At 66.6% G+C, this 56,264-nt stretch carries 53 protein-coding genes and 1 pseudogene (1 of these 54 running past the window's edge); 17 read left to right on the top strand and 37 right to left on the bottom strand.

All coding sequences use genetic code 11. The annotated features are described in order from the left end of the window. The 4 genes from H512_RS0103705 to H512_RS0103690 form a co-directional block, all read right to left on the bottom strand. Positions 1–130: the 5' portion of an FGGY-family carbohydrate kinase gene (locus H512_RS0103705; RefSeq protein WP_026782325.1), read on the bottom strand. The gene continues 1,460 nt to the left of window position 1, outside the view; 130 of the gene's 1,590 nt are visible here — the first part of the coding sequence; it begins with the start codon at positions 128–130; its stop codon lies off the left edge, out of view. A 75-nt stretch (positions 131–205) separates the two neighbouring features. Next, positions 206–1,204: an ABC transporter permease subunit gene (locus H512_RS0103700; protein ID WP_084798285.1), complete on the bottom strand. Its 999-nt coding sequence runs from the start codon at positions 1,202–1,204 to the stop codon at positions 206–208. After that, the gene (locus tag H512_RS0103695) at positions 1,197–2,690 is read right to left on the bottom strand and encodes a sugar ABC transporter ATP-binding protein (RefSeq protein ID WP_026782323.1); all 1,494 of its coding nucleotides are present in this window, start codon (positions 2,688–2,690) and stop codon (positions 1,197–1,199) included. Before H512_RS0103695 ends, H512_RS0103700 begins: the two co-directional genes overlap by 8 nt. 172 nt (positions 2,691–2,862) lie before the next feature. Beyond that, positions 2,863–3,774, bottom strand: coding sequence for a substrate-binding domain-containing protein (locus H512_RS0103690; protein WP_210162660.1), 912 nt, complete (start codon positions 3,772–3,774; stop codon positions 2,863–2,865). A 288-nt stretch (positions 3,775–4,062) separates the two neighbouring features. On the opposite strand from H512_RS0103690, the gene H512_RS22395 reads away from it, so the two are divergent. Then, entirely contained in the window at positions 4,063–4,971 is a 909-nt protein-coding gene (locus tag H512_RS22395; protein WP_169507125.1) for an AraC family transcriptional regulator, read from the top strand. A gap of 7 nt (positions 4,972–4,978) precedes the next feature. On the opposite strand, the gene H512_RS0103680 is transcribed toward H512_RS22395, so the two are convergent. The 3 genes from H512_RS0103680 to H512_RS0103670 all read right to left on the bottom strand — a co-directional run bounded on the left by H512_RS0103680 (position 4,979) and on the right by H512_RS0103670 (position 10,888). Continuing rightward, complete coding sequence (locus H512_RS0103680) at positions 4,979–6,541, bottom strand: FGGY-family carbohydrate kinase (RefSeq protein ID WP_026782321.1); 1,563 nt, start codon at positions 6,539–6,541, stop codon at positions 4,979–4,981. A gap of 140 nt (positions 6,542–6,681) precedes the next feature. Beyond that, on the bottom strand, positions 6,682–9,786 hold the full coding sequence (locus H512_RS0103675; RefSeq protein ID WP_026782320.1) for a UvrD-helicase domain-containing protein: 3,105 nt from the start codon (positions 9,784–9,786) through the stop codon (positions 6,682–6,684). A gap of 178 nt (positions 9,787–9,964) precedes the next feature. Then, positions 9,965–10,888, bottom strand: a complete 924-nt coding sequence (locus H512_RS0103670) for a LysR family transcriptional regulator (RefSeq protein ID WP_026782319.1) — start codon at positions 10,886–10,888, stop codon at positions 9,965–9,967. A 206-nt stretch (positions 10,889–11,094) separates the two neighbouring features. On the opposite strand from H512_RS0103670, the gene H512_RS0103665 reads away from it, so the two are divergent. Beyond that, positions 11,095–11,760, top strand: coding sequence for an HAD family hydrolase (locus H512_RS0103665; protein WP_026782318.1), 666 nt, complete (start codon positions 11,095–11,097; stop codon positions 11,758–11,760). A gap of 112 nt (positions 11,761–11,872) precedes the next feature. On the opposite strand, the gene H512_RS0103660 is transcribed toward H512_RS0103665, so the two are convergent. From H512_RS0103660 to H512_RS0103650, 3 genes are all read right to left on the bottom strand, one after another. Then, on the bottom strand, positions 11,873–12,667 hold the full coding sequence (locus H512_RS0103660) for an ABC transporter ATP-binding protein (RefSeq protein ID WP_026782317.1): 795 nt from the start codon (positions 12,665–12,667) through the stop codon (positions 11,873–11,875). Beyond that, on the bottom strand, positions 12,664–13,545 hold the full coding sequence (locus tag H512_RS0103655) for an ABC transporter permease (RefSeq protein WP_026782316.1): 882 nt from the start codon (positions 13,543–13,545) through the stop codon (positions 12,664–12,666). Before H512_RS0103655 ends, H512_RS0103660 begins: the two co-directional genes overlap by 4 nt. A 112-nt stretch (positions 13,546–13,657) precedes the next feature. Then, positions 13,658–14,614, bottom strand: a complete 957-nt coding sequence (locus H512_RS0103650; protein ID WP_026782315.1) for an ABC transporter substrate-binding protein — start codon at positions 14,612–14,614, stop codon at positions 13,658–13,660. 969 nt (positions 14,615–15,583) lie between these two features. Here H512_RS0103650 and xylF point away from each other — a divergent pair. The 3 genes from xylF (at position 15,584) to H512_RS0103635 (ending at position 19,812) form a co-directional block, all read left to right on the top strand. Beyond that, positions 15,584–16,591 carry a D-xylose ABC transporter substrate-binding protein gene (gene xylF, locus H512_RS0103645; protein WP_026782314.1) on the top strand — a complete coding sequence of 336 codons (1,008 nt, stop codon included), beginning with the start codon at positions 15,584–15,586 and terminating at the stop codon, positions 16,589–16,591. Between the two features lie 385 nt (positions 16,592–16,976). Beyond that, the gene (locus H512_RS0103640; RefSeq protein ID WP_026782313.1) at positions 16,977–18,515 is read left to right on the top strand and encodes a xylose ABC transporter ATP-binding protein; all 1,539 of its coding nucleotides are present in this window, start codon (positions 16,977–16,979) and stop codon (positions 18,513–18,515) included. A 127-nt stretch (positions 18,516–18,642) separates the two neighbouring features. Then, complete coding sequence (locus H512_RS0103635; protein WP_026782312.1) at positions 18,643–19,812, top strand: sugar ABC transporter permease; 1,170 nt, start codon at positions 18,643–18,645, stop codon at positions 19,810–19,812. Between the two features lie 137 nt (positions 19,813–19,949). Here the strand turns inward: H512_RS0103635 and H512_RS0103630 are convergent, their stop codons facing one another. Next, positions 19,950–20,996, bottom strand: coding sequence for a dipeptidase (locus tag H512_RS0103630; protein ID WP_026782311.1), 1,047 nt, complete (start codon positions 20,994–20,996; stop codon positions 19,950–19,952). 255 nt (positions 20,997–21,251) lie between these two features. Between H512_RS0103630 and H512_RS22390 the strand changes: the two genes are divergently transcribed. After that, positions 21,252–21,569, top strand: coding sequence for a DUF2249 domain-containing protein (locus tag H512_RS22390; RefSeq protein WP_053239527.1), 318 nt, complete (start codon positions 21,252–21,254; stop codon positions 21,567–21,569). A gap of 131 nt (positions 21,570–21,700) precedes the next feature. On the opposite strand, the gene H512_RS22385 is transcribed toward H512_RS22390, so the two are convergent. The 5 genes from H512_RS22385 to H512_RS0103600 all read right to left on the bottom strand — a co-directional run bounded on the left by H512_RS22385 (position 21,701) and on the right by H512_RS0103600 (position 26,923). Further along, positions 21,701–24,157, bottom strand: coding sequence for a glycogen/starch/alpha-glucan phosphorylase (locus H512_RS22385; protein WP_084798283.1), 2,457 nt, complete (start codon positions 24,155–24,157; stop codon positions 21,701–21,703). Between the two features lie 285 nt (positions 24,158–24,442). Then, entirely contained in the window at positions 24,443–25,363 is a 921-nt protein-coding gene (gene prmB, locus H512_RS0103615; protein ID WP_026782310.1) for a 50S ribosomal protein L3 N(5)-glutamine methyltransferase, read from the bottom strand. A 78-nt stretch (positions 25,364–25,441) separates the two neighbouring features. Continuing rightward, positions 25,442–25,921 (bottom strand): GNAT family N-acetyltransferase, encoded by a 480-nt coding sequence (locus H512_RS0103610; protein ID WP_210162657.1) that lies wholly within the window; start codon positions 25,919–25,921, stop codon positions 25,442–25,444. Positions 25,922–26,112: 191 nt separating this feature from the next. Next, positions 26,113–26,535 (bottom strand): hypothetical protein, encoded by a 423-nt coding sequence (locus H512_RS0103605; protein WP_026782308.1) that lies wholly within the window; start codon positions 26,533–26,535, stop codon positions 26,113–26,115. Positions 26,536–26,584: 49 nt separating this feature from the next. Further along, positions 26,585–26,923, bottom strand: a complete 339-nt coding sequence (locus H512_RS0103600; protein ID WP_026782307.1) for a hypothetical protein — start codon at positions 26,921–26,923, stop codon at positions 26,585–26,587. An 11-nt stretch (positions 26,924–26,934) separates the two neighbouring features. Here H512_RS0103600 and H512_RS27425 point away from each other — a divergent pair, with 11 nt between their 5' ends. Further along, positions 26,935–27,549 carry a hypothetical protein gene (locus tag H512_RS27425; protein WP_210162656.1) on the top strand — a complete coding sequence of 205 codons (615 nt, stop codon included), beginning with the start codon at positions 26,935–26,937 and terminating at the stop codon, positions 27,547–27,549. Positions 27,550–27,615: 66 nt separating this feature from the next. Here the strand turns inward: H512_RS27425 and H512_RS22380 are convergent, their stop codons facing one another. The 3 genes from H512_RS22380 to H512_RS0103585 are packed head-to-tail and all read right to left on the bottom strand — an operon-like array spanning position 27,616 to position 30,161. Continuing rightward, positions 27,616–29,190 (bottom strand): copper resistance CopC/CopD family protein, encoded by a 1,575-nt coding sequence (locus tag H512_RS22380; RefSeq protein WP_053239526.1) that lies wholly within the window; start codon positions 29,188–29,190, stop codon positions 27,616–27,618. A 49-nt stretch (positions 29,191–29,239) separates the two neighbouring features. Continuing rightward, positions 29,240–29,764, bottom strand: coding sequence for a YcnI family copper-binding membrane protein (locus tag H512_RS0103590; protein WP_026782306.1), 525 nt, complete (start codon positions 29,762–29,764; stop codon positions 29,240–29,242). A gap of 40 nt (positions 29,765–29,804) precedes the next feature. Next, positions 29,805–30,161, bottom strand: a complete 357-nt coding sequence (locus H512_RS0103585; RefSeq protein ID WP_156899335.1) for a hypothetical protein — start codon at positions 30,159–30,161, stop codon at positions 29,805–29,807. Positions 30,162–30,546: 385 nt separating this feature from the next. On the opposite strand from H512_RS0103585, the gene H512_RS0103580 reads away from it, so the two are divergent. Then, entirely contained in the window at positions 30,547–31,491 is a 945-nt protein-coding gene (locus H512_RS0103580) for a lysylphosphatidylglycerol synthase domain-containing protein (RefSeq protein WP_026782304.1), read from the top strand. Between the two features lie 112 nt (positions 31,492–31,603). Next, entirely contained in the window at positions 31,604–31,846 is a 243-nt protein-coding gene (locus H512_RS22375) for a hypothetical protein (RefSeq protein ID WP_053239525.1), read from the top strand. An 8-nt stretch (positions 31,847–31,854) separates the two neighbouring features. Here the strand turns inward: H512_RS22375 and H512_RS0103570 are convergent, their stop codons facing one another. Further along, entirely contained in the window at positions 31,855–32,256 is a 402-nt protein-coding gene (locus H512_RS0103570; RefSeq protein WP_026782303.1) for a NifB/NifX family molybdenum-iron cluster-binding protein, read from the bottom strand. Next, entirely contained in the window at positions 32,253–32,645 is a 393-nt protein-coding gene (locus tag H512_RS22370) for a DUF134 domain-containing protein (RefSeq protein ID WP_053239524.1), read from the bottom strand. The genes H512_RS0103570 and H512_RS22370 overlap by 4 nt, the downstream gene beginning before the upstream one ends. Before the next feature lie 97 nt (positions 32,646–32,742). Between H512_RS22370 and H512_RS27860 the strand changes: the two are divergent. Beyond that, positions 32,743–33,267 (top strand): annotated as a pseudogene (locus tag H512_RS27860) (NAD(P)/FAD-dependent oxidoreductase); the annotation flags it as partial. 55 nt (positions 33,268–33,322) lie between these two features. Beyond that, positions 33,323–33,700, top strand: a complete 378-nt coding sequence (locus H512_RS27415; protein WP_342663948.1) for a rhodanese-like domain-containing protein — start codon at positions 33,323–33,325, stop codon at positions 33,698–33,700. 230 nt (positions 33,701–33,930) lie between these two features. Here the strand turns inward: H512_RS27415 and H512_RS0103550 are convergent, their stop codons facing one another. From H512_RS0103550 to H512_RS0103520, 7 genes are all read right to left on the bottom strand, one after another. Then, on the bottom strand, positions 33,931–34,737 hold the full coding sequence (locus H512_RS0103550; protein WP_026782300.1) for an ABC transporter ATP-binding protein: 807 nt from the start codon (positions 34,735–34,737) through the stop codon (positions 33,931–33,933). Further along, complete coding sequence (locus H512_RS0103545) at positions 34,734–35,765, bottom strand: ABC transporter ATP-binding protein (RefSeq protein ID WP_053239523.1); 1,032 nt, start codon at positions 35,763–35,765, stop codon at positions 34,734–34,736. The genes H512_RS0103550 and H512_RS0103545 overlap by 4 nt, the downstream gene beginning before the upstream one ends. 3 nt (positions 35,766–35,768) lie before the next feature. Further along, positions 35,769–36,626, bottom strand: coding sequence for an ABC transporter permease (locus tag H512_RS0103540; protein WP_026782298.1), 858 nt, complete (start codon positions 36,624–36,626; stop codon positions 35,769–35,771). Between the two features lie 5 nt (positions 36,627–36,631). Continuing rightward, positions 36,632–37,636 (bottom strand): ABC transporter permease, encoded by a 1,005-nt coding sequence (locus tag H512_RS0103535; protein WP_026782297.1) that lies wholly within the window; start codon positions 37,634–37,636, stop codon positions 36,632–36,634. A gap of 133 nt (positions 37,637–37,769) precedes the next feature. Beyond that, positions 37,770–39,662, bottom strand: a complete 1,893-nt coding sequence (locus H512_RS0103530) for an ABC transporter substrate-binding protein (protein WP_026782296.1) — start codon at positions 39,660–39,662, stop codon at positions 37,770–37,772. 171 nt (positions 39,663–39,833) lie between these two features. Beyond that, the gene (gene arfA / locus H512_RS0103525) at positions 39,834–41,342 is read right to left on the bottom strand and encodes an arabinosylfuranosidase ArfA (RefSeq protein ID WP_026782295.1); all 1,509 of its coding nucleotides are present in this window, start codon (positions 41,340–41,342) and stop codon (positions 39,834–39,836) included. Positions 41,343–41,616: 274 nt separating this feature from the next. Beyond that, the gene (locus tag H512_RS0103520; protein WP_026782294.1) at positions 41,617–42,549 is read right to left on the bottom strand and encodes an ArsR/SmtB family transcription factor; all 933 of its coding nucleotides are present in this window, start codon (positions 42,547–42,549) and stop codon (positions 41,617–41,619) included. 389 nt (positions 42,550–42,938) lie between these two features. Between H512_RS0103520 and H512_RS0103515 the strand changes: the two genes are divergently transcribed. Beyond that, positions 42,939–44,120: an HWE histidine kinase domain-containing protein gene (locus tag H512_RS0103515; RefSeq protein WP_026782293.1), complete on the top strand. Its 1,182-nt coding sequence runs from the start codon at positions 42,939–42,941 to the stop codon at positions 44,118–44,120. Between the two features lie 8 nt (positions 44,121–44,128). On the opposite strand, the gene H512_RS22365 is transcribed toward H512_RS0103515, so the two are convergent. Beyond that, positions 44,129–44,866, bottom strand: a complete 738-nt coding sequence (locus H512_RS22365; protein ID WP_169507124.1) for a GntR family transcriptional regulator — start codon at positions 44,864–44,866, stop codon at positions 44,129–44,131. Between the two features lie 300 nt (positions 44,867–45,166). On the opposite strand from H512_RS22365, the gene H512_RS0103505 reads away from it, so the two are divergent. Then, a complete protein-coding gene (locus H512_RS0103505) occupies positions 45,167–46,144 on the top strand; it encodes an SIS domain-containing protein (protein WP_026782292.1) in 978 nt (325 codons plus the stop codon). Positions 46,145–46,344: 200 nt separating this feature from the next. After that, positions 46,345–47,190, top strand: a complete 846-nt coding sequence (locus H512_RS0103500; RefSeq protein ID WP_026782291.1) for a PfkB family carbohydrate kinase — start codon at positions 46,345–46,347, stop codon at positions 47,188–47,190. 42 nt (positions 47,191–47,232) lie between these two features. Here the strand turns inward: H512_RS0103500 and H512_RS0103495 are convergent, their stop codons facing one another. Beyond that, the gene (locus H512_RS0103495; RefSeq protein WP_026782290.1) at positions 47,233–48,321 is read right to left on the bottom strand and encodes a LacI family DNA-binding transcriptional regulator; all 1,089 of its coding nucleotides are present in this window, start codon (positions 48,319–48,321) and stop codon (positions 47,233–47,235) included. Between the two features lie 390 nt (positions 48,322–48,711). Here H512_RS0103495 and H512_RS0103490 point away from each other — a divergent pair, with 390 nt between their 5' ends. Then, positions 48,712–49,509, top strand: a complete 798-nt coding sequence (locus tag H512_RS0103490; RefSeq protein WP_245585348.1) for an ABC transporter substrate-binding protein — start codon at positions 48,712–48,714, stop codon at positions 49,507–49,509. 173 nt (positions 49,510–49,682) lie between these two features. Beyond that, a complete protein-coding gene (locus H512_RS27745) occupies positions 49,683–51,206 on the top strand; it encodes an amino acid ABC transporter permease/ATP-binding protein (RefSeq protein ID WP_026782288.1) in 1,524 nt (507 codons plus the stop codon). A gap of 43 nt (positions 51,207–51,249) precedes the next feature. On the opposite strand, the gene H512_RS0103480 is transcribed toward H512_RS27745, so the two are convergent. From H512_RS0103480 to H512_RS25580, 4 genes are all read right to left on the bottom strand, one after another. Next, on the bottom strand, positions 51,250–51,747 hold the full coding sequence (locus H512_RS0103480) for a TspO/MBR family protein (protein WP_245585342.1): 498 nt from the start codon (positions 51,745–51,747) through the stop codon (positions 51,250–51,252). Positions 51,748–51,783: 36 nt separating this feature from the next. Next, complete coding sequence (gene amyA / locus H512_RS0103475) at positions 51,784–53,268, bottom strand: alpha-amylase (protein ID WP_026782286.1); 1,485 nt, start codon at positions 53,266–53,268, stop codon at positions 51,784–51,786. A gap of 112 nt (positions 53,269–53,380) precedes the next feature. Then, entirely contained in the window at positions 53,381–53,572 is a 192-nt protein-coding gene (locus H512_RS0103470) for a CsbD family protein (protein WP_026782285.1), read from the bottom strand. A 211-nt stretch (positions 53,573–53,783) separates the two neighbouring features. After that, positions 53,784–54,143, bottom strand: coding sequence for a hypothetical protein (locus tag H512_RS25580; protein ID WP_026782284.1), 360 nt, complete (start codon positions 54,141–54,143; stop codon positions 53,784–53,786). Positions 54,144–54,247: 104 nt separating this feature from the next. On the opposite strand from H512_RS25580, the gene H512_RS25575 reads away from it, so the two are divergent. After that, a complete protein-coding gene (locus H512_RS25575) occupies positions 54,248–54,778 on the top strand; it encodes a hypothetical protein (protein WP_026782283.1) in 531 nt (176 codons plus the stop codon). Between the two features lie 164 nt (positions 54,779–54,942). Here the strand turns inward: H512_RS25575 and H512_RS0103455 are convergent, their stop codons facing one another. The 3 genes from H512_RS0103455 to H512_RS27855 all read right to left on the bottom strand — a co-directional run bounded on the left by H512_RS0103455 (position 54,943) and on the right by H512_RS27855 (position 56,242). Continuing rightward, complete coding sequence (locus H512_RS0103455; protein WP_026782282.1) at positions 54,943–55,134, bottom strand: hypothetical protein; 192 nt, start codon at positions 55,132–55,134, stop codon at positions 54,943–54,945. Between the two features lie 147 nt (positions 55,135–55,281). Beyond that, the gene (locus tag H512_RS0103450) at positions 55,282–55,920 is read right to left on the bottom strand and encodes an acyl-homoserine-lactone synthase (protein WP_026782281.1); all 639 of its coding nucleotides are present in this window, start codon (positions 55,918–55,920) and stop codon (positions 55,282–55,284) included. 85 nt (positions 55,921–56,005) lie between these two features. Further along, a complete protein-coding gene (locus H512_RS27855; RefSeq protein WP_084798278.1) occupies positions 56,006–56,242 on the bottom strand; it encodes a response regulator transcription factor in 237 nt (78 codons plus the stop codon). Between the last annotated feature and the right edge of the window lie 22 nt (positions 56,243–56,264).

The raw sequence follows: 56,264 nt of genomic DNA, 5'->3' as shown, positions 1-56,264 counted from the left end.
CATGCAGCGGCCGCGGCCGGTTCATGCGGATCGGGCGGTCGGCGACGGCGAGGCGTCCGCCGCGCTCGTCGAACAGCGCCGCCCTGACGCTGCCGGTGCCAACATCCACGCCGATGACATACGCAGTCATGACCAACCTCTTGCCGCTTTTCCTGCCGGCCGGATCGGGCGATCCGGCCGTCTCACCTGGGGTTCCGCCGCAGTCTCAGCGCGAGTTCTGCTTGCGGAGGTAGCCGATCAGCACCGCCACCAGCAGGATCACGCCCTTGACGACGCGCTGGCTGTAGGGGGAGAGGCCGATCATGTTCAGGCTGTTGTTGAGCACGCCGAGCAGCAGGGCGCCGATCAGGGTGCCGACGATGTGGCCGCGGCCGCCGGTGATCGCCGTGCCGCCGAGCACCACCGCCGCGATGGCGTCGAGTTCGATGCCAATGGCCGAGTTGGGCTGGCCGGACAAGAGGCGCGAGGTCTGGATCATGCCGGCGATGGCGGCGGTGCAGCCGGAGATGGCGTAGACCATCAGCTTGATGCGGGCGGTGCGGATGCCCGACAGGATGGCCGCGTCCTCGTTGCCGCCGACGGCATAGACGTAGCGGCCGAGCGGCAGGCGGTTCAGCACGAAGTAGGCCACCGCGAAGACGGCCAGCATGATCAGCGTCGGGATCGGCAGGCCGAGCACGTATTCACGACCGATGAAGCCGTATTCGCGGTCGATCGGCAGCGGATAGCCGTTGGTATAGATCAGGCCGAGGCCGCGCGGGATTTCCATCATCGCCAGGGTGACGATGATCGGCGGCAGCGCGAAGCGGGCGATGAAGAAGCCCGACACGGCGCCGGTCAGCGTGCCGCCCATGATGGCCAGGAGAGCCGCCGCCCAGAAGGGGAAGCCCATATTGGCGATCATGCCAGCCATCATCGTCGAGGCGAGCGCCACGATGGCGCCGACCGACAGATCGATGCCGCCGGTCAGGATGACGAAGGTCATGCCGACGGCGATGATGCCGGTGATCGACACCTGACGGGTGATGTTGAGCAGGTTGTCGACCGTCAGGAAGTTGTCGTTCATCGACGCGGTCAGGACCATCAGGACGATCAGCGCGACGAAGGAAACGAACTCCGGCCGGGCGACGGCCGCCTTGGCAAGGCCGACCAGACCGCCGGTTGGCTCGCGCGACTTGGCATCCGCGGCAGCAGCTTCACCCATTTTCACCTCCCGAAGCGTAAAGCATGATTTTTTCTGAGTTTATGTCGTCGCCGGTCAGCGTGGCGCGGATGGAGCCGTAGCGCATGACCAGGACGCGGTCGCAAATGCCGATCACTTCCGGCAGGTCGGACGAGATCACCACCACGCCGAGGCCCTGGGCCGCCAGCTCCTGCAGCATGACGTAGATCTCGGCCTTGGCGCCGACGTCGATGCCGCGGGTCGGTTCGTCGAAGATTAGCAGCTTGCAGTTGCTGGCCAACCAGCGGGCGATGATCACCTTCTGCTGGTTGCCGCCGGACAGCTCCGACACCGTCTTGAGGTCGGAGGTGGTGCGGATGCGCATGCGGGCGATGAAGCGGTCGCTGAGCGCTTTCTCCTTGCGCGGCAGCACCATGCCGAGCTTGTTGGTCAGCCGGTCCAGCGTGCTGACCACGATGTTGGAGCGGATGGAGAAGGGCAGGAACAGGCCGGTGCGCTTGCGGTCTTCCGGCAGGTAGCCGATGCCGTGGGTCAGCGCCTCGTGCGGCGAGCGCAGCTCGATCGGCTTGCCCTCGAACAGCACGTCCTTCTCGATGGAGGGATCGCGGCCGATCAGCGACAGGAAGCTCTCGGTGCGCTTGGCGCCGACCAGGCCGGCGATGCCGAGGATCTCGCCGCGCCGCACCTCGAAGGAGATGCTGTCCGAGCCGGGGAAGCGCAGCTTGCGCACCTCCATGATCGGCGCCTCGGCGGCGTCGGCGACGCCGCGCTTCGGCGGGAAGGCCTGCGTCACCTCGCGGCCGACCATCTTGGAGATCAGCTGGTCCTGGGTGCAGCCGTCGACCGGGCCGGTGTAGACGTGGCAGCCGTCGCGCAGCACCGACACCGTGTCGGCGATCTCGAAGATCTCCTCGAGGTGATGGGAGATGAAGAAGCAGCCGACGCCGAGGCCCTTCAGGCGCTCGATCACCTCGAACAGCTTCTTGACCTCACGCGGGGTCAGCGTCGCCGTCGGCTCGTCGAGCACCAGGAAATTGCACTTGAAGATGGTGGCCTTGACGATTTCCACCGACTGCTGCTCGGCGACCGTCAGATCGGCGACCGGCCGGTCGAGCGGGAAATGCATGTCGAGCTTGTCGAGGGCCTCGCGGGCCATGCCGCGCATGGTGCGGCCGTCGAGCGTGCCGAACTTGGTGCGGATCTCGCGGCCGAGAAAGATGTTCTCATAGGCGTTGAGATGGGGAACCAGGCTGAATTCCTGGAAGATGATGTTGATGCCGAGCTTTTCCGATTCCCGCGTGCGTGTCGGGTGAACGGTGGCGCCGTCGATCAGAAGCTCGCCCTCGTCGGCCTGGTAGACGCCGGACAGGATCTTCATCAGCGTCGACTTGCCGGCGCCGTTCTCACCGACCAGCGCATGAACCTCGCCGCGCTTCAGCGACAGCGAGACGTCGTTGAGGGCGACGATGCCGGGGAACCTCTTGGTGATGTGTTTCATTTCGAGCATGGCGGAACCCTCGGGGCAGGCTGCCGATCGGCGGCGCTGATCGGACCGTCCGGAAAATCCGGTTCGTCGCGGGGAGGGGAGCCGGACCGGACCCGGGGAGAGCGTACTCTCCCCGTTGTTCCCGACAAGGGGAACGCGGCCGGCGGGCTGTCCTTCCCCGCGACGTGTTCGATTACCAGGCGAAGGTCGCCGCGTTGGTCTTGTCGACGAGCTCGACGTCGATCGGGATCACGGCCGGCACATGGGCGCCCATGTACTTGGCGAGCGCGATGGCGAGGCCGATGCGCATCTGGTCACGCGGATACTGGGCGGCCGTCGCCTTGAAGGCGCTGCCGGCGGCGATCGCCTTGGTCGCCTCGGGGGCGCCGTCGACCGACGTCAGGACGATGTCCTTGCCCGAACCTTCGATGGCGGCGAGAGCACCCATCGAGCCGCCGTCGTTGACCGAGAAGACACCCTTCAGGTCGGGATGCGACTGGATCATGTTCTCGACGACGTCAACGGCGATGTCGCGCTCCTGGCGGCCGTTCTGGATGTCGACCAGCTTGACGTCCGGCGCCTTGGCCAGGGCGTCCTTGCAGCCGCGGACGCGCTCGAGGATCGGAACCACGGCGATGCCGTCGAGAATGGCGACTTCACCCTTGCCGCCGATCTCCTTGACCAGCGCGTCGCAGGCGAGCACGCCGGCGTCGTAGTTCTTGGAGCCGACGAAAGCGTCGACGCCGGCGGCCTGCGCGTCGACGGACACCACCGTCACGCCCTTGGCCTTGGCGGCCTCGACGGCGCTGCGCACGCCCTCGGAGTCGGTCGGGTTCACCACCAGGATGTTGACGCCCTTGGACACCATGTCCTCGATGTCGCTGAGCTGCTTGGAAACGTCATGACGCGCGTCGGCAACGTAGACTTCCGTATTGTCGCCGAGCAGCTTGGCGAAAGCCGTGACTTCCTCGTTCATGACGATGAAGTAGGGGTTGTTCATCTCCTGAAAGGAAACACCGATCTTGGGAGCATCCTTGGCGAGAGCAGCACCGGCCGACAGAACAAGCGTCGCCGAAGCGGCGAGCAGGGCCGCTTTTGCATGGATATTCATAACGTCTCCTCCGTGATTATTGCCTTTCGGCCAAACCGTTTTAGCCGACCGACAATAGGAGCCCTAGACGATTTTCCTGATTTCTCTTGTACTATTTCTACCCCATCATTGAGTCGTCAGCGGAATTCGCCATGCCGCTTAGCCTTTGGTCTGAGTGGCAAGCGCGATCCGGACGTCAGTCTTGACAGGGGGCGCCGGCCTTCGATCATGCCCCGAAGGACCGGCGGCCGGCCGGCGGACCGAAAGCCTGCCGGCGACAGACCGGCCGATGAAGGATTGAAGATGCCCGAGATGAAGCCGTCGCTGGAGGTGAACGACAACAGCCTCGGCAATTCCTTCCGCTTTCAGCGCTGCGGCTGGCCGAACGACAGCGGCAAGTGGCATTTCCATCCGGAATACGAGTTGCACCAGATCGTCCGGACCAGCGGCAAGCTGTTCATCGGCGACGCCGTGCTGAACTTCCGGCCCGGCAGCCTGTTCCTGATCGGTCCCTACACGCCGCACAACTTCGTCAGCGACGTGCGCAACGGCGCCGTGGTGCCCGAGCGCGACCTGATCCTGCAATTCCGCAAGGAGTGGATCGAGGCCAGCGCCAACGTGCTGACCGAGCTGCGCCAGCTCCGCCCGGCCTTCGACGAGGCGGTGTTCGGCGTCGAATACGGCGGCGAGACGCTTCAGGCCGTCTACGCCCTGATGAACCGCATCGACAGCGAGGAGCCGCTGGACCGGCTGATCTCCTTCATGCGCATCATCGACCACCTGAAGCAATGCCGCCGCAAGACGGTGCTGGGCACCTCGCGCTACTTCATCGACACGCGCACCGCCTCGCTGAGGCGTTTCAACAAGGTGGTCGACTATATCCGCGAGCATATCGAGGAGGACGTGTCGATGGAGGCGGCCGCCGACCTCGTCGGCATGAGCTACAAGATGTTCTCGCGCTGGTTCATCGAATGCACCGGCATCGGCTTCCGCCGCTACGTCATCAAGACGCGCATCAACAAGTCCTGCGAATACCTGTTCTCGACGTCGCGCTCCATCCAGGAGATCTGCTTCCTGGTCGGCTTCAACAACGTCTCCAACTACAACCGGCTGTTCCGGCAGATGATCGGCGTCACGCCCACCGACTTCCGCCGCAAGTCGCAGGAGGCGCTCGGCTACGACTTTCCGATGGAGGGCTTCGCCGCCGCCTGAGCGGCCGTCAGGTCTCGTTGACGGTGGAGAAATAGGCCTTCATGTGCTCGTAGAGGCGCTTGAAGTTGTCGAAGCCGCGCTCGTAGACGGCGTTGGCGGCCGGGTCCGGCGTCAGCACGCGCGCCTCCTGGCGGACGCCCAGCCAGTCGACCATCTGCTGCCGGTCGATCATGCCGACGCCATAGGCGGCCAGCACCGCCGCGCCATAGGCAGATTTGCCGCTGTTGGGCAGCACCCGCACGGGACGGCCGGTGACATTGGTGATGATCTCCACCCAGAGATCGGATTTCGACACGTCGCCGACCACGGTGAGCTGGTCCTCAAGGCCGGGGAAGGCGGCGCTGCCATAGTCGATGTTGTTCTTCAGCGCGTAGGCGACGCTTTCCAACATGGCCCGGTAGAGGTGCGACTTGGTGTGGTTGAGCGTCAGGCCGGTGACGGTGCCGCGGGCGTCGACGTCCCAGATCGGGCTGCGCTCGCCCATGAAATAGGGCAGCACCATCAGGCCGTTGGAGCCCGGCGGGATGGCCGAGGCGTGCTCGTCGAGAAGATCGTAGGCCGAGATGGCCCGCTTGCCGCCGCCGGTCAGCGATTCGACCAGCCGCTCGTTGTCGGCGAAATTGTCGCGGAACCACTGGAGCACCGAGCCGGAGGTCGCCGAGCCGCCGTAGGAGTAGGTCAGCGTCTCCGAGTCGATCACATAGGGCATGGAGACGAGGCCGGGGAAGCGGTCGGCCGTGGCGTGGATGAAGCCCCAGCAGGTCGACGAACTCAGCATGGCCGCGTGCTGGCCCTCTTGCACCACGCCGGCCCTCAGCGTGGCGATGGCCGCGTCGACGCCGCCGGCGCAGACCGGCAGGCCCTCGGGGAGGCCGAGCATGCCGGCGCCGGCCTTGTGCAGCTTGCCGACCACCTCCTGCGAGCCGACCAGCCGCTCGGGGAAGAAATACTGGGGGATGTCGAGGAGATCGGCCATCTCCTGCGACCAGGCACGCTTGCCCAGGTCGTAGACGCCTCCGATGTTGCAGGCCTGCGAGTGGTCGATGGCGATCTCGCCGGTCAGTCGGTAGATGATGTCGGCGTTGGGCGGCAGGAAGTAGTTGATGCGCGACCAGACGTCCGGCTCGTGGTTCTTGATCCACAGGATCTTGGTGAAGCCGAAATAGGAATCGGCGCCGTTGCCGGTGATGGCGTAGAGGTCGTCCTCGCCGATCATCTGGCGGACGCGCTCGCTCTCGGTCTTGGCGCGGCGGTCGAGCCAGAGCAGGCAGGGGCGGATCGGCTGCATGCCGACGTCGACGGGGATGCCGGTGCCGCCGCCGATCGCCGATATCGCCATGCCCCGGACGCTCTGCGCGACGACGCCGGCGCGCAGCAGCGTCTCGCGCACCGCATGCACGAACGCCTGCAACCAGACTTCCGACGATTGCTCGGCCCAGAGGTTGTGCAGGCTGACGAAGCCGTATTCCGCCCGGCCCTGGCCGAGAATGCGGCCGTCCCGGTCCACCAGGACCGCTTTCACCGACGACGTGCCGAGATCGACGCCCAATACGCAATCGGTGCCGTTCATCCGCCTCTGGTCCTTTTCCGTTTCCGCCCCCTGAAGCGGCGGGATTCTGCTGCCCGCCTGCCCAGATCAGCCATACTAGTCCATTCCGTCGCAGAGGGGCAATCGGCGGATTTCAAACGATTGGGTGTGCAGGAATCCGCCTAGAACAGGCTGAGCTGGCGCGTCCGCCATGGCCGCCGGGCGGCCGCCCCGTCGGCCTGCACGAGGCCCGGCGGAAGCCGTTCGAGAAAGCGCGACGGCGGCGCCGGCCGCACGGCGCCCTGCCGGAAGCGCTCGGCGGCGCGGCTGAGGAACAGCCGCTCGCCGGCGCGCGTCATGGCGACGTAGAAGAGGCGCGCCTCCTCCGCCTGCCGCGCCGCATCCCCGGCCGGATCGGCGCCGCTCCAGGAGAAGGGCACCAACCCGTCCTCGAGGCCGACCACGAAGACGATGGGAAATTCCAGGCCCTTGGCCGCATGCATGGTCAGAAGCGACATCCGGTCGGCGCGGGCGTCGCGGAAGTCGGCTTCGGTGGAGAGGAGGGCCGCCTCCCGGAGACGGGCCGGGTCGCCGGCGACCGCGTCGGAGGCGGCGAGCGACGCGAGCCAGCCGCGCGCCTCCGACAGCGCCGCCGCGTCGGCCGCCTCCTGCCGCCGCGCCGCTTCGGCGGCCTTGGCGATGCGGGCGGGGAGGGGTTCGCCCGTCTCGTCCGCCGCCAGCCCGTCGAGGACCGCCGTCACGCCCGCATGACTGGCGAGCGGCGCCGGCGAGCTTTTCCTGAACGGGATGCCGGCGCGATCGAAGGCCGTCCGCAAGGCGGCGGCCTGCGCGTCGGTGCGATAGAGCACGGCGCAGTCGGCAAAGCCCAGCCGCCGCTCGCCACCGCGCCGCTGGCGATTGGCGGCCAGCATGTCGTGGCCGCCGAGCAGGTCCTCGATCGTCGCGGCGACGAAATCCGCCTCCGCCGCCTCGTTGGCGGCGGTGTGCAGCGCGATCGGCTCGCCCATCGGCCGGGTGACGCCGTCCGCCTGTCGGCCGAGGAAACCGGCGGCGGCCGTGACGATGGTGCCGGTGGAGCGATAGTTGCGCGAGAGCCGCAGCGTCGGCGCGGCGGGATAGTCGCGGCCGAAGCGCTCGAAACAGGCGGCGTCGGCGCCGCGAAAGCCGTAGATCGCCTGATCGGGATCGCCGATCACGCAGAGATTGCCGCCCTTGCCGGCGATCAGTTGCAGTAGGCGATATTGCTGCTCATCGACGTCCTGGAATTCGTCGGCCAGCACGTGCGAGAATCGCGACTGCCACAGCGCCGCGATCTCCGGATGATCCTCGAACAGCCAGACGGCGAGCGCCACCAGGTCGTCGAAATCGACCCAGTTCCGCGCCCGTCCGATCCGGTCGAGCGCGGCGCGCGCCTCGGCGGACTCGCCGGCGCCGGGCGTGCCGGTTCGCTTCAGCACCGACACTGCCTTGAGCAGCCCTGCGGCCCGGCTCTGGCCGATGCCCAGCGCCTCGGCCAGCGCCGCCTGCCGCTCCGTGTCGTCGGCGATGCGGAAATCCGGCCCGAGCCCGACGAGAGCGCCGTGGTCGCGCAGGATCGTCAGGCCGAGCGAATGGAAGCTCTCGACGGCCACCTGGCGGGCGTGGTCTTCGAGCAGCACGGCGAGCCGGGCGCGCATCTCCTCGGTCGCCTTGCGGGTGAAGGTGACGGCGAGGCAGGCGGCGGCCGGCACGCCGCGCTCGCGGATGAGATGGGCGACGCGATGGGTCAGCATGCGCGTCTTGCCCGAGCCGGGGCCGGCGATCACCATCAGCGGGCCGTCCGTCATCGCGGCGGCGCGCGCCTGATCGGCGTCGAGGCCGGCGAGCAGGCCGGTGGCGCCGGGCGACGAGGGGGCGTCGATCGCCGGGGCAGGAGCGTCGTCGGCCGGCGCGGCCTCCGCGACCGGCGGCTTTGGCGCCCGCGCCTTGCGCTGGCGCGGCGCGTCGAACAGCAGGTCGCCCTTGACGCGGCGATCGAGTTCGCCGTCCTCGAACAGCCTGATCACCCCGTACTCGCCGTCGTAGCCGGCGTCGCGGATCACCTCGCCGGCCCGGAGCCGCGCCACGGCCTCGCCGAGCAGCGGATGCAGCCGGTTCACCTCCTCCAGCGGCGCCGTATCGAGGAGCGCCAGCTCCGGGCCGAGCGCCGCCAGCACCCGATCATAGGTCTCGGCCACCTTCTTGGAGCCGACGCCGCTTGCCATGATCTCCGACAGGATTTCCGGCAGCGGCACCAGGCTCGACACCTCGCCTGACGTCGGCAGGGTCACGGCTTCGCCGTCGCGGCGGTCGGACAGCGTGGCGATGCGGTGAGCGACGCCCACGGTGACCGGCCGGCCGCACACCGGGCAGCGGCCGCCGAGCGCCAGCGTCTCCTCCGGGTCGAGCCGCACGCCGCAGGCGCGGTGGCCGTCGAGGTGGTATTTGCCCTCCTCGGGGAAGAACTCCACCGTGCCCTGGTAACCGTCGCCGGTCTCCAGCGCGCGGCGGATGGCGAAGTAGTCGGGCTCGCAGGAAAAGCGCGTTGCCTCGCGACCGAGCTTGCCCGGCGAATGGGCGTCGGAGTTGGACACCAGGCGATAGCGGTCGAGGAAGGAAACACGCCGGTTCATCTCCGGATCGGACGACAGGCCGGTCTCGACGGCGAAGATGTGGCCGGCGAGGTCGCCGTAGCATTCGGCAATCGAATCGAAGCCGGACTGCGAGCCGAGCACGGCGAACCACGGCGTCCAGATATGGGCGGGGATCAGATAGGACTCCGGCCCGGAGGCGAGGGCGATCTCCAGGAGATCGCGCGAGTCGAGGCCGAGGATGGGCCGGCCGTCGGATGCGATGTTGCCGACGCGGGCGAGGCTGGCGGCCAGCCGGTCGGCGGCGTCGAGATCGGCGGCATAGATCAGGTGGTGGATCTTCCGCGTCTTGTCGCCCTTCTTGTAGATGGTGGAAATCTCGGCCGACAGCATGAAGGACACCGGCCGCCGGCAGGCCGGCGGCAGGGTCGCCCACAAGTCCTTCTCGATCTCCGGCCGCAGCCGGAACAGGCCGGAGCCGTCGGGCACCAGCTTGTCGCGGATTTCGGCCAGCCAGACCGGATGCACGCAGTCGCCGGTGCCGACCACGCCGATGCCCTTGCGCGCCGCCCACCAGAACAGGTGTTCGAGATCAAGGTCGCGGCTGGTGGCGCGCGAGTATCTGGAGTGAACGTGGAGATCAGCGATGAAGGTCATGGCGCGCCGTTTCATCCGGGGCCGGCGAGGGTGGCCCTTTGCATCCAGCGGAAGACGGGAAGCATTGAAGCCGGCGAGAGGCAGGCTGCGACATCTTAGGCGGAATATGTGCCGCCCTGGAAGCAGGATTTCGCGGGCCGGGGGCGGCATGTCGACCGGCAAATCGTGACCGCCGGCTTCAGGCGGCCGCCTCTTCCTCATCCTCGTCGACGCGGCGGGCGGCGATCAGCAGGTCCATGAAAGCCTTGGGGGCACCGTCGAGCAGCATCTCGCCGTTGCCACCCGAGAGCGTGGCGACCGCCAGCTCCCAGCACATCTGCGGCTCGGCGAGCCGGACGACGCCGAGCGCCCCGGCCGCCGCCTCGGCGATCGCCTCCGGCACCAGCGCCACGCCGAGGCCGCGCGACACCAGCTCGATCAGCGTGCCGAGGTCGTTGACCTCGAAGGCGACGCGGCGCCCGACACCGGCGTGGCGGAAGCCCGCGTCGACCAGCTGGCGCGTGCCCCAGGCCTGCTCGAAGTCGACGAAGGGCTCGTCGCGGAAGGCGGACAGCGGCACGCCGCTGTGGCCGGCCAGCGGGTGGTCCTTGGCACAGATGGCGACCAGATATTCGCAGGCGATCATCCTGGTGGCGATGCCGCGCGGCGCCTCGATCAGCGGCACGATGGCGAGATCGATGGAGCCGGAGCGGATCTTGTCGACGAGATGGTCGGCGTTGCCCTGGCAGAGGCGCACCTCGATGGCCGGATAAAGCTCGTGGAAGGCGGCGAGCAGGGCCGGCAGGTCGACGAAGGCCGGCAGGCTCTGCACCGTGCCGATGGCCAGGCGCCCGCGCGTCAGGCCCTGCACGGCGGCGACGGCGTCGCGCGCCTCGCGCACCGCTTCGAGGGCGAGCCGGGCCTTGTCGAGAAAGACGCGGCCGGCGGCGGTGAGCTGCACCTGGCGGGTATTGCGCATGAACAGCCGGGCGGCAAGCTCGTCTTCCAGGGCACGGATCGACGTCGACAGCGCCGACTGCACGATGTTGACGCGGCGGGCGGCCCGGGTGAAGTGCATCTCCTCGGCCACGGCCACGAAATGCTGAAGCTGGCGAAGTTCCATTTATGTCCGCTACATTGTGCTTGTGGCGAGATCAATACAGCCCACGCGTTCGGGTGAAAAGATGAAAAGTCGCGCAATCCGCTCTCCTGCCGGGCGGCGACGATCCGATCGCCGGCTTCGGCCCGGCGGCGCGGCTGGACCCGGCGGGGTGCCCGGTGTATGGAGGGCCGCTTCCAGACGATCCCGAGAGCCGGAGTCCGCCGCCGATGTTTTCCCATGCTCTGCTGTTCGACATGGACGGAACGCTGACCAACAGCGATCCCTTCCATCACGAGGCCTTCGTGGAGTTCGGCAAGGCCTATGGCGTCGACATCGACGAGCCGACCTTCCTGAAATACGTCTCCGGGCAGGCCAATTCGCTGATCTTCAAGAACCTGTTCCCGCATGTCGCGGCCGACAGCCATCCGCGGCTCGCCGACGAGAAGGAAGCGTTGTTCCGGCGGTTGATCGTCGGCCGTCTGAAGCCGATCGACGGCCTGATCGATCTGCTTGACTGGGCGGTGGAGCGCAAGATCGGGCTCGCCGTGGTGTCCAACGCGCCGCGCCCCAACGTCGTCGACATGCTGGCGCAGATCGGCGTCGCCGACTATTTCCACACCATGGTGGTCGGCGGCGAGCTTGAGCGCGGCAAGCCCGACCCGCTGCCCTATCTCACCGGTCTCGAACGGCTGGGCGTGCCGGCCGACAAGGCCATCGCCTTCGAGGACGCGCCGCCGGGCCTCAAGGCGGCGCACGCCGCCGGCATCGTCACGGTGGGGCTCACCACCACGCTCGATGCGGCGACGGTGAAGAAGAACGGCGCCGACATCGCCGTGCCGGACTACCGGGCGCCGGAGCTGTGGGCGCTGATCGACAGGGTGCTCGGCAACTGAGGGGGAACGCCGTTCCCCCCGAGATGGTCCGCCTCCGCGGACCATGCCGAACTGCAATGATTACAATGTCATCCTCCGCGGAAGCGGAGGATCTCCGGCGGGAAAAGGCGCTTCAGGCGATCAGCAGTTCGTCGTCGTCGAGCGTCTGGCCGCGGACCCGGCGGAACATGGCGATCAGGTCCTCGACCTCCAGCGTCTTGCGGCTGTCGCCCTCGACGTCGAGCACGATCTCGCCGCCGTGCAGCATGATGGTGCGATCGCCGTAATCGAGCGCCTGCCGCATGGAGTGCGTCACCATCAGCGTGGTCAGCTTCTTGTCGTTGACGATCCGCTCGGTGAGCTTCATGACGAACTCGGCCATGCCGGGATCGAGGGCGGCGGTATGCTCGTCGAGCAGCAGCACGTCGCAGCCGGCCATCATCGCCATGACCAGCGACACCGCCTGCCGCTGGCCGCCCGACAGCATGGACATGCGGTCGGTCATGCGGTTTTCGAGGCCGAGGTCGAGTTCGGCGATCTTCTCGCGGAACAGCTTGCGGCGGCTGTGGCCGAGCGCCAGCTTCAGGCCGCGCGTCTTGCCGCGCTTGTGGGCGAGGGCGAGGTTCTCCTCGATCGACAGGGCGCCGCAGGAGCCGGCCAGCGGGTCCTGGAAGACGCGGGCGACGCGGCCGGCGCGGGCGGCGGTCGGCTGCTTGGTGACGATGGCGTCGCCGATGCGAACGCAGCCTTCCACCGGGATGACGTCGCCGGCCAGCACGCCGAGCAGCGTCGACTTGCCGGCGCCGTTGGAGCCGATGACGGTGGTGAAGGAGCCTTCCTTGATGGTCAGCGAGACGCCCGACAGCGCCTTCTTCTCCAGCGGCGTGCCGCGCCCGAAGACGACGTGGATGTTGTCGAGGGAGATCATGAGGAGAGCACTCCCCGCTTGAGGCGCGGCAACACCAGCGCAAAGGTGACGAGCACGGCGGTGACGAGGTTGAGGTCGGACGCCTGCAGGCCGAGCACGTCGCTGGACAGGGCGAGCTGGATGGCGATGCGGTAGAGGATCGAGCCGACGACGCAGCCGATCAGCGCGATCAGGATGCGGCGGGTGCCGAACAGTGTCTCGCCGATGATCACCGCGGCGAGGCCGACGACGATGGTGCCGACGCCGGAGGTGACGTCGGCAAAGCCGTTGGTCTGGGCGAACAGGGCGCCGCCGAGGGCCACCAGCGCGTTGGACAGCGCGATGCCCAGATAGATCTGACGATCGGTGTTGATGCCCTGGGCGCGGGCCATGCGCGGGTTGGCGCCGGTGGCGCGCATGGCGAGGCCGGCGTCGCTCTCGAGATAGCGCCAGACGATGAGCAGCGCCACGATGGCCAGCACCAGCAGGAACAACGGCCGCACCATGAAGTCCCTGAGGCCATTGCCGTAGAAGGGCGTCAGCATGGTGTCGACCGAAAGCAGGGCCACGTTCGGCCGGCCCATCACCCGGAGGTTGACCGAGAACAGGGCGATCATCGTCAGGATCGACGCCAGGAGGTTGAGGATCTTGAAGCGGACGTTGAGCGTCGCCGTGACGAGCCCGGCCAGCGCCCCGGCTACCATCGACACGGCGGCGGCGAACCAGGGATTGATACCGGCCATGATCAATACGGCGGTGACGGCCGCGCCGAGCGGAAAGGTGCCGTCGACGGTCAGGTCGGGAAAGTCGAGGACGCGGAAGGCGAGATAGACGCCAAGCGCGACGAAGGCATAGACGAGGCCGAGTTCGACGGCCCCCCATAAGGCAATTTGGCTCACGCGCAACGATCCTTGTGCTGGATGTCCCGCGGGCGAACGCGGGGCGGGGCATCCCTTTCTCCGGAGCGCGCCCCGCCGTACCCGACGGCGACGGCGGGGCGCGGCGCCGTTGTTACTCGATCACCTTGGTGGCGCGGGCGACGACGGCCTCGGGCAGCGTCACGCCCATCTTGGCGGCGGCGCCCTTGTTGACGACGAGGTCGGTGCCCTTGGCGATGGTCGCCGGGATGTCGCCGACGGTCTCGCCCTTCAGCACGCGCACGACGATCTCGCCGGTCTGCTTGCCGACGTCGTAGTAGTTGAAGCCGAGGGCGGCGATGGCGCCGCGCGACACGCTGTCGGTATCGGCGGTGAACAGCGGCAGCTTCGATTCGACGGCGACGCCGACGGCCGATTCCAGCGCCGAGATGATGGTGTTGTCGGTCGGCACGTAGACGGCGTCGACCTTGTCGACCAGCGCGCGCGTGGCGCCCTGCACCTCGGCGGTCTTGGTGGCGGCCGATTCGACGACCTCGATGCCGGCCTTGTCGGCCTCGGCCTTGAGGGCGGCGAGCAGCGACACCGAGTTGGCCTCGCCGGAATTGTAGAGGAAGCCGAGCTTCTTCACGTTCGGCAGGATTTCCTTGATCAGGGCGATGTGCTCCGCCACCGGCGACATGTCGGAGAGGCCGGTGATGTTGCCGCCGGGCTTGTCCATGCTCTTGACGAGCTGGGCACCGACCGGATCGGACACCGCCGAGAAGACGATCGGGATGTCGTGCGTGGCGGCGGCGACGGCCTGGGCGGACGGCGTCGAGATCGGCACGATGACGTTGGGATTCTCGCCGGCGAACTGGCGGGCGATCTGGGCGGCGGTGGCGGCGTTGCCCTGAGCCGACTTGTAGACGAAGGTCAGGTTTTCGCCCTCCTTGTAGCCGGCGGCGGCCAGCACGTCCTTGACGCCGTCGCGGACGGCGTCGAGCGCCGGATGTTCGACGATGGCGGTGACGTCGACCGTGACGTTCTCGGCATGAACCGGCAGGGCGACTGCCGCGACGCTGGCGGCGACGGCAAACAACAGGGCACGCATACAACTTCCTCCATCATTGGTCCGGACTCTTGTCCTGGACGTGGTTCCGCTCCGGGTTTTGAAGGTCTTAGGTAATCCCGGCGACCGAATCAAGCACGCCGAATGCCGGATGTGCACGAATTGATCGTCATGCGGCATCCTGGTGACGAAAAGCGCCATGAGCGAGTTTGCCCGCGACTCTTCTATGCTGTCCCGGCAGCGGCGGCCGCCGATCCCGTGCATGAGGACCCTTGCGTCAATCTGAGATGTTCCGATGGGAGTTGCGAGGCGCCGATCGACGCTGACCGGGCCGCTTCCCGAAGGCGCCGCAAGAGCCGGCAAGCTGCCTGCCGCGAGCGCTCCCGCCGCCGTGACATATTGAAAAGACGTGGTTCGTCGCCGTGGCGGATAGCGCACTGCTTGTTCGGCGGGTGCGGCCGGCGGGCGGCGATAGGAGCAGCTTGCCCGGTTGCCGCGCCCGGTCCCGGCCGGCACCTGACCATTCGTCGATGTGCTCAGGATTGTCTCTTGCCAAGGCGGGGCGTTGAGTATATTTTGAGGGTCGAATTTTACCGGTGACCTGGAGGGCGCCGGGACGCATGGATCAAGGACGGGAGGGAGCGTTCTTGATGTAATCACATCAAGCAGGGCGGACATCCGGCAGGATGAAGCGCCTCAGAGGTTTGTCGCGCCAAGGCAGAAAAAGGCGCGGCTTGGCTGACGTCGAGGGGAACCTCATGACGAAGATAGGAAATTTCTTCGTCAAATGGATGATGGTCACAACGCATCTACGCAATCAAAATGAGTTGCGCCCATCATCGCTTTGAGGCATCTATCCTCGCGTGAGGTACATTCCGAACCAACGGCGGGGCCCATGACGGGTGTTGCCGGGGGAAGTGACCGGAGGAGCAACCATCCGGTCGTGGTTCGGATGCAAGGAGGCCGCCGGGGAGGCGGCCAGGCCCGAAGAGGCCTTCAGGAGGAGTGACAATGAAACTTTCTACCATTCTTTCGAGCACGATTCTGGCCGCCGCCGTTGCGCTGCCGATGGCCGCCCAGGCGTCCGCCGACAAGCCGGTCATCGGTTTCTCGATCGACGATCTGCGCGTCGAGCGCTGGGCTCGCGACCGCGACTATTTCATTGCCGCCGCCAAGGAAGTGGGCGCCCAGGTGATCGTGACCTCGGCCGACGCCAACGAGCAGAAGCAGGTCAATCAGGTCGAGAACCTGATCTCCCAGAAGGTCGACGCCATCGCCATCGTGCCGATGAACTCGCAGGTGTTCGGCGAAGTGATCGACGAGGCCCACAAGGCCGGCATCAAGATCCTGTCCTATGACCGCCTGATCCTGAACGCCGACGAAGACGCCTACATCTCCTTCGACAACGAGCGCGTCGGCTTCCTGCAGGCCGAGGCCGTCCTCAAGGCGGTTCCGGAAGGCAACTACTACCTGCTCGGCGGCGCCCCGACCGACAACAATGCCAAGCTGCTGCGCGCTGGCCAGGAGAAGGCCATCCAGGCGGCCGTCGACGCCGGCAAGGTCAAGGTCATCGGCTCGCAGTGGGTCAAGGAGTGGAGCCCGACCGAAGCGCTGTCGATCATGGAGAACGCGCTCACGGCCGCCGACAACAAGATCGACGCGGTCATCGCCTCGAACGACGGCACGGCCGGCGGCGCCATCCAGGCTCTCGCCGCCCAGGGTCTGGCCGGCAAGGTGGCCATCTCCGGCCAGGACGCCGACCTCGCCGCCATCAAGCGGGTGATCGACGGCACGCAGACGGTCACCGTCTACAAGCCGCTGCAGCTGATCGCCTCCGAGGCCGCCAAGCTGTCGGTCAAGCTGGTCAAGGGTGAGCCCGTCGAGTTCAACGCCAAGCTCGACAACGGCAAGAAGGAAGTCGACTCCCTCCTGCTGACCCCGATCCCGCTGACCAAGGAAAACGTGATGAAGGTCGTCGAGGACGGCTTCTACACGAAGGAGCAGGTCGAGGCCAAGTGATCCTCTAGACAATGGACCGGGGCGGGCTTACCCGCCCCGGCGCCGTATGGGCCGGTCGGATCGGGATGGTCCGGAGGCTTTCCGTCGCATCCGCCACTTCCCGGCAAGCCGCACGCCCTCGGGGTCGGCGGTCGGGCAGGGCCCGACGCGGCGGATGGACGGCTGCCGGCCAGGGCCGGCGGATGGTCTTCATGGCGGAAGACAGCGACGTGTCGCGGTTCCCGAGGGGTGCCGTGCCGGTTCGGAAGGTCGCGGGGGCGGCGCCGGATCATCGTCGGCAAACGCCGGTTTTGGGAAGCGACAGGCCTGAGCGGCCTCGATCGGAGAAGGATGGCGCGCGATGCCGGCCCGAGGCCGCCCGCGCCGCCCGAAGGGAGTGCGGTCCATGTCAGACTACCTCTTGGAGATGCATGACATCACCAAGGACTTTAATGGCGTCAAGGCGATCGATGGAATCAATCTCCGGGTTCGCCGGGGCGAATGCGTGGGTCTTTGCGGCGAGAACGGCGCCGGCAAGTCGACCATGATGAAGGTTCTGTCGGCGGTCTACCCTTACGGGACCTGGTCGGGCCAGATCATTTGGGAAGGCAAGGAACTCAAGGCGCGCAACATCCGCGAGACCGAGGAAGCCGGCATCGTCATCATCCACCAGGAGCTGATGATGGTGCCGCACCTGACGGTGGCCGAGAACATCTTCCTCGGCTCCGAGCCGCGCACCAAGGCTGGCTTCATCGACTACGACCTGATGAACGCCGAGGCCGCCAAGCTGATGGCTCGCCTCAAGATGGGTGACATCAACGTCGCCCTGCCGGTCTACAACTATTCGGGCGGCAAGCAGCAGCTGGTCGAGATCGCCAAGGCGCTCAACAAGAACGCCAAGCTGCTGATCCTCGACGAGCCGACCTCGGCGCTGACCACCTCCGAGACCCAGACGCTGCTCGACCTCGTCAAGGAGTTCAAGGCCAACGGCATGGCCTGCGTCTACATCTCGCACAAGCTCGACGAGGTATCGGAGATCGCCGACACCGTCACCGTCATCCGCGACGGCACCCATATCGGCACGCTGCCGATGGCCGAACTCGACACCAACAAGATCATCACCATGATGGTCGGCCGCGAGATGAAGAACCTCTTCCCGCGCGAGGCCCATGACATCGGCGACGTGGTGTTCGAGGCGAAGAACATCTCCTGCTGGGACGTCACCAACCGCGAACGCAAGGTGGTGGACGACGTCTCCTTCGAGATTCGCAAGGGCGAGATCCTCGGCGTCGCCGGCCTGGTCGGCGCCGGTCGGACGGAGCTTGCCTGCAAGCTGTTCGGCTGCTGGCGCGGCGACCACGAGGGCAAGGTGTTCCTCGACGGCAAGGAAATCCACATTCGCGAGCCGCGCGACGCCGTCAAGCTCGGCATCTGCATGGTGCCCGAAGACCGCAAGCGCCACGGCATCATCCCGCTGATGGGGGTGGGCTACAACATCACCATGTCGGTGCTGAAGCGCTACACCAGCGGTGGCTTCATCCAGTCCGAGGCCGAGCTGGCCGAGATCCAGAACCAGATCATCCGCATGAAGGTCAAGACGGCCGAGCCGCTCCTGCCGATTGCCTCGCTGTCGGGCGGCAACCAGCAGAAGGCGGTGGTCGCCAAGATGCTGCTGCCCGAGCCGACGGTGCTGATCCTCGACGAGCCGACGCGCGGCATCGACGTCGGCGCCAAGTACGAGATCTACAAGCTGATCTTCGAACTGGCCAAGCAGGGCGTCGCGGTGCTGATGATCTCGTCGGAAATGCCGGAAGTGCTCGGCATCAGCGATCGCGTGCTGGTGATGGGCGAGGGCAAGCTGCGGGGCAACTTCATCAACGAAGGGCTCACGCAGGAGAAGGTTCTGGCCGCCGCCATCGGACAGCCAGTCACCGAAGCCGCCTGACGCGCCATTTCCCGGCGCGGGAGCCCGCCGGCTCCCGCTCTTTCCAAGTCTTCGTTTTCCCGCAACCGCCTTTTCCGGGACGACCGCAACTTCCCGGGCGGCTGCTCAAGATCACCGGTGCACGACCATGACCCTCACCAAGAAAGACGTCAGGAAGTTCCTGTCCGAGTACAAGATCGTCGCTCTTTTGATCGTCATCGCGATCATCTGGCTTTTCTTCGGCTACCTGACCTATGACTCCGACCTCGGCGGCTCGCAGTTCCTGACGCCGCGCAACTTCTCCAACCTTCTTCGCCAGATGGCGATTACCGGCATGCTGGCATCGGCGATGGTGTTCGTCATCGTCGCCGGCGAAATCGACCTGTCGGTCGGCTCGCTGCTCGGCCTCCTGGGCGGCATCGCGGCGGTGCTCGACGTCACCTATTCATGGCCGCTGTGGGCAACGATCCTGCTGGTCATCGCCCTCGGCCTGTTCTTCGGCGTGATGGTCGGCTGGCTCACCGCCTATCTCGGCATTCCCTCATTCATCGTCACGCTGGGCGGCCAGCTGGCCTTCCGCGGCATGGTGCTCGGCCTCACCGGCGGCATCACCATCGCTCCGGTGCACGCCGACCTGAAGTTCATCGGTCAGGGCTACCTGCCGGAATGGCTCGGCAACATCGGCGGCGTGCTGCTGTTCCTGGTGCTGGTGTTCCTCGCCTTCCGCACCCGCGCCAACCGCCAGAAGCACAGCCTGACGGTATCGTCGATGCCGGCCGAGGTCGGTCGCCTGCTGTTCGCCGGCGCCATCATCCTCGGCTTCGTGCTGACGCTCAACGACTACCAGGGCGTTCCGGTGCCGGTGCTGATCCTCTTGATCATCCTCGCCGTGTTCACGGTCATCGGCAACAAGACCACCTTCGGCCGCCACATCTATGCGGTCGGCTCCAACATGGAGGCGACGCGGCTCTCCGGCGTCAACGTCGCCTACGTGAAGATGATGGTGTTCGCGCTGATGGGCCTGATGTGCGCCTTCGCCGGCCTCACCACCACCGCCCGCCTCGCCGCCGGCACGCCGTCGGCCGGCTTCGGCAACGAACTCGACGCCATCGCCTCCTGCTTCATCGGCGGCACGTCGATGCGCGGTGGCGTCGGCTCGGTGTCCGGCGCGCTGGTCGGCGCGGTGATCATGGCCAGCCTCGACAACGGCATGTCGATGCTCGGCATCGACACCTTCTGGCAGCAGATCGTCAAGGGCATCATCCTGGTGGCCGCCGTCTACATGGATATCGTCTCCTCCGGTAACCAGCGCGGCTGACGGCCCCGGCCGGCGCTTCCGGGCGCCGGCCCTCTTTTCGCGACATCGGCGCTGGCGGGCGCCGGTCGCCGTCTGGACAAACAAAACCCCGGTCGCTGGCGGCCGGGGTTTTTATCGTCGAACGGGGAGGGACTGCTTCACTCCCGCCAGGTCGTCGCCAGCACGCGCAGCCAGTTGTCGCGGCAAAGCTTGGCCAGGTCCGCCTCGCCGTAACCGGCCTGCCGCAGCGCGCCCACCAGCGCCTGCTGGCCGGCGGCGTCGCCGATCTCGGCCGGAATGGTGGCGCCGTCGTAGTCGGAGCCGAGGCCGACGCCGTCGATGCCGAGGTGCTCCACCAGATGCTCGACGTGGCGGACCATGTCGGTGAGTGGCGTCGCGGCGCTGTCGCGGCCGTCCGGCCTCAGGAAAGAGGCGGCGTAGTTGAGACCGACCATGCCACCCGACGCCCTGATCGCCGCGAGCTGGCGGTCGGTGAGGTTGCGCGACACCGGCGTGATGGCGTGGACGTTGGAGTGGGTGGCGACGAGCGGCATCTCCGAGATCTCGGCGACGTCCCAGAAGCCCTGCTCGGTGATGTGCGACAGGTCGACCAGGATGCCGAGCCGGTTGCAGGCTTTGACCAGCCGGACGCCGGCTTCCGTCAGGCCGGGGCCGGTGTCGGGCGAGCTGGGATAGGCGAAGGGCACGCCGTGGCCGAAGATGTTGGGGCGGCTCCACACCGGCCCGAGCGAGCGCAGGCCGGCGGCGTGGAAGGCGTCGAGCGCGTAGAGGTCGGCGTCGAGGGCCTCGCAGCCCTCCATGTGCAGCACGGCGGCGAAGACGCCGGCGTCGATGGCCTCATGGATCGCCGCCGTCGAGGTGCAGAGGCGCCAGACGCCCTCCCGGTCGAGCCGGCGGGCGATGCCGGCCATGGCGATGGCGGCGGCCAGTGCCGCCGGCTGGTCGACCGGCGCGGCGAGCGGCGAAGAATAGGCGCCACCCTCGAAGCTCGGGCGCGGGCCTTGCGGCGACGGCACGAAGATGGCGCAGAGGCCGCCGACGAGGCCACCGGCTCGGGCGCGCGGACCATCTATATGACCGGTGGCGATGCCGTCGCGGAACTCGGCGATCGGGTCGCCGCCCCTCATCGCCGTTTCCCAAAGGCGCATCAGAACGTCGTTGTGTCCGTCGAATACAGGCTGCATCGCACCATCGCTTATTCGGAAGCAGGGGTCGCCCAGGACGGGCAGCGCTTCGGGGTGGGGCGGCGAGGGGTGGGCATCGGCCCGTTCCCCAACGCGCGTTGAGACTCCAAGTGGTAGGAGCCTCCCGGATGGAGGTCAACACGCCTGGCGCCGCCCGACAGATAGGAGAGATTTTTTCTCCGGTTTGCGCCGGCGCAAAGAAGCCGGCCGCCGACCCTCCTATGGTCCGCTCGACGACGAAGCGGAGACAACAGCATGACCGACACCGGACTCGCCCAGGACCTCGAACTCGATGTGCGTGGGATGCCCTGCGTCAACCGTCGCGCCATCATCTTCGGCAACTTCGCCAAGCTCGCCGACGGCGAATCGCTGATCGTCATCAACGACCACGAGCCGGTCGGTCTGCGCGGCCATTTCGAGGACGTCGCTTCGGGCTATTACAGCTGGGAGCCGCTGCCGCGTACCTCCGACGCCTTTCGCGTCCGCATCACCCGCTCGGCCTACGATCCGGAGCTGGCCCGTCAGGGCACCGCGGCGCTGGCCGCTCTGGAACGCCACGCCTGCGACCACTGATTTTCTTCCGCTGCTCGGGGCGGAAAACCGGACGGGCGGCAAGGCCGAAAGGCCTGCCGCCCGTTCTGCATTCTGAGGGACGCGACGGCGATCGTCCGTGCCCCGCAGGGCACGGATAAATCGCGCTGGCGTCAGAAGCTCGGCTCGACGCCCCAGATGTCCTTCGAGTAGCCGCGGATGGTGCGGTCGGAGGAGAACCAGCCGACCTTGGTGGTGTTGAGGATCGACCGCTCGGTCCAGCGCGCCCGGTCGCGGTAGTCGACGTCGACAGTGCGCTGGGTCTGGAAGTAGGACTGGAAGTCGGCCGTCACCAGGAACCAGTCGGTGTGCCAGAGGCGGTCGGCCACCTCGTTGAAGCGGCCGTGGTCGTCCGGCGAGAAGGTGCCGTTGACCATGGCGTCGATGGCGCCCTTCAGCGTCGGGTCGCTGTCGATGGTGGCGTTGGGGTTGTAGCCGCGCTGGCGCAGGCCGGCGACGTCCTCGGCGGTCAGGCCGAAGATGTAGATGTTGTCGGGACCGACGCGTTCGGCGATCTCGACGTTGGCGCCGTCGAGCGTGCCGATGGTCAGCGCGCCGTTCAGCGCCAGCTTCATGTTGCCGGTGCCGGAGGCTTCCATGCCGGCCGTCGAAATCTGCTCGGAGAGGTCGGCGGCCGGGATGATCACCTCGGCCAGCGACACGTTGTAGTTCGGCAGCACCGCCACCTTCAGCCGGTCGCCGATGATCGGATCGTTGTTGACGACGCGGGCGACGTCGTTGGCCAGCTTGATGATGCGCTTGGCGATCTGGTAGCCGGGGGCCGCCTTGCCGCCGAAGATCTTGACGCGCGGCGTCCACTCGGCGCCGGGGCCGCGGCGGATGGCCTGGTAGAGGGCGATCGTCTCCAGGACGTTGAGAAGCTGGCGCTTGTACTCGTGCATGCGCTTGATCTGCACATCGAACAGCGCCGACGGATCGACCCTGAGGCCGATGCGCCGCTCGATCTCGGCGGCCAGCCGCACCTTGTTGGCGCGTTTGGCGGCGGCGAACTTCTCCTGGAAGCTGGCGTCGGTGGCGAACTTCGACGCCTCCTCGATCTTCTCCAGATTGTCGATCCAGCCTTCGCCGATCGCCTCGATCAGCAGCGAGCGGAGGCCGGGATTGCACTCGTAGAGCCAGCGGCGCGGCGTGATGCCGTTGGTCTCGTTGACGATGCGGTCGGGGTAGAGCAGGTGGTAGTCCTTGAATACCGTCTGCTTCATCAGTTCGGTGTGCAGCGCCGACACGCCGTTCACCCGGCGCGAGCCGACGAAGGCGAGGCTGCCCATCTTGATCTCGCTGCCCCACTCGATGATGCGGATGGCATCGAGCGACACCGGCAGGTTGCGGCCCTGCACCTCGGCCAGGTGATGGTAGTCGATCCATTCGATGATTTGCATGTGGCGCGGCAGCACCTTGCGGAACAGGTTGGTGTTCCAGCGCTCCAGCGCCTCGGGCATCAGCGTGTGGTTGGTGTAGCTGAGGCACTGGCGGGTGATCTCGAAGGCTTCCGGGAAGGTCAGCCGGTAGTCGTCGGCAAGGATGCGCATCAGTTCGGCGACGGCGATCGACGGATGCGTATCGTTCATCTGGATCGCCACCTGCTCGGGCAGCTTGCGGATGTCATCGTTGTCTTCGAGGAAGCGACGAAGGATGTCCTGCAGCGAAGCGGAGGTGAAGAAATACTCCTGCTTCAGACGCAGCTCCTTGCCCTCGGCCGTGGTGTCGTCGGGATAGAGCACGCGCGAGATGGTCTCGGCACGGATGGTCTTCTCGGCGGCCGACATGTAGTCGCCGTGGTTGAAGCGGCCGAGATCGAGCACCTCCACCGGGCGCGATGCCCACAGGCGCAGCGTGTTGACGTGGCGGCCCTTCCAGCCGGCGATCGGCGTGTCGTAGGCAACGGCCTTCACCGTCTCGTCGGCGCGCCAGTAGGTGGCGCCGTGGCCGTCGAAGGAGATCTGGCCGCCGAACTTGACGAGATAGGCCATCTCGGCCCGCTCGAACTCCCAGGCGCGGCCGGACACCAGCCAGTCCTCCGGCTCCTCCACCTGCCAGCCGTCGTGGAAGCGCTGGCGGAACAGGCCGTGGTCGTAGCGGATGCCGTAGCCGTGGGCGGGGATGCCCAGCGTCGACATGGAATCGAGGAAGCAGGCGGCGAGGCGGCCGAGGCCGCCGTTGCCGAGGGCGGCGTCGCTCTCCTGCTCCAACTGGGCCTGGTAGTCGATGCCGAGTTCGGCGCAGGCGGCGCGCACCTGCGCCTCGATGCCGAGGTTGCAGACGGCGTCGTTGAGCAGACGGCCGATCAGGAATTCCATGGAGAGATAGTAGACGTGCTTCTTCTGGCCGGCGTGCGAGGCCCTGGTGGAATCGAACCAGCGCTCCACCACCTTGTCGCGCACGGCAAGCGACAGGGCCATGCTCCAGTCCTTGGCGGTCGCCCGCGACGGATCCTTGCCGACGGCGTATCTCAGCTTGGCACGAATGGCATCCCTGAAGGCTTCGGCCGTGAGGGTGGGCGCGGTCCCGGCGGAGCCGGCGACCTCATCAATCCTGGAAGTGTCGTTCATCGGTGATCCCTGCGGTTTCGATTCATTTTCGCCGATGAAGGTTACGAGGTGGTGACCAAAACCTTCCGGCTACGCCGTAACGCCAAGTACCGTCGCCAGTTAAAGTCCGGCAAAACTTAAAAGGCGCGGCGTCGACCTTTCGGGCGGACACTGGCGAGCACCAGTGCGCCTGTCTAGGCCCACGGCAACACAGGCAGCGAAAAACCACCTCAAAACGACAAAAGATCAAGCGGAAATTGCATAGCTCATGTAGTCCGGATGTTGAGCCATGCGTTTGATGCGGGTCTAGCCGTCGTCGATGACGCCGAGTGCGGCGGCCGGCAACCAGAACACCTCGCCCTCGGATTCGGCTGTATCGAGCCAGAAGAAGGGTAAATCAGGATAGTTCATCTCCAGAATTTCCCGGTTGCTGCCGATCTCGCAAAGCAGGCCGCCGCCGGGATTGAGATGGTCCGGCGCCGCCTCGATGATGCGGCGGACGAGGTCGAGGCCATCGATGCCGCCGGCAAGCGCCAGCTCCGGCTCTTGCCGGTATTCGTCGGGCAGGGCCGCCATGGCCTCGTCGTCGACATAGGGCGGGTTGGAGATGATCAGGTCGTAGCGGCGGCCTTCGAGCGGCGCGAACAGGTCGCCGTGATGGAGGCCGACGCGGCCGTCGCCCAGGCGGTCGACGTTGATCGCCGCGACATCGAGGGCGTCCTCGGAGAGGTCGACGGCGTCGACGGCGGCGTTGGGGAACACGTTTGCCGCCAGAATGGCGAGACAGCCGGAGCCGGTGCAGATGTCGGCGACCGACAGTACGTCGTAGCGGTCGCGGATCAGCGAGGCCGCGCCCTCGCCGGAGAAGACTTCCGAAAACAGCAGCTCGCCGATGAAGGAGCGCGGCACGATGACGCGCCGATCGACCACGAAGGGCACGCCCTGGATATAGGCGGTGCCGACCACGTAGGGCGTCGGCAGCTTCTCGTCGACGCGGCGACCGATGCGCTCGATCAGCAACTGCCGCTCGGCGCGCGTCAGGCGGGCGTCGAGCCAGGGATTGATGTCGTCGATCGGCAGGTGCAGCGATTCCAGGATCAGGAAGACGGCGTCGTCGAGCGCCTCGCTGGTGCCGTGGCCGATGCCGATGTCGGCGGCGCCGTAACGGCTGATGGCGTAGCGCAGGAAGTCTCGTACGGTGAGGAGATCGTCGGCGATATCGGTCACGGCGGTGTTCCGGAAGGAGAGGGCGCGGCTCTAATGGCATGGCGACGGCGGCGCCGCAATCGGCATGTCGGCGTGGGCTCAGGCGATCGGCCGGTCGCCCTTGTCGAGGAAGACCAGCGTCAGCCCCGCATGCACTCCCGCGCGCCGCGTTTCGCGGTAGCCCAGGCGTTCGTAAAGGCGCAGGTTGCCGGCGCTCTTGTGGCCGGTGAACAGCTCGAAGCGGCTGCCGGCCGGGAACAGCGCTTCCAGCCGCCGCAGCAGGCGCGAGCCGATGCCCCGGCCTTGCAGATCGGGGTGTACCATCAGCCGCCCAACGCGGCAGACGCCGTCTTCCACGCGGCCGCGCACCGAGCCGACAATGCGGCCACCGGCCATCGCCTTCAGGACGCGCGCGTCGGCGAACTCTTCCTCCAGCCCGGCGAGCGTCTGGGTGAGCGGCGGGATGGCATCGTCGCCGTAAAGCTCGGCCTCGGCCTGGTAGGCGAGCTTCTGAAGGGCCAGGATTTCGGCGGCATCCGCGATCCCGGCATTCTCGATCGTCATCGCTTCCACGGTCATGGTCTCCGATCCCCCAGGCGTCCGCCGGTCCGGACCGGGCTTGCGGCTTTTCGTCCGGCGCCGCCTCGACAATGCGCAGCTTGCCGCCAGACGTCCAGTGCCGGCAGCGACCGATGGCTTTCGACCAGCGTCGGCAAATCGGCCACGTATCCGAGCGGCCGGAGGGTCAACCGGCCCGTCGGAGGCGACCGTCAGGAGGCCATCGCCCCTGAGAGGTGAGACTGAAGGCCGTCCGGCGTGACAACGACGAGGTGTGTGGAGCGCTGGACGAGGTGGACCGCGCCGGCCGATACAAGGAAGGTCGGCTTCCCTTCCAGGAGCAGCTTCAGGAACAGACGGGAGGCGAGAAACTCTTTCATCGCAATCAGGCCGCTGTTGCGGGGCGGCAATCTGCCGATCTCCAGAAGGCCGCGATCGTTGAGGCCGATCTCGGTCTCGACAACGACGAAGGGCGGGGCATTGTCGTCGATCAAATTCCGCATGGCGCGTGGCAATAAACAATACAAGGCATCGATGACAACGAGCCTCATGTCCCCATACGAGGACATGCGGGAGTCGCCCATGAACTCCACCAGCGACTTCAGATCGTGAAAGATTATGTATCCGGATTCCATTTAAGCCCCCGGTTGCAGATGCCGAGCGGGATTGCCGCGCCGTATCCCCTCAGCACTCGCGGGATTTCAATTTTTGGTCGCAGTAGGCCCTTGCCCGCGCGCATATCTCATTGGCAAGCGATTGCGCGGCATCGCGCGCGTCGAGACCTGCCTGGGTCCACGGTTCGGTTGAAGCAACGGCATCAATTATACCTCTCAGGGGCGCCTTCAGAGAGTGAATCTCCGTGACTTCGCAAATGATGTCCATCGCATTCAGTATTCTATGCAAGTCGTCTAAAAGCATACCGTCGATGTATTTCATTGTGTGGCGTGCGTTGACAATCGGTTGATCATCACCGAAGAGCCTTATGATCTTTTTCTCCAGTTTATCGTCTGGATGTTTAGCCATCGAACGACTCCGTGAAACGCCAGACAACCCGCAAGAGATTCGTCGGCGATTTCCATATATCTCTGCACCTTGTCAGGCGCATGATGTGCGTGAACAATCTGCCCCTGCATCACCTGAGGGTATTTTTCTCAATGAGAAAGGTTAATAACTTGCGTAAATTTGCATGTATCGTGACAAAAACCGTAGGTAGAGATCATTGGCAAAACGACGGATTGTCAGATTCGGCATATCGCGCTTTGTCGCTACACCCGGCCATTCCGGGTTCCGCCGCTGACATGGGCGTCAGCGAGGGCAGTCTGGCTCCTCTGCATAAGGACCAGTCGGCCTGGTGCGTGGCGCGCGATACCCGGCAGTTCAGTCTGGCCGGTGTCCAGCCGAAAACGGCGTTTCTCTTCGACGGCGTGCGTTGGGGAGTACCCTCGGGACGCAAGGCCAAGACGCATATTCTGAAGCCGCCGGTCGAAGCCTTTGATGGACACGCCGAGAACGGGCCTCTGTGCCTGGCACTGGCGCGTAAGCTCGGATTTCCGCGCGAGCCGGACCGGTCGACCTTACTGGCCGCCCTCGACACTGTCCGCTGGAGCCACTCCAGCAAAAGCGGGAACCGGCTTTGTGTCCGGATTTGAGTCTGAACAGAGAAACAGAGCATTTCCGGTGACCCTGTTCTCACCGGAAAATGCTCCAGGGCCTCGTCATGGCACCACCAGCTTGCCCTCGAAGGACAGGCTGTCGAAGTCGCTGATCAGCACGTCGAGGCGCAGGTCCCAGGCGCCGCCGACCGGGAAGGTCAGCCCGTCGACATGCCAGCGCCCGAGCGTCGCGAGCGTCGCCTGCCGCCGCATGGGCTCGAGGCCGGCGGCCGGATTGGCGAGGCTGAGACGCACCTCGCGCGCCGTCAGCACCCGGCCGTCGGCGCCGGTCAGCCAGATGTCGAGGCCGGCTTGGCCGCTGAACTGGACCATTGCCATGCCGCGGGCGGTCTGGATGTGCAGCATCGTGGCATGGCGGTGGCTTGCCGCTGCGGCGGCGGCAAGGCTGCGCGGCGGCGGCGTGAAGCGCCAGCCGGCGACGACGGCGAGCACCGCCAGCAGCAGGCAGACGTCCACCATCAGCACCCGGCCGAGGGCAACACCGTCGCCCGTCGCGGCCTTCGGCACGAGGATGCGACGATTGATCGCGCCAATGCCGAGCATGGCAAGCACCAGCAGCAGCTTGCCGCCGAGCAGGCGGCCATAGGCCGTGCCGGTCAGCGAGGCTATGGTCACCCCTTGCAGGAAGGCGAGCGTCAGGCCCGACAGGGCCAGCAGCGCCACGGTCGGCAACAGCAGGCCGGAAAGCCGTTGCGCGATCCGGCCCGCCTGCGGCTGGCGCGTCGATACCAGGATCAGCAGCGGCAACAGCGAGCCGCCCCACAACGCTGCCGCGGCGCCGTGCAGGGCGAGGGCAGGGCGAGCCGCCCAGGCCGGTGAGGCGGTGCTGGCGTGGCCGCTCAGCGTCAGTGCCGCCGCCACCGTGAGAAGCGCCAGCGACGCGGTTCCTGCCGCCAGCCGGCTGGTGGGGAAGCGGAGCGCCCCGGCGGCAAGGGCGAGCGCCACGGCGCCGGTGACCAGCGTCGCCCCGTAGCCGGATTTCAGGCCGGCCAGCCAGATGGCGGCGCTGCCGAGGTCGCCGAGGCCCTTGCCGAACGCGTCGAGCCCTTGCAGGCCGAAAGATAGCGCCGAGGCGATGGCGCCGACGCCGATCAGGCCGAGCACGGCGCGGTCGGCCACGGCCGGGCGCCGCCCGCCGGCGATGACCATCAGAAAGAAGGCGCCGCCGACGCCGCCGATCCAGCCGATGTAGACGCCGATCCGGGCGAGCCAGAGCAGTGGCGCGATGGCCGACGCCTCGGGCGCGGCGGCTGCGCGGCTGCTGGCGTGGCCGATGGAGAAGGTCGTCGTGCCGCCGATCGGGTGGCCATCGGCCGAGGCGACGCGCCAGCTCAAGGCATAGGTTCCCGCGCCGGCATCGGCCGGCAGGGTCACCAGCAGGTCGTTGTCGCGTGCCGTCGCCGTCACCTCGGCCTCCCGGCCGTCGGGAGCGAACAGCTTGACCGCCAGCGGCGTGACCGGCTCGTTGAAGGCCAGCCGCAATTCACCGGGCGGCCGGGCGGCCACGCTGCCTTCGGCGGGGTCGCTGTCGAGCAGCGTGGCGTGGGCGAAAGCGGCGGTGGCGAGCATCGCCCCGCCGATTGCCGCCAAAACGATTCTTGCGAGGAGGCGCAGCATCGGATCCTCCCTGAAAGGGGACGGCGCGGTTGCCCGCGCCGCCATTTCCTCACTTGGCGGGCGCGACGATCCTGACGCCGGGCGCCGGCGACTCGTAGTCGTCGGCGGTCTTGCCGTCGGCCGGGATTTCGATCCAGCGTTCGGTCTTGTCGCCCTCGCATTGCTGCACCACCGGGAAATACACCGTGCTGCCGGCGGCAAAGGCGTCGGTCAGCGTGCCGCGGAAGACGAACTCGTCATAGTAATCGTCGGGCAGGTTGCCGGTCCAGGACAGCTCCTTGACGCCTTCGGTGACTGTGTTGCCGTGCAACTGGTAACTGCCGTCATACTTGCCCTTGACGATGTCGAGCGTCCAGCCCGCCTTGGGCATCGGCTTCACGCCGATGAAGCCCTCGGGAATCTGCACCCGCACCTTCAGCGTCGCGGCTCCGGCGCAGCCGTGCGGCACGCGCAGCACGGCCTTGTAGGTGGATCCGGCGGTCGCCTGCGGCGCCTCCAGCGTGACGTGGGCGAGGGCGGGTGAGGCAAGCATGAGCGCGGCGGCTCCGAGAGCGGCCAGTCTGGTCTTGGTCATGATGTGGGTCCTTGGGGATCGAATGATGGAAATGGTCCGATCACGCGATCTCCGGCGGCGCCCGCGCCCCGACGGGACCCGTCCTTGGGGTGGCGATGCCGTGACGGAGCACGACGACGGCGGCGACCACCGCCACCGGCGCCGCGATCCGCTGCGGCAGGCCGGCCATCCGGTCGAGCGGCCCGACCGCCGTGCCGAGCTTGCCGCACAGTACACACCAGTCGCAGCCTGCCTGGCCGGAAGGCGCACCGTGCTTGTCCGAAGGCTGATGGCCGGCGGGGGCCGAATGGCAAAGGGTGACGTCGACGGTCGTTGCGGCGGCCGGCTGCGGCATCGGCAGCAAAAGCTGCAGCGCCAGCGCCATCGCGGCCGCCAGCGCCATCGTGCTCCTCGCCATCCGCGCCCACCGGCCCACGCCGCGTCCTCCGCTCCGGTTGCAAATGACTTGCAGTCTTTCGCAAAGCTTTACGGACTTCTTTGCTCCATCGCAAACTCAAGTTTTTGAATGAACAATCGCGACGGCCGACGAGGGTCGGCGCCAGCCGGCAAATGCCATGCCGATCGCCGCGTTCTGGCCTGCGGAATTGGCGTTTGACCTCAGGAAGTGCCGACGCGCCGCCGTCCCAACCGTCTCCTTTGATTGAGGAACCGTCACGGCGGCACCGCGTTTCTGCGAAGGCCCTTCTTGAGCATTGATCCAGCCCCGTCGTCGCCCGTAAACTGCGAGCTTCGCCGGGCCCGCGGGCCCCCGTCGACGAGGTGCCAGCGAGCGGCCGGAACGAATGAAGCTGAAGCGTTATTTCTGGCCCGTGGTGGCGACGGCGACGGTCGCGCTTTCCGTATGGCTTCTTCTCCGCGAACTGCACGGCCTTTCCCTGGAGAAGGTGGGCGACAGCCTCACCGCGATCCCGCCGCTGCACTGGATGCTTGCCGCGGTTTCCACGCTGATCGCCTATGCGGCGCTCGCCGGCTACGACCGGGTGGCGCTCCTGCATCTCGGCAAGCGAATAAACTGGCTGTTCATCACCATCTGTTCGTTCACCACCTATGCGCTTTCGCACAACATCGGCGCCTCAGTGGTGTCCGGCGGCGTGGTCCGCTACCGCGCCTATTCCACCAAGGGGCTGTCGCCGGCCGAGATCGGTTTCCTGATTGCCTTCTGCTCCTTCACCTTCGCCCTGGGCACGGTGACGCTGATCGGCATCGTGCTGGTGCTCGATCCCGACATCGTCCTGCGCTTCGGCGACCTTCTGCCGATCGCGGCATCACGGGCCACCGGCATCTTCCTGCTGGTCCTGGTGGCCTTCTACGTGCTCGGCAGCGTCATGCGGCTGAAGCCGTGGCATGTCGGCCGCTTCACCATTGTCTATCCGTCGCTGCACGTGACGCTGTCTCAGCTCGCCGTCGGCACCTGCGAGTTGCTGGGAGCGGCCGGCATCATCTATTTCGCGCTGCCGGAGGCGGGCAACCCCGGCTATTTCGTGGTGCTCGGCATTTTCCTCGCCTCCTTCTCGGCGGCGCTGATCTCGCATGTGCCGGGCGGCCTTGGCGTGCTGGAACTGGTGTTCGTCATGGGCCTGCCGGACATGGGCGACGCCGACGTCATCGCCGCCCTGCTGGTGTTCAGGCTGTTCTACCTGATCATCCCGTTCATGATGGCGCTGGTGGTGGTGCCGCTGTTCGAGCGCTCGCGCTTCCGCTCCGAGGAAACCTCCGGCGAAACGTGATCACGCCGGACTGGAACATGAGACTATTTTTCATGTTTATAATGATTCGGCCGGCGATGCGTCAGGTTCGCCGATCGCCGGTCCGGCCATACTGCCGGAGGAGGACGCCGCAATGACCATCTCCAGCCTGCCGCTTCTGGTGCGCTTTCTGATTCGCCACGCCGCCATCGGCTTCGGCGTGGCGCTGCTGTTCGTCGGCCTGCTGCTCGCTTTCGACGTCGGCGGCATCGCCACGCTGATCTTCGCCTCGTCATCGGCGGCGCTGGCGCTGGCCATCCTCACCTTTTCGGTGGGGCTGACCTTTTCCAGCGTGCAGATGGGCTTCGCCGTGATGTTCCTGCGCGACGACGGCTGAACGGTGGCTCAGTGGTCGTGGTGGCCGCAGCCTTCCGCGTCCTCGGCATGGTGGGCGCAGGTGTGATCGCTGGAGAACGCGGCAAGTCCGCCTTTCAGAAAGGCATCGACCACCTCGCTGACCTTGCGGGCCTCGCCGGCATGGTAAGGCTGGATGCCCGAGGCGAGGAAACCGTGCAGTGGCCGCGCGCCCATGCCGTAGGCGGCGATTGCCGTGACGCCTTGCCGGGCAAGCCGCTCGACCGGAACGAGACAGCTGTCGTGCTCGCCGGCCGGCATCACCGCCGCTCCGGTCACGCGGCCGTTCTCTATGCGGAACAGCGAGAAGGCGTCGCAATGGCCGAAGTGCATGGCAATGTCGGCATCGAGGCCGCCGGGCGCCTCGGAGGGAACGGCAAACAGCGTGGTCATGGTCGATCTGGTCCTTTGTTGTCGACAGTCTGGGCATCCCCTTCGGAAGAATCGTCCGTATGGAGGCCGGCCGGCCGATGCCCGCAGTCGGCGCCGCGCGGCCGGGTGATCGCCCCGCCTTCGACGCGCAGCGCCAGGCCGCGGCTGATCGCCGTCGCCGTCGTCCGGCGGGCTTCGGCGAGAATCCGCGACAGCGTCGACCGCGAGACGCCCATGCGCCGCGCCGCCTCCTGCTGGTCGAAACCCTCGGCGTCGACGAGGCGCAGCGCCTCGCAGCCGTCGCGGGTCAGCACCACCTCGCGCAGGGTGACGAGCGGAATGCCTTGCGGCTTGAAGTAGCTCGCCGGCACGTCGTCCGAAACAACACGGGGCTTCTGCGGTCTCGCCATCCTCTCTCCGTTTTGGGAATGCACCCATAATATGCGCCGATAAGGACCCGATCGGCAGTCGGTTATGCACGTATACCCGAAACGGGAACGGTCGTGAATGGCTGACCGCCGGATTGAAGTGGCTGGCCGAAAGCGGCGGGCGGTTCATCCTCATCCGGCCCCGCCGATCCGGCCGCCTTCCGAAGGTGTTTCAGGTGGGCCACCCCATCCGTCTTCCTACGGCTTCATTATCTTAGAAGATGCGTATATACGTCTTTTCCAGACAACGGAGTCGGACATGAAGATCATCATCATCGGTGGCGTCGCGGGCGGCGCGACGGCGGCAGCGCGCTTGCGCCGCCTGAACGAGCGTGCGGAGATCATCCTCGTCGAGCGCGGGCCCTATATCAGCTTCGCCAACTGCGGACTGCCCTATCATATCTCCGGCGCCATTGCCGATCGCGACAAGCTGCTGGTCACCTCCGAGGAGATGTTCGAGGCGCGCTACCACGTCGATGTCCGCTCGCGTACCGAGGCGCTGTCGGTCGATCGCGCCGCCCGCACCGTGACGCTGCGCGACCTCGACAGCGGCGAGGAGACGGTCGAGTCCTACGATCGCCTGCTGCTGTCGCCCGGCGCCGAGGTGCTGAAGCCGCCGATCCCCGGCATCGGCTCACCGCGCATCTTCACCCTGCGCAATCATCGGCTGGAGCGAACTCAGGGACATGCTCAGGGACGCGCCCGACACGATCGAGCTGATCGACGTGCGGACGCCGGAGGAATATGCCATCACCAGCATGCCGGGCGCCCGCAACATCGAACTCAACCAGTTGAGGAAGCGGCTCGGCGAAATCGGCCGCGGCAAACCGGTGATCATCTTCTGCCAGGTCGGCCTCTGCGGTTATCTCGCCTGTCGCATCCTCAAGCAGTCCGGGTTCGACAACGTCCGCAACCTGACCGGCGGCTTCAAGACCTATGCCTGGGCGGTGGAAAAGCAGGCCAATCCCGATCTGTTCGATTACGAGACCATCCGCCTGCTCGACGCCGAGGAGATCGACAGCCGGCGCAACGGCTAGCATGCGAACGGCGTCTGGCTCGTCACTGCATCCTGACGGACACGCAGGGACGACCCGGCTTTGATCACATCGCCGCGTCATGCCAAAGAACAGTGAAAATGACTCCCGGGTATTCCGCTTGCCGATGTCTCATGCCGCTGATGCAGATGAGACACCGGCAATGGCTGTAGTGAGCGGATGCGCCAGCATCTTTGTAAATTGATATCAAGCCTTTGCCGCCAACCGGACGCTCAGCCGAAGTCGGGCGTCAGCACCGCCTGCTTCAGGGCGATCGAATAGGGATGCTGCGGATTGTCGAGCACCGCTCGCGCGGCCCCGCGCTCCACCACCTCGCCCTTCCGCATGATCAGGATGCGGTCGGAAATGTAGTAGGCCGTGGCGAGGTCGTGGGTGATGTAGATGATCGAGAGGCCGAGCCGGTCGCGCAGCGCCCCGAACAGGTTGACGATGGCCATCCGCAGCGAGGCGTCGACCATCGACACCGGCTCGTCGGCGACGAGCAGGCGCGGCTCGGGGATCAGTGCCCGGGCGATCGCCGTGCGCTGCAACTGGCCGCCCGACAGCTCGTGCGGGAAGCGGCCGCGCACCTCGGCCAGCGTCAGGCCCACTTCGACCAGCGCCCGGTCGACGCGTTCCTCGATCGCCGCCCGCGTCCGGCCGCCGCCCACCACGAAGTTGGCGGCCGTGGCGAACAGGTAGCGGTCGACGCGCTTCAGCGGATTGAAGGCCTCGAACGGGTTCTGCAGCACCGGCTGCACCCTGGCCATGAAGGCGCGGCGGCCGGCGCGGCTGCGGATGGCGGCGACGTCGCCCCCCTCGAACAGGATGCGACCGCGTGTCGGTACCAGCCGGCCGAGCACCATGGCGGCCAGCGTCGACTTGCCGGAGCCGGATTCGCCCACCACCGACAGGATTTCCGGCCGTTCGGCGTCGAGGGAAAAGGAGACGTCCCTGACCGCCTCGACCTCACGGCGCGACAGGAGGCCGCCCTGCACGAAGGTCTTGCCGACATGGTCGACGTCGAGGATGAGGCTCATGACGGCGCTCCCGAAACGGCGAAACAGGCGACGCGGTGGCGCGGCGCCGCCTCGACGAGGGCCGGCACCTTCTCCCGGCAGACGTCCATGGCCAGCGGGCAGCGCGGATGGAAGCGGCAGCCGCTCGGCGGGTCGGCGAGGCTGGGCGGCCGGCCGGGCAGCGAGGCGCGGCGCGTGGTGTCGCCGATGCGCGGCAGGCTGGCGACGAGATGCTGCGTGTAGGGATGAAGGGCGCCGCGGAACAGCGTCGGCGTCTCCGCTTCCTCGACCAGTCGGCCGGCGTAGACGATGCCGACGCGGTCGGACACCGTGGCGTGCACGCTCATGTCGTGCGTCACGAACAGGAAGGACGAGCCGAGCCGGCGCTGGATGTCGCGCAGCATGGTCAGCACGTCGCGCTGCACGATGACGTCGAGCGCCGTGGTCGGCTCGTCGGCGACGATGAACTCCGGCGTGCAGACGGTGGCGAGCGCGATGGTGGTGCGTTGGCGCATGCCGCCGGAAAGCTGGTGCGGATAGCTGTCGAGCACGGCCGGGTCGAGGTCGAGCCGGGCAAGATGCGCCCGCACCGCCTGCCAGAAGGCGGCCGGCTTCAGACCCATGTGTGGAAAGGCGAAATCCTGAAAGGAATGGCGGATCTGCCGCACCGGGTTGAGCACGTTCATCGAGCCTTGCAGGATGCAGGAGAGATGACGCCAGCGGATCGTCTGCAACTCGGCCGGCGTCAGCGCGTAGATGTCGCGGATCTCGCCGCCGAAGCGAAAGCGGACGCTGCCGCCGACCACGGCGAGCGGCGGCCGGATGGCACCGACGATGGTCTTGATCAGCGTCGTCTTGCCGGACGACGATTCGCCGGCGATGCCGTAGACCTCGCCGGGGGCGACGGTCAGGCTGATGTCGTCGACGGCGCGGATGTCGCGGTCGAGGCCGAAGGCGTGCGTCCGGTAGTAGGCCCTGAGGCGGTCGACGACGAGGACGGGTTCGGCCGCGGCCGGTGCCGGCGGGGTCTGGAGCACTGCGGTCGGCATCGGTCAGACCCCCATGCGGTTCAGGCGGCTGCGCGGGTCGATGTATTCGTTCATCGACATCGACAGCAGGAACAGGCCGATGAACAGGATGACGATGGCGCCGACCGGCGCCGCCACCCACCACCAGATGCCGGAGATCAGCGCCGAATGGGAGTTGGCCCAGTAGATCATCTGGCCCATGGTCGGCGTGTCGACGTCGGTGAAACCGAGCACCGACAGGGTGATCTCCATGCCGATCGACCAGATCATGTTGTTCATGGTGGTGGCGAACACCACCGGCATGACATAGGGCAGATGCTCCTCGACCAGGATCTTGCGCATGCTCATGCCGGAATAGACGCTCTGCGTGGTGAACGGCCGCGTCCTGAGACTCATGGCGATCGAGCGGATCAGCCGGGCGTCGTAGGCCCAGCCGAGCGCCGACAGGATCAGCACCAGCATCAGCCAGTTCATGTCGTCCTTCAGCACGAAGTAGAACAGCACCAGGATCGGGAACTGCGGGATCACCATGACGCTGTCGTTGATGGCCATCAGCACGCGGTCGGTGCGGCCGCCGGCGTAGCCGGCGGTCAGGCCGACCACCAGCGACAGGATGCGCGACAGGAACGCCACGCCGACGCCGAAGCCCAGCGTGTTGCGGAGGCCGATCATCAATTGCCAGAAGGTGTCCTGGCCGCGCGAGGTGGTGCCGAGCCAGAACTCGGCGTCGGGCGGCAGGTCCGGCGGCACCACGTAGATGTCGGCGGCCGGATAGGGCGAGAAGAACGACAGCACCACCGCGGCGATCAGCAGCAAGAGGATGAACAGGCCGACGGCGAATTCGATGTTGTAGCGGATGAGGTCGCGGACAATGGTGAACATGGGCCTCACTCCGCCTTCATGCGCGGGTCGAGCAGCGGGCTCAGGATGTCGATCAGGAACACCGCGATGGCGACGCCGACGATGGACAGCGAGGCGAGGCCGAGCACCAGGGAATAGTCGCCGGCGTGCACGGCGCTGATCAGCAGGCTGCCGATGCCGGGGTAGCCGAAGACGATCTCGGTGATCACCGTGCCGTTGAAGATGGCGCCGAGCGACATGGCGAGGCCGGTCAGCTGCGGCACCAGCGCGTTGCGCACCACGTAGGAGCGCAGGATACGCGTCGAGCCGACGCCGCCCAGTTCGGCGAAGGTGACGTAGTCCTCGGTGACGATGTTGGAAGTGAGCGCCCGCATGCCGGTCAGCCAGGAGCCGGCGCCGACCATCACCAGCGCCATGGCCGGCAGGATGGAGTGGCGCAGGATGTCGAGCACCAGCGTCAGCGAAAAGCTGGTGTCGGCGTTCATCTCGTAGCCGCCGGTGATCGGCAGCACCGGCCAGACGTAGCCGAACAGGATCAAGAGGATGAAGGCCAGGATGTAATAGGGGATCGGCTGCAGGCCGATCAGCGCCAGACCGGCCAGCTTGAGCAGGCGGCTGTTGCGATAGTAGCCGGCGAGCGCCCCGAGCGTGTTGCCGAGCAGGAAGGAGATCAGCGTCGCCGATATCATCAGACCGACGGTCCACGGCAGGGCGCGCAGGATGATCTGCGACACCGGCGTCGGGAAGGCCGACAGCGACGGGCCGAGGTCGCCGCGGGCAAGCCGCGACCAGAACTGGAGGTACTGCTCAAAGAGGTTGCCTTGGAGGCCATAGAGCTCGGTGAGCGTCTTGCGCATCAGCAGGATCGCCTCGGGATCGGCCTTGCCGAAATTGGTGATGGCCGTGATGGACTCGGCCACCGGGTCGACCGGCGTCATATGGGTGATGAAGAAGGTCGCCGATATCCCGAGGAAGACCACCAGCAGCAGTTGGCCGAACCGGCGGCTAATGAAGATCAGATAGGCTGTCACGAAACCCCCTCATCGGCTGTCTGGCCGGCCGGGCCGGCGGCCTCGATGCGTCGGCCCGCGCGGGTGGAGTACCGCGCGGGCCTCGCGTGGAGGGGAAGGCGCGCCCGGAGGAAGGAAGGCGCGCCTTCGACGGTCAGGGCTGTGCCGGCTTCAGCTTGATCATCATCAGCCGCGAGTTGCCCCAGTTCGGCACCGGATCGGTGTAGGGATCGTCCGGGAAGGTCGGGTAGCCGGTCCAGTAGGTGGTGTCCATCGACGTGAACACGTTGTAGGACATCATCGGGATGGTCGGCATCTCCTTGACCACCAGCTTCAGGTATTCGAGGCCGTAGTCGACGCCCTTCGGGTCGTCGAAGCTGATGCCGCGGATGCCCTCGATGATCTTGTCGAGTTCCGGGCTCGACCAGCGCTGCCAGTTGCGGGCCGGCTGCACGTCGCCGGGCTTGGCCACGAAGCTGGAGTGCCAGCTGTCGAGGAAGAACGACATGTCGGCGTCGCCGCCCCAGGTTTCGACGCTCCAGGCGATGGCGGCATCGAAGTCGCCGGCCTGCATCGGCTGCCAGGGGTTGGTGGTCGGCTGCGCCTTGGCGTCGATGCCGGCCTGCTTCCATTGCTGGGCGATCAGCGTGCCGGCGCGGGTGAACACCGAACGGGTGTCGCCCTCCACCGTCAGGCGGATCCGGAACGGCTGGCCGTCCGGCAGCTTCCATTCGCCGCCCACCTTCTTGAAGCCGGCCTTCTCCAGGAGGTCGGCGGCCGCCTTCGGATCAGGCTTCCACCAGCCGTAGCCGAACTGGCTGGCGATGGCCGCCGGGTCGGTCGGGATCTGGTCCTTGAACTTCGGCTGCTTGCGCAGCGTGTCGGCGATCTCGGTCGGGATCATCGGATCGTAGGGCTTGATCTTCTCCTTGCCAGTATCGAGTTCAAAGCTCTTCAGCCATTCGTGCATCGGCGCCTGGTATGTCGGCATGGCGACGCCGGTCGGCGGCACGCCGATGGCCGACAGCGTGGCGGCGCCGCGGTAGCTGGCGAGATCAACCGCCTTGATGTCGATCAGCAGTGCCAGCGCCCAGCGCACGTCGGCGTTATCGAAGGGCGCCTTCTGGGTGTTGAAGATCACCGCCGGCAGCGTCGGGTCCGGATGGGCATAGGGGAAGCCCTTGAACCAGGTGGCCAGCGACTTCGACTGGTCGACCAGCGTGAACATGCCTTCCGGCGTGTTGTCGTGGATGATGTCGAGTTCGTGCTTCAGCTGCGCAATAGTCTTCTTGTCCGGCGGGCCGCCGTCGACATAGGCGGCATACTTCGGACCGGGCTCGCCGATCAGGCCGAGCGGCGTCCGCTGCCAGTCGGGGCGCTTCTCCCAGATGTACCACTTGCCCTGCGGGTCGTAGTTCTTGAGCGTGTAGGCGCTGATCGACACCGGGTTGGCGAAGTCGTACTTCAGCGGGTCGTCCACCTTCTCGAACACGTGCTTGGGCATCACCCAGATGGCGTTCCAGCGCACCGTGAACAGGGCATGGAAGCGCGAGTTCGGCTTCTTCAGCTTGAAGACGACGGTGTAGGGATCGGTGGCCTTGACGCTGTCGACGCTGACGGCCAGGAGCGAACTCCACACCATGCCCGGATGGTCGATCTGCGTCTGCACGGTGTAGACGAGGTCGTCGGCGGTGAATTCGACGCCGTCGCTCCAGAACATGCCCTTCCTGAGCTTCACCGTCATCTCGGTGAAGTCGGCGTTGTAGATCGGCTTCTCGGCGGCCAGCGAGTTGTACCAGGCGCCGTTGATGCCCTGATCGGGATCGATGTACCAGAGCGTGTCCATGGCGAGCTGCTGCAGGCCGGTTGACACGCCGCCGCCGCCGTTCACCCAGATGTTGAACCAGCCCGGATTCTTGATCGTCCCTTCCGGGTTCTCGATGATCACGGTCTCCTTGCGCGGCAGGTTGGAAATATCCTGCGCCTGAGCCGTGGCCGCCAGAACCGCCAGAGCGGCGCCAGCCAGCAACTGTCTCCAGAGTCTCATGCGGAAATCCTCCCTCGATGTGATCGCTCCTCGCGCGGCCGGAGCCCTTGGGCCCGATGGCCGGCCTGTTGTCGTCCCGCCTGTCCTCCCTCAGTTCGACCGGCGGTCAACGGCGCCGCCGGATATGGACGGATGAACCGGCCGCCCCTCCTCCGGAGCGGCCGGCCCGGTTCAGACCGCAAGACGGATGACGTTGTAGGAGAGCGGCGGCAGCCGGCTCGTGAGCGCGCCGTCCGCCACCATCGTGCCCTCCGCCTTGTGCGGCACCACGTTGTCCGGGTTGGCGGCGGTGTTGACGGCGCCGAGGTCGGGATGGGTCATCCGGATGTGCTCGACGAGGCGGGCCGCCGGGAAGCCGCCGAGGGCGACCGACAGGTCGAGCGCCTCGCCGGGATGGCGGTTGACCGCGAACAGGGTGAGGCCGTCGCCGGCGGTCGAGCGCACCGCCGCGACGTCGAGATAAGGCACGTCGGCTTCGGAAGCGCAGTCGTAGGTCGGGCCGTCGACGATCGCCCGGAGCGACGTGCCGCGGCCGTAGAGCGAGGCGTAGAGGAAGGGATAGTAGATTGTCTGCCGCCAGGCCGGTCCGCCGGTTTCCGTCATGATCGGGGCGATGACGTTGACCAGCTGGGCGAGGCAGGCGATCTTCACCCGGTCGGCGCGGCGGATGAAGGTGTTGAGCACGCCGCCCACCTGCAGCACGTCCTCAAAATTGTAGATGTCCTCAAGGAGATGCGGCGCGTCCGGCCAGTCGTCGCCCTCCAGCACCGCCTTGTCGGCCTCGCGGCTGTGGTACCAGACGTTCCACTCGTCGAAGGAAATGGTGACGGTCTTCTTCGAGCGCTTCTTGGCCTTGACGTAATCGATCACCCCGGCCACCGTCATGATGTAGCGGTCGAGCTTCTCGGCCTTGGCGAGATAGTTGAGCGTGTCGTGCTCTTCGTTGCCGAAATACATGTGCAGCGACACGTGGTCGATCGCATCATAGGTGTGGTCGAGGACGGTGGCCTCCCAGTCGGGGAAGGTCGGCATGCCCGCGTGCGACGAGCCGCAGACCACCAGCTCCAGCGAGCGGTCGAACAGGCGCATCGCCTTGGCCGTCTCGTTGGCGAGGCGGCCGTATTCGTCGGCCGTCTTGTGGCCGACCTGCCAGGGGCCGTCCATCTCGTTGCCGAGGCACCACAGCTTGACGCCGTGCGGCTCGGCCCAGCCGTGCTTGCGGCGGAGGTCGCTCCAGTAGGAGCCGCCGGGATGGTTGCAGTATTCGAGGAAGTTGCGCGCCGCGTCGAGGCCGCGCGAGCCGAGGTTGACGGCCAGCATCGGCTTGGTGCCGGCCGTCCTGCACCAGTCGACGAACTCGTTGACGCCGACCTGGTTGCCGTCGCGGGTGCGCCAGGCGAGGTCGAGGCGGGTCGGCCGCTCCTCGCGCGGGCCGACGCCGTCCTCCCAATTGTAGGCCGACACGAAGTTGCCGCCGGGATAGCGGACATAGGGAATGTCGAGGCGGCGCACCAGTTCGGCGACGTCGCCGCGGAAGCCGTCGGCGTCAGCCGTCGGATGCCCCGGCTCGTAGATGCCGGTGTAGATCGCCCGGCCCAGGTGTTCGAGGAAGGAGCTGTAGATGCGGTCGTCAATGGGAGAGATGGTGAAATCCCGGTGGATCGTCACGGTCGCCTTCACGGGAGCCTCCCTGCGCATGCCCTTTATGTATCTTATGATATGATATATATCTGATATGATGCTCCGTACCGGATGATCCGTCAACCGAACCATGTTGTCTACGACAAAAGGCGGATGGCGGGCATCGGTGAGGAGGCGATGCGGCGGCCTGTCAGACAGGCGGCCGGCGCCGGGCGCCCGCGTCCTGCCGGCGGCGGTTCACCACCGCCGGGCATGACCCGATAATGGGTTCGATATCAACAGGTTGATACGAGACCGGCCGGCGGTCCCGCCGTCAGGACGCCTCGGCCCGATAGAGCCGCATGACGATGTCCTGGTCATAGTTGCCGAAGCCGCGACCGAAGATGTTGAGGCCGCCCGGCCGCTTGGCCTCGTCGGCGATGCCGATGCGCATGCGGATCGAGTGATGGTTGTCGAGATCGAGATCGGCCAGCGTCACATCGGAAATCCTGATACCGTCGATGAAGGTGCCGTTCATCGACACGGTCCAGCTCTTCAGCTTGCCGTATTGCGATCCCTCGAGCTTCCACCAGCGCGGCGTGTAGACGCCTCGCTGGTCGCCGTAGTCGCCCGGCGAGGTCCAGGTTCCAACGGCGACGTTGTTGACCCACAGCGTGATGTCGGACGGCCAGTTGGTGTTGGTGCCCGGCACCTCCGACGACAGCTCCATCGAGAACTCGACGGCACGGATCGCTTCGTTCAGGATCTTGGCGTTGTTGGGGAATTTGTATTCGACATAGCCACGGCCGAACCACAGCAGGCCGGCCTGCATGCGGCTGGGGTCGAGGAAGAAGCTCGGCACGTCGAGCAGGCCGATCACCCCCTCGCCCGAGCACAGGCCGCAGGGCGCCCGCACGTCGCAGCTGGTGTAGAGGCCGATCGGCATCGACACCTCGATGGTCTCGTCGCGCGGCACCGGCGCGTCGTCGAAGCGGATGACGATCTCGTCGTAGCGGGCCGAGCAGACCTTCTGCTGGCCCTTGCGCGCCTTGATCGTCCGGGTGTCGATCAGTTCGGCCTCCTCGAGCGCCTGCACGCCGGTCGCCACCGTCGACTGCGGCAGGGCGAGCGCCGCGCTGATCTCGTTGACGTTCATCGGCCCCTTGTCGTGCAGGAGGCGCAGGATATCGATGCGGATCGGCGAGGAGATACCCTTCAGCGTGGCGTGGCTGTCGGCGGCGTGCAGCGTGAGGAAGTTGCGGTTCAAGGACTTGCTCGGCGGTTGGCGACCTTTGTCCTTCATTATCACGAAACATGATAGAGTCGAGGACAAATCGCCAAAGCCGTTCCGGTCAGCTCGAACAGCGGTCTTGGCCACAAGTCGCGGTTGAAAGGGGCAGACCGCATACCTATTATTACGTATTGTAATAGTCCGGATACGTTTTTCCATCCGCGGCACGCGCCGGGATGGGCCGGAGTTCATGGATGGAACGCCCAGCCGGCTGTGTCATCGAGCGGCCGGGTGGACTGCACCTGTGGCGCAGCTGGTCGGAGACTCCTTGCTCCGACCGGCGGAAAGTTGGCGTCCCGGTGCGGCGAATGGCTGTTCCAACCATGCCGAGGCGAGCATCCGGGCCGCGATCAGGTATTCTTGTCATGTTTCATACCTCACGCCCCTCTTCCGCCGATGTATTCATCACCGCCGAACTCGCGCGCCGGCCGGCCCGCTTCGCCGACCCTCTCGAGGAGAAGCGGGCGCTGCAGGAGATCGCCGGCTGCATGAGCGAGGCGCCCGAGACGATCCTGCCGCGCTTCGTCGACCTCGCCATGCGGATGACCGGCGGTGTATCGGCGGGCCTCAGCCTTCTCGAAGACGCGCCGAAGCCGGGGATGTTCCGCCGGCACTACGTCGTCGGTTCTCTCGCCATCCTCGACGGCATGGCGACGCCGCCCCAGGATAGCCCGTGCAGCGTGGCGCTCGCCGAGCGGGCGCCGGTGCTGTCGCGCCACCCGGAGCGGCTGTACGCCTGGATCGCCGCCACCGGCGTCGAAATGCCGGAAATGCTGCTGGTGCCGCTGGTGGTAGCCGGTGAGCCGGCGGGAGCACTGTGGATCGTCGCCGGCCAATCCGGCCACTTCGACGGCGGCGACGCCCGCAGCACCGCCGAACTCGCCGGCTTCGTCGGCAACGCGCTGCACGTGCTGCGCACCGAGGAACGGCTGCGCCGGGCGCTGGAGGCCGAGGCGACGCTGGCCCGCGAGATGAGCCATCGGCTGAAGAACCTGTTCACGCTGGCCAGCACCATGATCCGCCTCGGCAGTCGCAGCGCCAGCGACAAGGACGAACTGGCGCGCGGCCTCCTGAACCGCCTGCAGGCGCTGGCCAGCGCCCATCAGTTGCTGATGGCCGGCGGAGACGCCGCCCCCTCCGATCTCGGCCTCCTCCTCGATGCGGTGATGGCGCCATTCCGGCCGGACGGCGGCCTCTGCATCACGCTGGACGGGCCGGCGGTGCCGCTGAAGCCGCAGGCCGTCGCCGGGCTGGCGCTGATCGTCAACGAACTGGCGACCAATGCCGTCAAATATGGAGCGTTGGCCAGCGACGCCGGCCGGGTGTCGATCGTCTGGGGGGTGGAAGCCGACCGGCTGCTGCTGACCTGGACGGAACGCGGCGGCCAAGCCGTGACGGCACCGCCCGACCGCGTCGGTTTCGGCTCGCGGCTCCTCGACTGCACCATCGTGCGCCAGTTCGGCGGCCGCTTCGCGCGCCACTGGCGGCCGGCCGGCCTGATCGTCCGGGTGGAACTGCCGCTCGCCGCCGTCTCGCCCGGTCACTGACGGCGCCGTCACACCTCGATGGTGAGATTGACCCGGCTGCTCGGCGTCAGCAGCAGCGAGCGCTGCAGCGGCGTACCGGTGTCGTCGAATACCGTCTTCTCGATCTCGAACAGCGGCTCGCCGCGGCGGCAGGCGAGCTGCTCGCGCTCCTCGACGTCGGCGAGGCGCACGTTGATCACCCGCCGGGCATGGCGGATCTCTCGGCCATAACGGGTCTTGAGCAGCCGGTATATCGAGCTGGCGCCGGCGATCGCGGCGGCGAGGCCGGGGAACAGGGCGGCCGGGAAATCGGAGATCTCGATGGTCATCGGCGTATCGGCCGCCATGATCAGCCGCTTGACGGTGACGACCGGCGCGCCCCTGGGGAGCGACAGCTTCTGGGCGAGGCTGGCGTCGGCGAAGCCCTCGACGACGCCGAGCAGCTGCTTGCTCACCTTGTAGCCCTTCAGCGAGTAGGTCTCGGAAAAGCCGGCGAGATCGACGAGGCTGGTCTCCATGCGGCGAAAGGAGACGAAGGTGCCCTTGCCGTGCCGCTTCTCCAGCAGCCCCTCTTCCTGCAACTCGCTGATCGCCCGCCGCACGGTGATGCGGCTGACGCCATATTGCTCGCAGAGCTGCGTCTCGGTCGGCACCGGCTCGCCCGGCGCGTAGCGGCCACTGTCGATCGCCTCCATCAGGCTGTTCTTGAGCTGGAGGTAGAGCGGTGAGGCGTCCTGCCTGGCGAGGCTGTCGGCGGACTGGGACAAGGCGGCGTTTCTCCTCGGCTCGTGCATCCCGCCGGACAGATCGCGGGTGTTCGATCTCTGTCAAGGCCCCGGATGTCTCCGGGCGGCGCGTCCCGGTCCGGCGCGCCGGGCCGGCCTGGGCACGACCGTGCCACAGAACGGCCGGCAAGTCACCGCTTCCGCCGTCTTGACGACGTAGGCGCCGCCGCGGCGGCGAGGCGACCGGTCCATCGGTGCAAACGGCGTCACAACAGCGTTGACAGACGGCGGCATGCCATATTAGCGTATATGACGTCATAGGACGTTATCAAGGAATCTATCATGACGGAAGTGGTGAAGAACGTCGAGGCGGCGGTCAAGGCAGCGGCCGCCCGCGACGCCGTGACCGACATCTTCTTCGTGGCCTGCGGCGGCTCCAACGCGCTGTTGATGTCCGGCCACTACGCGGTCGAGCGCGAGGCCGAGAAGATCGCCAGCTTCTCCTACAGCTCCGCCGAGTTCCTGGCGCGGGCGCCGAAGCGGCTCGGCAAGGGCTCGGTCGTCGTCCTCTGCTCGCACTCGGGCAACACGCCGGAGACGGTGGCCGCCGCCAGATACGCCCGCGAGGCCGGCGCGCTGACCATCGCCTTCACCAACCTCGAGGGCTCGCCGCTCGACGAGGCGGCCGAGGCGACCATCCTCTACCAGTACAATCCGCTGGCCGTCTCCGAGGACCACGCGGCGCCGATGCTGATGCGCCTCGTCTTCGGCATCCTCGCCGCTCGCGAGGGCAACGCCAAGCTCGGCAAGGTCGAGGCGGCGCTGGCCGGCATGGGCCAGACCATCGAGGGCGTCATCGCCCGTCACAAGCCGTCGATCGCCGCCTGGGCCGAGGGCTACAAGCGCGAGCCGGTGATCTACACCATGGGCTCGGGCGCCAACTGGGGCTCGGCCTATTCCTTCGCCATCTGCATCCTGCAGGAGATGCAGTGGGTGCATTCGGCGGCCATCAACGCCGGCGAATACTTCCACGGCCCGTTCGAGGTGACCGACTTCGACGTGCCCTTCATCATCCTGAAGGGCCTCGGCAACGCCCGCAAGATGGACGAGCGGGCGCTGGCCTTCGCCGAGAAGTATTCCAGGCGCCTGCTGGTGCTCGACGCCGCCGAGTTCGGCCTCGAGGCACTGGCCGGCGACGCCGCCGAATACCTGACGCCGATGCTGTTCACCGCCCTCTTGCGCGCCTATGCGGTGGCGCTGGCCGACAGCCGCGGCCATCCGCTCACCGTCCGCCGCTACATGTGGCGCATGGAATACTGATAGTGTCGGGCGGGGCGTCGCCCCGCCCGGATCTCCACCAGACCAGGCGGCATGAGAATGGCTCCTGGCACTCCGTTTGCCGCTGTCTCGCGCCACTGATGCAGATGAGAAATCGGCAATCGTCTCGATGAGCGGATGCCTCGGCATCCTTGCGAACTGCTATAAGTGCGGCCGCGCCCGCCGGCCGAAAGGATGCGTGAATGGCTGCTTCTCCGTCTCCGTCGGCCCTGCTCGGCATCGGCGACAACGTGGTCGACTTCTACAAGGATCGCGGCGAGTTCTTCCCCGGCGGCAACGCCGTCAACGTGCCGGTGCTGGCCAGGCGCTACGGCCTCGCCCGCGCCGGCTACATCGGCCTGATCGGCAACGACGCCGAGGGCGCCCACGTCCACGACAGCCTCCGGCAGGAAGGCATCTGGATCGATCGGCTCAGGCAGGCGGTCGGCCCGAACGGCAAGGCCGTGGTGACGCTCGACGACAAGGGCGACCGGGTCTTCCTCGGCTCCAACCGGGGCGGCATCCAGCGGGCGCTCGCGCTGCGCATGGACGCCGAGGACATCGCGGCCATCGAGAGCTTCGGCAACGTCCACACCTCGGTGTTCAGCTATATCGAGCCGGAACTGCCGAAGATCCGGGCGCACGCCGCCACGCTCACCTTCGACTTCTCCACCCACCGCGACCGCGCCTACATCGCCTCGGTCGCCCCGCACATCACCGGCGCCTTCCTGTCCGGTTCCGGCCTCTCCGACGACGATATCGACGAGATGATCGCCTATGTCGCCAGCTTCGGGGTGACCACGGTCGGCGTGACGCGCGGCAGCGACGGCGCCTTCTGGCTGGCGGACGGCCGGCGCTATCGCCAGGGCATCAAGCCGGCGACGGTGGTGGACACGCTCGGCGCCGGCGATTCCTTCCTCGCCGGTTATCTCACCGGCATCCTGACCGGCCGGCCGGTGGAGGCGGCGCTCGATTTCGCCGCCGAATGCGCCTCCGCCACCTGCGGCTATTTCGGCGCCTTCGGCTATCCGCATCCCGCGTCGGAGTGAGGCGCCATGCCCTGCCGTCGACCGCTCGCAGTTCGCCGCCGGTCAGGCGGTGGCCGGCAGCCGGCGCGGCAGGCCGACCGAGCCGCGCTCGATGAAGCGGTTGGGCAGCACGTCGTGGCGGGCCGGCGGCGCGGCGCCGTTGATGCGGGCGATCAGCAGCTCGGCGGCGCGCGTGCCCATGTCGTAGACCGGCTGGTCGACGACGCTGATCGGCGGCGTCGTCACCGACGTCCATTCGGCGTCGTAGAAGGAAATCAGCGACAGATCGGCGGGAATGCCGAGGCCCAGCGTCTGCGTCGCCTTGAAGATCTCGAAGGCGACCAGGCTGTCGGACGCCAGGATGGCGGTCGGCGGCTCGGCCGCCGACAGCAGCCGCTCGATCGCCGCCCGCTGGCGGCCTTCGGCGCCGCCGCCGGCCAGGCAGACACCGCGCTCGGGCTCGACGATGCCGGCGGCGCGGCAGGCGGCGAGAAAGCCGTCGATGCGCGCCTTGACCGACGAGGTGTAGAGCTGGTCGAGGCCGATGAACAGCGGCGGCTCGGCGTTGAGGGCGGTGACATAGGCGAGGCGGCGATGGCCGGCCGCCGTCAGGCGCTGCGTGGCGGCGAAGGCCGCCTCGCGGTCGTCGGTGGCCACCGTGTCGGCGGCGAGATCCTCGATCGGCCGGTCGAACAGCACCAGCGGCCGGCGCGAGCGGACGATGTCGCGCAAGTGGCCGACGCTGCGGTTGTCGGCCGGCGCGACGATCAGCCCGTCGACCCGCTTGCCGACCAGCACCTTCAGCGCCGCCTTCTCGGCCTCCACCTCCTCGCCGGAGTTGGCCAGGATGACGTTGAAGCCAGAGCGGTGCGCCTTGTCGGAGATGCCGCGCACGGCGATGCCGAAGAAGGCGTTCTCGATGTCGCCGACCACCACGCCGATGGTGCCGGACTTGCCGGTGCTCATCGAGCGGGCCAGCTCGTTCGGCCGGTAGTCGAGCGCCTTGGCCGCCGCCTGGACACGCAGCTTTACCTCGTCGCTGACCGGCCCGTAGCCGCCGAGCACACGCGCCGCCGTGGCCTTGGAAACCTCGGCACGCCGCGCCACGTCGGCCACGGTCACCGGTCGGAAGGGAGACGACTTCTTGTCCATGAGACCTAGCTCTACATAGCGATTGACGTCCCGTCAATGTCGCCTTAATCTCCAAACTGAGACCGGTCTCATACTACAATGAACCCGGTCGCGACGTTGAACTCAGCAAGTACGACGGTGGCACGACCGGCTACAGCCCTGCCACCGAGGACAGACAGGTTCCGTTACCGCATTGCAGGGACATGATGCGGAACGGAATCTTGTCCGGATGAAGGAGAACCCGTTTTACTTCATCTGGCGAAGAAATTCGGCCGACAATCCCCTCGGGCATCCGGTCGAGACGACGGGCCGCCGCCAGCGGCCCGCCCCGGTGGAAACGAACAACGACAGTCCGAACAGACAGGAGAACAGCACATGATCAGCAGCGCCATGAAGGGCCTCGGCCGGCGGATGCGCAGTCTCGGCCTCGCGGCCATCCTCGCCGGCGTCGGCGCCTCGGCCGCCCTCGCCGCCGATAACAATCCCTACAACCTGATCGACCCCGGCATGATCAGCGTCGGCACCATGGGCGACGCCAAGCCCTATGCCTTCGTCGGCGCCGACGGCCAGTTCGGCGGCTTCGACATCGAGTTCTTCCTCAACGTCGTCTCGCGCATGGGCTTCGACAAGGATCACGTCACCTTCACCGGCCAGGACTTCTCGGCCCTGATGCCGTCGGTGGCCAACGGCCGCTTCGACACGGCGGTGGCGGCCATCGGCACCACCGAGGCGCGCAAGAAGACGGTCGATTTCTCCGACGGCTATCTCGCCGGCTACCTGACCGTGCTGACGCCCGACGCCTCGATCACCGGCCCCGAGGGCCTGAAGGGCAAGCGTCTCGGCGTCGTGCAGGGCACCTTGCAGGAGATCTACGCCGAGAAGAACTTCACCGACGCCGACATCGTCAAGTTCCCCGACAACAACTCGGCGGTCTCCGGCCTCAACAACGGCACGATCGACGCCCACTTCCTCGACTACGAGGCGGCCAAGCAGTATGGCGAGACCTATCCGGCGCTGAAGCTCGCCGTCAACATCCCGTCCTTCGACGCGCCGGCCGGCTTCGTCGTCCGCAAGGGCAACGACGCCTTCCGCGAGGCGCTCAACAAGAACCTGCACGCCGCCATGGAAGACGGCACCTGGCGGGATCTCTATCAGAAGTGGTTCCCGGGCTCGCCGATGCCCGACCAGTACCTGCCGTCGAAGAAGTAAGACGCTGGCCGCGTCCGGGCATTGGTCCGGGCGCGGCCGCCTGTGCTGAAAGCCGGCCGCCGGGGCCGGCCATGACGGCGCCCCGCCGGGCGATCCGGCCGGCTTGGGCGGCCCTATCCATTTCCCGGTTTCTCTTCGTCCCGGTCAGCAGCCGACTTGGAAAGTCCCCCCAAATGGAATGGTTCGAGAACGTTCGTCGCAGCTTTCTGGATTTCGACGCGATGGCGGCCGTGTTGCCCAACATGCTGTTCATCGGCCTCAAGAACACGCTCATCCTCGCCTTCGCTTCGACCCTCTTCGGCGTGCTCGTCGGCATCATTCTCGCGGTGATGGGCATCTCGCGGTCGGCCTGGGTACGGCTGCCGGCCCGCATCTACACCGACATCTTCCGCGGCCTGCCGGCCATCCTGACCATCCTGATCATCGGCCAGGGCTTCGCCCGCATCGGCCGCCAGATCTTCGGCCCCTCGCCCTATCCGCTCGGCATCCTCGCCCTCAGCCTGATCGCCGGCGCCTATATCGGCGAGATCTTCCGCTCCGGCATCCAGAGCGTCGAGCGCGGCCAGATGGAGGCCTGCCGGGCGCTGTCGATGAGCTACGGCCAGGGCATGCGGCTGATCGTCATTCCCCAGGGCATCCGCCGCGTGCTGCCGGCGATGGTCAATCAGTTCATCGGCAACGTCAAGGATTCCAGCCTCGTCTACTTCCTCGGCCTGCTGGCCTCCGAGCGTGAGATCTTCCGCGTCGGCCAGGACCAGTCGGTGGTGACGGGCAACCTGTCGCCGCTGCTTCTGGCCGGCATCTTCTACCTGATCATCACCGTGCCGCTCACCCACCTCGTCAACTTCATCGACAACCGGCTCCGGACCGGCCGGCGGCCGGTGGCGCTGGTGTCCGGCCTCGAGGAGGTCGGCGAGCTTCAAGGCGCGGCGCCGACGGCGGCCGCCGCCGAGCAGCGCCTGCCGAGCTTCCGCGGCGGCAGTCTGCGCGTACGCGGCCTCGGCATGGCCTACGGCGACCTGGAGGTGCTGAAGGACATCGACCTCGACGTGAAGGCCGGCACCGTCACCTGCGTCATCGGCCCCTCGGGGTCGGGCAAGTCGACGCTGCTGCGCTGCCTCAACCGGCTGGTCGAGCCGAGGGCCGGCGACGTCACCATCGACGGCGCCTCGATCCTCACCATGAAGCCCGAGACGCTGCGCCGCCGCGTCGGCATGGTGTTCCAGCAGTTCAACCTGTTCCCCGACCACACGGCGCTCGAAAACGTCATGCTGGCGCTGACCAAGGTGAAGAAGCTGCCGGCCGCCGAGGCCCGCCGCATCGCCGAGGCGCGGCTTGCCGACGTCGGGCTGGGCAGCCGCATGGATCACCGGCCGAGCAGCCTGTCCGGCGGCCAGCAGCAGCGCGTCGCCATCGCCCGCGCGCTGGCCATGGAGCCGGAAGTGATCCTGTTCGACGAGGTGACCAGCGCCCTCGATCCGGAACTGGTGAAGGGCGTCCTCAACCTGATGTCCGACCTCGGCCAGCGCGGCATGACCATGGTGGTGGTCACCCACGAGATGGGTTTTGCCCGCAAGGTGGCCGATCAGGTGGTGTTCATGGACGAGGGCCGCATCGTCGAGGCCGGCGCCCCCGACGACATCTTCGAGCGGCCTGAGAGCCCGCGCCTCAAGCGCTTCCTCAACGAGGTCCTGTAAGCGGGATGCCGAGGCGGCCGGGGTATTGCCCCGGCCGCCTCGCTCAATTCAGCCACCAGATCGATCCGTTCAGCACCGTCGCGAAGGCCACCCAGGCGAGATAGGGCGCCAGCAACCAGCCGGCGACCTGATCGACGGAGAGCAGGGCGGCGATGGTCGCGACGATCGCCGCGTCGAGCAGCAGGATCACGAAAAGGCCGCCGGCCGGCGAGTGCAGGCCGAAGAACACCACCGACCAGCTGGCATTGAGGGCGATCTGCACCAGAAAGAGCACGATGGCGCCGCGCCGCTCGTCGCTGGGCGGACAGCGCAGGATGCGGAAGAAGGCGCAGGCCATCAGCAGATAGAGCAGCGTCCACACCGGCCCGAACACGCCGTTGAGCGGGTTGAAGGACGGCTTGGCGAGGTTTTCGTACCAGGGCACCAGGTTCGGCACGGTGGCGAGGCTGCCGATCACCGCGGCGGCGACGACGGGTGCCGCGGCGGCAACTGCCGCCTTGAAGCCGCTCATCGATCGGGTCGGGGAGGAAGGGAAGTCCATCTTCAGGGTATCCTCTACGCGGTACACTTGAAAGGATCAGGCGGCGTCCGCCCGTACCCATACGCTGACGCTGCCGCCGTTGACCGGGAAGCTGGCGCATCCCGCCTCATCGAGGACGACCTCGTCGCCGCGATGGCCGAGGAAATCGCGGAAGGCGACGCCCGCCATCTCCGGTCCGAGATCGACCGGCTTGGCCGTCTCGCCGGCGTTGGTCAGCACCACCACGCAGCCGGGCGCTTCGGCCGTGCCGTGGCGGATGAAGGCGATGGAATTGGCATCGTCGAACAGGTCGGTCTGCGGGCCGTTGCCGAAGCGCTGCCGCGCCTCGATCAGCCGCGGCAGACAGTCGATCGCCGGCATGTCGATATCATGGTCCTCGCCGTCGCCGCCCTTGTCGGTATAGCGGGCGCCGTAGAGATCGGGGAGGAACACGCAAGGTACGCCCTGCTCGCGCAGCAGGATCAACGCATAGGCGAGCGGCTTGAACCACGGCTCGACCGGCGCCTCCAGCGATTGCAGCGGCTGGGTATCGTGATTGGCGACCAGCGTCACCGCATGCTCGGGCATGGCGGCGACCAGCGTGCCGTCGAATACCTGACGGAGATCGTAGTCCGGCCCACCCTTCGACGCATCGTGGAAGTTGTAGTGCAGCGCCACGTCGAACAGCATCAGCTGGCGATCGACGAGATCGAGATAGCGGCCGAGCGCCTCAAGGTCGGGCAGCCAGTATTCGGCCACAACGAACAGGTCCTTGCCGGCGGTCTCGCGCATGTGGCCGATCCAGTCGCGGAAGAACCAGGCGGGAATGTGCTTGACGGCATCAAGGCGGAAGCCGGCCGAGGGCAGTTCGCCCAGCAGCCAGCGGCCCCAGTATTTCAGCTCCTCGTAGACGGCCTTGTTGCGGAACTCAATGTCCGAGCCCATCAGGTAGTCGAAATTGCCGAACTCGGCGTCCACCTCGACGTTCCAGCCGTCGTCATAGTCGTTGACCAGCTTGAACACGCCGTCCTCGTCGGGATCCTCGATGTGATCGATGCCGCTGAAGCATTTGGCGTCCCAGATGAACTTCGAATGCTTGCCTTGGCGGCCGGGAAAGGTGAAGCGCGTGTGGACGGTCGCCTCGAAGGTTTCGGGGTCGATCTCCTCGCGATTGTCGGGATTGACGCGGTGCACCTTGACCCGCTCGGTCTCGTCGGCGCCCATCTTGTGGTTGAACACCACGTCGTAGATGACGCCGAGACCCTTGGCCTCGAGCGCATGGACGGCCCGTTCGAGCGCCGCGCGGTCACCGTATTTGGTGGCGACGCCGCCTTTCTGGTCGAACTCGCCGAGATCGAACAGATCGTAGACGTCATAGCCGACCGAATAGCCGCCGCCCGCGCCCTTGTAGATCGGCGGCAACCACACGTCGGTGATGCCCATCTCCGCCCAGGAAGCCGCCTTGTCCTCAATATCCTTCCAGAGGTACCCGTCGCCGGGAGTGTACCAGTGGAAAGCCTGCAGCAACGTTCTCTGGGGCATGTCGATCCTCGAAGGAAGGGAAAACGCGTCAGCGGCGCGCGGCTCGAAATCCTACAAAAGCGCCGCCGGCCGTGTCGGGCCGGCAGCGCCGGAACTTAGTCGGAAGGACGGGTCAGAGCTTGTCGATGGTGTCCTTCAGGGCTTCCTTGCCGCGACCGACGGCTTTCTGCGCGTCGCCCTTGGCTTCCTGGATGTCGCCCTCGGTCTTCAGCTTCTCGTCGTCGAGCGCCTTGCCGGCTGCCCGCTTGACCTTGCCGACCGCTTCGTTGGCATAGCCCTTGACCTTGTCGGTGGTGGAACCCATGGCCATTTTCCTTCGCGTCTTGTGACTGGCTTCGGTTCGGTGAACCGTGAGATGAAACGCCGGACCTTCCACCCGGTTCCGTGGAAACACGCAGGCGAGCCTGACTCCTCCAGGCAGGCTGGCTGGGCTTTCAGACGCGCGCGGCGACGCGCCGCCAGGATATGCTCGTGAGCCCCGCGCGCCATCTCCCCGTGCGGCAGCACCGCCGAAGTCAGGCCATGGGGGAAAAGCTGAGGACAAAGGGGGCGTTGTCGAATCCGGCGATCGGGATGTCGTCCGGCGTGCTGATGACCGGAACCCACGTGCCGCTCGTTGCCAGCCACGGCCGATGCCCTGAAGGAACCCCGCCGCGATCGTCGCAGCCATCTCGCCAATTTCCCGAAGATGAATCGCACCGAACGCCGCGGCACGCCGCGGAACGGCCCGTCGAGATCGGATCGGCGCCGGCGATCACCCTGACCAGTTCGGTGCGACCGGCCCCGACGATGCCGGCTATGCCGAGCACCTCGCCCTGGCGCACGGAGAAGCCGACATTCCGGAAGACGCCGCTCGGGCTGGAGATGTCGTCCACTTCGAGCAGGGTCGCGCCGAAGGTTTCGTCCAGATCGGGGAGCAGGCGATCGTGCGGCCGGCCATCTCCTCGACAAGCGCCGTGACCGGCAGTTGGGCGGTTTCATGCGTGGCGACCGGTTGACCGTCGCGCGGAGCCGCCACGCGGCCGGCGATCCGGGCAATCTCGTCCAGACGGTGGCTGAGGTAGATGAACGACATGCCTTCCACCTTCAACTGTTCGATGCGCTCGAAGAGACGAAGCGTCTCCTCGCCGCCGAGCGCAGCGGACTGTTCGTCGAAGATCAACAGGCGGGCGTTCAGCGTCAACGCCTTGGCGATCTCCACCTGCTGCTGGGCGGCGACCTTGAGATCGCGGACAAGCGCGGTCGGAGCAATATCGAGGCCGGGGCGCTGGCGTTGCTCGGCGGCGCGCCGATCGATGCCGACGCGATCGATCCGTCCCCCGCGCGTCGGAAGCGGAGCGCCATCACGCCGGTGACGGCGATCTGGTCCATGACGTTCAGGACGGTCCGGAGCGTCAGGAATGTCTCGGACGTAAACGCCAGAAACACGCAAAGCGCCACCAGTCCAGGAAAGGGCCTTGCGGCGGCGGTGCTGAAACAAGTCCTCCAGGTGGCCTTGGCATCAGCTTGAATCGATCACCTGGATATCCGCCAGTCTGACGCGAAACTCGCGGATATCAGGCAGATAGCGATAGATTCGCCAACCGGAGCAGAGCGAGCCCGGGGTTCGCTGGCACCGGAGGCGGGAGAATTGAAGCTGGAAGCCCACCCCCGGCAGCGTTTCGGGGCAGGTTCTCAGGCATCATAGATTCTCGCGTTCTGGATTTCGGCGAGAATTCGTTCGATCACCACTTCTTCGCCCAGAAGCGCGGTGTTCACGCAGCACTGGAGAATGAAGGCAAGGTGATGGAGATGGGCCTGTTCTGCCATTTGCCGGAGGCATTCCGCCTTCTCAGCGATCTCGGTTGCAACATCCCATTCAGCCATTGTGCCGTTCCCCCAACGCGGTAGCCAGACACTACCACTCCTGAGGAAAGCGATCGATCGTCTCGACACATGGAGATTCCGATCTCATGCCGATGCGATGGGGCGGTCCCGGGAGCGTCGACGCTGAAGGACCGCCTCACGCCCTGGTCAAGCGGCGAAAGCCAGCTCCTTTATCTGGGATTCGAGAACAGGACCCTCCAGACCGGCGGCGGCGCGGATGCGCGCCAGCATGTCCTCGTCGGTACTGAAGAGGCCGGCATAGGTCATGACGCCGCCAATCCGCTGCGGTTCACCCACCAGATCGGCCGGACAGCCGGCGTGCTTGAGAACGCGGGCCATCCTGGCGTCGTAGACGGAAACGACGTGCGTCAGACCGATCATCATGCCGACCTCGACGATTCCCGCCAGCAGTTCGCCGGTCACCCGGTTCAGTCGGTTGGCCGACCGCTCGGCGGGATGCGCGAGGTCGACCGAGAAGCGGCTGCTCTCCCATATCCTCGAGCTTTCGATGACCAGACCATCGGGCAGCAGGCAATGAAAGACATCCCGCAGCATGTTGGGACCGGTTGTCGGCAGCAGCCGGAGTGTGCCCCGGACCTGGCCGAGAGCATCCAGCGAGATGAGATAGAGCGGGTCGAGAGCATCGAAGGCGTCGATCTCCCATCCGTCAACGACCTCGACTTCCCAACCGAGGCGGTCGGAGAAGACGGATGCACGAAGTTTGTGCATCTGATCCATTTCCCGGCTATATTTTGCTTTGTTTTTCGACTGAACGATCCTGATCATCTTGATCTCCACCAGTTGTTGGTGGAGGTCTTTTAGTAACATTAATTCGAAAATTTAATACGGCCCATTAACCGTATTGACGCGGCTAGAAATAGCTCGGAGGTATCAATCCGAGGCTTATCGCCCGCGCAACGGCGTGGGTGGTGTTGAGACAGTTCAGCTTATGCCTGACATTCTCCAGATAGAATTTCACGGTTCGATCGGAGAGCCCCAATATATCAGCAGAGTCGCAAACAGTCTTTCCCGCCGACGATCGTGTCCCAGGGCGTGGTGTAGCTTCGGCGCTCGCCGTGCCTTCCGGACAGAGCCGGGAACGTGTCAGCTTGCCGCTGGCAGGCTGATGA

It is taken from the genome of Pleomorphomonas koreensis DSM 23070, from assembly GCF_000425185.1.
GTDB classification, from domain to species: domain Bacteria; phylum Pseudomonadota; class Alphaproteobacteria; order Rhizobiales; family Pleomorphomonadaceae; genus Pleomorphomonas; species Pleomorphomonas koreensis.
The sequence above is the reverse complement of the archived record's forward strand: the minus strand, read 5'-3'. Positions and strand labels throughout refer to the sequence as shown.

What these genes read in the sequence shown, in the direction of transcription:
- H512_RS0103540 (WP_026782298.1), bottom strand. Translation starts at nt 36,626, where the DNA reads ATGTTCACCATTGTCCGCGACCTCATCCGCTACAACATCGAATTCGCC.
- H512_RS0103580 (WP_026782304.1), top strand. Translation starts at nt 30,547, where the DNA reads ATGAAGCTGAAGCGTTATTTCTGGCCCGTGGTGGCGACGGCGACGGTC.
- amyA (WP_026782286.1), bottom strand. Translation starts at nt 53,268, where the DNA reads ATGCCCCAGAGAACGTTGCTGCAGGCTTTCCACTGGTACACTCCCGGC.
- H512_RS0103550 (WP_026782300.1), bottom strand. Translation starts at nt 34,737, where the DNA reads ATGAGCCTCATCCTCGACGTCGACCATGTCGGCAAGACCTTCGTGCAG.
- H512_RS0103495 (WP_026782290.1), bottom strand. Translation starts at nt 48,321, where the DNA reads ATGGACAAGAAGTCGTCTCCCTTCCGACCGGTGACCGTGGCCGACGTG.
- H512_RS0103515 (WP_026782293.1), top strand. Translation starts at nt 42,939, where the DNA reads ATGTTTCATACCTCACGCCCCTCTTCCGCCGATGTATTCATCACCGCC.
- xylF (WP_026782314.1), top strand. Translation starts at nt 15,584, where the DNA reads ATGAAACTTTCTACCATTCTTTCGAGCACGATTCTGGCCGCCGCCGTT.
- H512_RS0103700 (WP_084798285.1), bottom strand. Translation starts at nt 1,204, where the DNA reads ATGGGTGAAGCTGCTGCCGCGGATGCCAAGTCGCGCGAGCCAACCGGC.
- H512_RS0103640 (WP_026782313.1), top strand. Translation starts at nt 16,977, where the DNA reads ATGTCAGACTACCTCTTGGAGATGCATGACATCACCAAGGACTTTAAT.
- H512_RS0103670 (WP_026782319.1), bottom strand. Translation starts at nt 10,888, where the DNA reads ATGGAACTTCGCCAGCTTCAGCATTTCGTGGCCGTGGCCGAGGAGATG.
- H512_RS27745 (WP_026782288.1), top strand. Translation starts at nt 49,683, where the DNA reads ATGGAATGGTTCGAGAACGTTCGTCGCAGCTTTCTGGATTTCGACGCG.
- H512_RS0103450 (WP_026782281.1), bottom strand. Translation starts at nt 55,920, where the DNA reads ATGATCAGGATCGTTCAGTCGAAAAACAAAGCAAAATATAGCCGGGAA.
- H512_RS0103680 (WP_026782321.1), bottom strand. Translation starts at nt 6,541, where the DNA reads ATGAACGGCACCGATTGCGTATTGGGCGTCGATCTCGGCACGTCGTCG.
- H512_RS0103660 (WP_026782317.1), bottom strand. Translation starts at nt 12,667, where the DNA reads ATGATCTCCCTCGACAACATCCACGTCGTCTTCGGGCGCGGCACGCCG.
- H512_RS22375 (WP_053239525.1), top strand. Translation starts at nt 31,604, where the DNA reads ATGACCATCTCCAGCCTGCCGCTTCTGGTGCGCTTTCTGATTCGCCAC.
- H512_RS0103635 (WP_026782312.1), top strand. Translation starts at nt 18,643, where the DNA reads ATGACCCTCACCAAGAAAGACGTCAGGAAGTTCCTGTCCGAGTACAAG.
- H512_RS0103630 (WP_026782311.1), bottom strand. Translation starts at nt 20,996, where the DNA reads ATGCAGCCTGTATTCGACGGACACAACGACGTTCTGATGCGCCTTTGG.
- H512_RS0103650 (WP_026782315.1), bottom strand. Translation starts at nt 14,614, where the DNA reads ATGCGTGCCCTGTTGTTTGCCGTCGCCGCCAGCGTCGCGGCAGTCGCC.
- H512_RS22380 (WP_053239526.1), bottom strand. Translation starts at nt 29,190, where the DNA reads ATGCTGCGCCTCCTCGCAAGAATCGTTTTGGCGGCAATCGGCGGGGCG.
- H512_RS0103530 (WP_026782296.1), bottom strand. Translation starts at nt 39,662, where the DNA reads ATGAGACTCTGGAGACAGTTGCTGGCTGGCGCCGCTCTGGCGGTTCTG.
- H512_RS0103505 (WP_026782292.1), top strand. Translation starts at nt 45,167, where the DNA reads ATGACGGAAGTGGTGAAGAACGTCGAGGCGGCGGTCAAGGCAGCGGCC.
- H512_RS0103455 (WP_026782282.1), bottom strand. Translation starts at nt 55,134, where the DNA reads ATGGCTGAATGGGATGTTGCAACCGAGATCGCTGAGAAGGCGGAATGC.
- H512_RS0103590 (WP_026782306.1), bottom strand. Translation starts at nt 29,764, where the DNA reads ATGACCAAGACCAGACTGGCCGCTCTCGGAGCCGCCGCGCTCATGCTT.
- H512_RS0103665 (WP_026782318.1), top strand. Translation starts at nt 11,095, where the DNA reads ATGTTTTCCCATGCTCTGCTGTTCGACATGGACGGAACGCTGACCAAC.
- H512_RS0103470 (WP_026782285.1), bottom strand. Translation starts at nt 53,572, where the DNA reads ATGGGTTCCACCACCGACAAGGTCAAGGGCTATGCCAACGAAGCGGTC.
- H512_RS0103610 (WP_210162657.1), bottom strand. Translation starts at nt 25,921, where the DNA reads ATGACCGTGGAAGCGATGACGATCGAGAATGCCGGGATCGCGGATGCC.
- H512_RS0103570 (WP_026782303.1), bottom strand. Translation starts at nt 32,256, where the DNA reads ATGACCACGCTGTTTGCCGTTCCCTCCGAGGCGCCCGGCGGCCTCGAT.
- H512_RS25575 (WP_026782283.1), top strand. Translation starts at nt 54,248, where the DNA reads ATGCGTGGCGACCGGTTGACCGTCGCGCGGAGCCGCCACGCGGCCGGC.
- H512_RS22395 (WP_169507125.1), top strand. Translation starts at nt 4,063, where the DNA reads ATGCCCGAGATGAAGCCGTCGCTGGAGGTGAACGACAACAGCCTCGGC.
- H512_RS0103585 (WP_156899335.1), bottom strand. Translation starts at nt 30,161, where the DNA reads ATGGCGAGGAGCACGATGGCGCTGGCGGCCGCGATGGCGCTGGCGCTG.
- H512_RS0103600 (WP_026782307.1), bottom strand. Translation starts at nt 26,923, where the DNA reads ATGGCTAAACATCCAGACGATAAACTGGAGAAAAAGATCATAAGGCTC.
- H512_RS22385 (WP_084798283.1), bottom strand. Translation starts at nt 24,157, where the DNA reads ATGAACGACACTTCCAGGATTGATGAGGTCGCCGGCTCCGCCGGGACC.
- H512_RS0103675 (WP_026782320.1), bottom strand. Translation starts at nt 9,786, where the DNA reads ATGACCTTCATCGCTGATCTCCACGTTCACTCCAGATACTCGCGCGCC.
- H512_RS0103490 (WP_245585348.1), top strand. Translation starts at nt 48,712, where the DNA reads ATGCGCAGTCTCGGCCTCGCGGCCATCCTCGCCGGCGTCGGCGCCTCG.
- H512_RS0103500 (WP_026782291.1), top strand. Translation starts at nt 46,345, where the DNA reads ATGGCTGCTTCTCCGTCTCCGTCGGCCCTGCTCGGCATCGGCGACAAC.
- H512_RS0103695 (WP_026782323.1), bottom strand. Translation starts at nt 2,690, where the DNA reads ATGCTCGAAATGAAACACATCACCAAGAGGTTCCCCGGCATCGTCGCC.
- H512_RS22390 (WP_053239527.1), top strand. Translation starts at nt 21,252, where the DNA reads ATGACCGACACCGGACTCGCCCAGGACCTCGAACTCGATGTGCGTGGG.
- H512_RS22370 (WP_053239524.1), bottom strand. Translation starts at nt 32,645, where the DNA reads ATGGCGAGACCGCAGAAGCCCCGTGTTGTTTCGGACGACGTGCCGGCG.
- H512_RS0103605 (WP_026782308.1), bottom strand. Translation starts at nt 26,535, where the DNA reads ATGGAATCCGGATACATAATCTTTCACGATCTGAAGTCGCTGGTGGAG.
- H512_RS0103545 (WP_053239523.1), bottom strand. Translation starts at nt 35,765, where the DNA reads ATGCCGACCGCAGTGCTCCAGACCCCGCCGGCACCGGCCGCGGCCGAA.
- H512_RS0103480 (WP_245585342.1), bottom strand. Translation starts at nt 51,747, where the DNA reads ATGGACTTCCCTTCCTCCCCGACCCGATCGATGAGCGGCTTCAAGGCG.